We start from the raw sequence: 57,671 nt of genomic DNA on the forward strand, positions 1-57,671 counted from the left end.
ATGATCTACTACAACAATTATCGTTATCAGTGGAACTTAAAAAAGATGACCCCTGTAGAATACAGAGATCATCTTCTTAGGTCAGCCTAGCCTTTTTTAAAATGTCCTTTACAAAGGGTACACTTTATCGAGGATTGGGAGCATCTTTTTTGCTAATAATCATACAGACAAAGCTATTTCATTTGCTGCTCTTTTTTTCTAGCGGGAATGTAAGTAATATTCCCTTCCCCTACAAGCTCTCCTATAAATTCATTGCCCAGAAGCCTCCTTAGAGGAAATTCAGAGCTCTGTTTTTTCACAAGAGAACAGTGTATGTGCTCCGAACGGCATGAAAAAAGCTTGCGGAAAAACCTGGGTTTCTCTACAAGCTGATGGCTCTTCTAGATGTAATTCGTTTGTTTATTCTGATGAAACGCTAGCAGAAGATAGTAAATCCTCCGCAAAGGCAAGTAATTCATGATAACTATAATGCTCTTTAATCCCTGGTTTCTCCATTAGATAGTTAGTGATTTTAACCGGATCCTCCGTGTGCGCTTCCATATAGCCTCTGACAAGCATAGTTAAGTAACGGAGCGAAGGCTGGTTTGTTTCTCTATCTCTCATAGCTTTCGGGCTAGTAAAGGTAAAGATAGGATAGCCATCTTCCTCTCCGGCATAGATAAGGTTTCCATAGGGAGAATCCTGCACCATTACATTCCCTTTTTCCATAATGTCATCTATATTTACCTCTAATTCCTCTATACCATTTTCCTGGCGTACTACATCCTCGAATTGTTCTTCTGTAATTAAATACATGCGTGCCCAGCTATGATTCTCATCATCTTGAGTGGTATCAATATAAGCGGCCGCTCCGTCCCAACGGTCAGAATACCCAGAAAAGTACAGTCCGTATGGCAAAGAAACTGCCCTTGTTTCCCTCGGTAGCGTGTGGTCACGGCAGCCAACCTCGCTTCGATTGGACCCCTCTGGCTGTCCTCCTGTGATATAACACATAAATCGATCCCGAAATAAATTAGAACCGAAGCTTGCATACCATACTAATCTACTGTTGTGCTTCATTGCTTTGTTCCTCCTACTTCATCATGTCTCTATCTTATTCCACCGTACATTCATCTATTGACTATTTTTGCTATCTTTTAGAAATAATAAACTTCCACTCGATTAAAATAACATTGCCAAACCCATTTCGTCATGTTACTATTAAGTCACATTAAACATGTTACCTAATAGTAACACGTTTGTGATGGAGGCCTCGTATGCATAATGAACAACTCGCTGCTGTGTTTAAAGCACTAAGCCATCCGATACGAATGGATATTCTAGATTTCCTGAAGGATGGACCTAAAACAACAGGCGACGTGAACGACAACGTCCAAGATGTAAGTCGCTACGCAGTAATGAAGCATCTTACTGTATTGGAAGAAGCAAATTTAATCCTAATTCGGAGACAGGGACGAGCAAGATTAAACTATATTAACGTCCTCCCGCTCCAGCAAGCCTATGAACGCTGGGTTTCGCAATATCAACACTCAACTGCAAAATCTGCAATTGCATTGAAGAGATTCATTGAAGGAGGAGAAGAAAATATGACTGAACAAGGGTTACAGCATGATTCATTTCAGCTAGAACAGGAATTCGAGATTAACAGTACACCAGCCAAAGTGTACACCGCCTTAACAGAAGATATAGGTAAATGGTGGGCATACCGACTGTGTGGCGAAGGGTCTACTATGACGCTTACTCCAGAAGTTGGCGGTACCTTCATTGAAAAGGGTCAGCATGGCGCAGCCGCTCTATGGGGAACCGTGTACTTCGTTAAAGATAATGAAGAAATTCGTCTTCAAGGACTTCTAGGGATGACTGGAGCTGTAAACAGCGCTTACACTTTCAAGCTCGAACCAAAAGGAAATCATACAGTATTAAAGCTTTCTCATCATGCCGTAGGCTTATTAGACCCAGAATGGGGACGTATGCATGATGAAGGATGGAAGGAACTGCTCGGACAATTCCTAAAAGACTATGTAGAGACTGGTAAGCAACCAGAAATAAACTAACAAGCAAAACGAGCTCCTAACAAGAGCTCGTTTTGCATTAGGCTCACAAATACTGTGAATAGCGGGGCAGTCCCCTGTGGGATCTCGCCATTGTCCGTGCTTCCCAGACGAGTCTGCCCATTTCCACCCCACTGTGCGATAAGTAATGGGAACAGAACCTAACGACAATAAAAGCCCCTGATCCGATTCCATGCAAACATAGACTGCTATCTTTCCTAATGGTAGCAGAAGAGGTTCAGACTCATCATTCGAAAGGTGTTGGCGAAACGGCGAGACTCCTATGGGACCGGAGGACAGATGAGACCCCACAGCGACCGAAGAGAGCGAGGAGGCTCAGCGGACGCCCATGGAAAGCGAGTCGTTTCGCCAACACCGCCTCGATACACATAGAAGAACCGACGGGACTTTCTCGACACTCTGAAGCAAAACGAGCTCCTAACAAGAGCTCTTTTTGCTTGTTCCCCCTCTATAATAACCTTTCCATCGCTTGTGCCACTATTCCATGTACAACTCTGTAGTAATGGCTATACATAATCCTAAACATACTTTTCACTCAAAACGTAATGACCTTCCTAACCTCCACTCCAATTCTCCTATAATTAAGGCGCTAAAGATTAACAAGCTGTACTAGGAGAACCTATCCAAACTGCGTAACCCTTACAGCCTGAAAAATAAAAAGGCTGTCCTATAATCGACAGCCTTTCTGCGCTTATTCCCCTTCATATAAGTCTACATTATCTTTGCCACGACGCTGACATTCTTTACACAGCTTGACCTCTAATTCCTTTTTGGAGGTTATGAGTTTGCCACAATTAGAGCATTTACCAAATTCATTGGCATTTGGCTGCATTCCTAGAATTTCATTTTCTGGTCCTGGCATAGGTGTCACTCCTTTATCCAGTGTTTATATGAGAGTGTAGCCCGTCTACTCTTCTTGTTCTTCTCCTCGTGCTATACTTTCACAAGTTGCACAGACGTTTCGTGTTACTTCCTGACGAGACGATATCATTTTCCCGCAGCGTGCGCATTTGACTGCTGGTTCATGGACACCACCCCATAGCTCTCCCTCTAAATCGGTCATTTCCTTCACTCCTTGATTTGTTTTAGTGAAGCTTACCTATGCTATTCCCTGCATGAATTGGATTAAACTGTCATCAATCTATATAGTTGAAAACGCTACCATTCTACTATATAATGTAAGAAAATTCAGTAAATTATGAGGTGAAATAATGGAGCCTACGCTTGCCTCCGCTCAGGAGGTAGAAAAACCGTACAATGGTAATGATATAGGATTTACCTCTATGCTCCCCAGCCACCGTGTTGATTTACGCCAGTACTCTGAAAAGGAGTATAACAAATTTGTTAACATGAATACCGTCCGCGATTGGTCAACCTTAACATGGAAACAAGTAGGTAAGCCTTATGAAGTGACGAAATATTCCAAAGACCGGAGAGCCTACGAGGATACGTATGGAGAGGATATGAAGCCCTTTACCTCCTGGAAATATTTTAACAAAGCATTTCACGAGTGGTTTGTTAAAGATGTGCCTTCCGAAATGGCAGATCAGAAAAAAGCGTTCCTTAAAAGCCTCGGAACCTTTCGACCTTCTGAAATTAAACAAGCTCTAGGAGATGTAGCCCGTATTCAATTATGGAATTATGCTCACCGAATTCAAGATGGTGTCTGGGACCCCAGGGGCAAGCGGGCATTATTTGAGGGGTTGGATGTAACAAAGCCACGCATCTTATTCCTCGGGGCTGCGGAGGGATACGAGGCGATGCAACTAGCGTCTATGTACCCTGGTGCTCATATTACAATGGTTGATTATGATGAATATTGTAAAACGACCCGATTCGAAGAGTTTCCTGATTCTTACCCTTTTCTTGGAGAGAATCCTGCTACTGGTCACCCAAAGGTCTATTATAAGGACGACCTTGCCATCGATTATGTTGTAGATGACATTCGCAACCTGACCTATGGGAAGGATTTCGACATTGTTCTTTCTGTAGGATTGCTTGAGCATTTTCCTGATGAGTATAAATCGGAAGTAGCAGATTGGCATCGAAGATTTTTAAAGCCAGGGGGATATGCTATCTTTACCACGCCTCGAAACCAAATTCGCTCCCGGGTTTACTACAACATAATGGCGGATGTGATGAATCACACGTACCGTGAATTGATGACTCTAGAACAAATGGGTTTGTATATATATGAGAATGGCTTCGATATTAAACAGCATGGGTATATCAAAGTACACAACGGTGTCGTCGCTCAGCCAAGGTAATGAAAAGCAGGGAGCTGGCCTTCTTCAACTGTTTAGAAAGTTGTATAGTTATCAAAAAGCTCCTCTTCCTACCCAAACAAAGGATCAGGAGCTTTTCAGATGGTACGCTCAACCATTTTGAAATACGCTCATCTTTTTGTGCATGCTTAGAGGGCTCTCCAGAGAGAGCCCTCTTGTTTATAGGGTAATATCCTCTTTTTGTTCAATGATATGACCAATAGTAGATTCTAGATTCTGGATTGGGTCGTGCTTGCGCAGAGGACCGAAATCAAGACCGGTAAGCTCCTCGACCTTTGATACAGGAACTTGATACGTTTTATAATCTCCGTATGCAAATTCTAAGTTACCAACTAAGTTCTTCTGAGTTTGCAAGTAGGCCGTAGCAGAGAGTGTTCCGTCCTCTTTTACCATAACAGCTATTTTCCAAAAGTCGTTAGGTATTTGAATATCCCGATACACCATGTCATCACTTCGGAATACAGGTCCTGTAAACACTGTTGCCTTCATATCATGATTACGGGCATTTTCCACAATATAATTCTCTAGATCTAGCCAGCTTTGCTGATTTAGGTCCTTGTGCTGTGGGGCACAGTTAGTGAAATGGAAGGTATCCTCGTTCGCTACTTCCGCTTTGTCTCCCCAAATAGGGTCAATTCTTCTGACCAAATGCCCTCGGTCTAACGGGTTGTCATAATACAGATCCTGTCCTGCCTGATACTGCTTGTCCATACGTGGGTCTAAATACCAACGGTCAGCGCGGTCCACGCTTTTCAGCTGCTTCCCATTTATATTTACTACCGTATAATAGGCTAGCTTACGAGATTTGCTCATAACGACAGAAAAGTGCGTATAGTGTAACACGGTGCCTCCGTCTTTCATTGGAGCAACATCCTGTTGTAGGTCCTCTCTTAGTGTTGGTAGTGGTACCGAGTGCCCTTCCCCTAAGAAGGACGCATTGTAGCCTTCTCTGTCCTTGTAGCTGTCCACGCTTTTTTCTTCCACTACAACATCTTGATCTGTTTCGGCCTCAGGCTGCTCCCCATCTAGTAAATTGCCAAGTAGTTTTCTTTGTTCACTGCTTAAAGAATTTTGCTGCTGTTTAATATAAGAAATAATTCTACTAATTCTTACACCTTCATTGGCAACGAAGGAGCTGTTATCATTCGGGTCAGGTACTCCGGCATGGTGTAAAGAAACAACCTCCCATTCATCGTTGAAAACAGGCGATCCAGAAGACCCTGGCATTGTATCGGTTGAATAATGGATAAAGTTATCCAATACATCCTGCACTTTATTTTCCCGAATAGACACAGCTTTCGGTCTGCCGGATGCATGTTGGATAATAGAAACTCTTTCACCAATGAGCGCCTTCCCTGTCTCTTCCTGTAAAGGGATATGCCCAAATTCAGTGAGTTCATTTCCGTCAGAAGAAGTTGTTTCTACTGCTACAAGGGCAAAATCAAGCTTTTGATTCGATAGAAAAAATTGTTCAGGCTTAAAGTGAAAATTCTTTATTTCCTTTTCTCTAAGGTTCACATCCTGCTCAAAGTTAAATTGAGCAAGGCTTTGACTAGCAACCTCTTCATCTTTCAATATATGGTGGTTGGTCAATAGCAAATTCGGTGTCACCATAAATCCGGTACCATGACCTACTACTTTCCCAATACCATCTCTTATTTCTATACGACAAACGGACTTAGAGGCGTTGATGCCTGCTTGAAAATAAGAAATAGGAAAAAGATCATTTTCCCCGATGATTCGTTCCATTGCCAGCTGGTTACGAGCGAGCTTTTTCTTACGATTGGCTACTCTATCTGGCTGATCTACTTCAAACGGGCTATGTGTTTGGAGGGATGCTTCATTGTCCTCTCGCTCTGGTGTTCTTTCTGCAAATCGATGTAAAGCCTGCTGCTGCTGTTCTTCAATTAACTCCCGATTCCACTGCTGTAGCTTTTCATACTGAATCATCGCACAAGCCTCCTAAAGGATGTCTTAAAGTTACCCGTCCAACATAAACGGGACACCCTCTACTTCCATACGAACCCCATACATACCTTCCATCCTTTTCCCTATTTTTTTACTAAACAGCAAAGACTTAAGTATTAGTATTATCCTCTCCATTAAACCGTACAACCAATGAGTCTCCGATAGGGTAATAGCCTATTTTCTGGTATATGTTGTTAGAGGTACTATTGGATAGGTCTGTATATAAACTGCAAAACTGATACCCCTCACCGAGCAGCTTCTCAGACAAGGAGGCAACAGCACACGTAGCATACCCTCTCCGCTTCCATTTATCAGGAGTGTACACACTGTTTATTGTCGTCCCATTTCGTGTAGACCTCGCTTGACCTACCATGGAGACGACTTGTCCATCCACAACCCAAAAGTACAATTTTTTATGCTTAATATTTTGCTCTGTTACTTTTTGTGCGTATTCTTCCGTAATATCAATTCCTGCTTCTAGACCAAAGGCATATAACCAGCGTGTTGCTAATGCTAAGTCCTCCGCTTCCGCCAGCTTTAAAAAGCCGTTACCCCTGTTATAAGGACCAACAGCATCAAGCTGGTACACCTTTTGTTGCATAGCAATATGATAAGGCCTTCCAGTAAGCTCCCTCCATCGATCTGCTAATCTGGTAATCGTTTCTGGGGCGCCTATAAGACCGGGAACGTCATGATGATTATCAGCAAAGAACCGAACCATTTCTTCCAAAACACTGTCGGAGGGTGTGTGATTGGTCGCAATTACCCACATATGTGGAGAAGTTCGAATTACGACAGCCTGGATATCTCCTCTTTCATGTATGTATCCTAGCACCGGCTCTTGATCGTAATAATCTTGTTGCTGAACTAGCCTTTGCAATATACCAAGCGGCAAGTTATGTAAAGCCTCTGATTTGATCAGAAAGGGCTCTACCCTTCTTTCAAACTCTATTGGACTATTGAAAGTCATTACCGTCATAGAGCAGCACCCCCTAAAAATTTGAGTATTCACACGATTCGACAACCATCCATACATTTCCTTCCAAACAGAAGTGGTTTTTTCAATTAGCTGGCAATCTAAAAAAGGTGCCACTTATTATAAGGGCACCCTTTCTTTAAGGGAAGCATCTTCTTCTGTTGCCTTGTCCTGTAATTTACTCTTCATAAAAAAACCCTGTTGCCGCTAGCAACAAGGTTATGTATGGTGTGCATTTATTTCCGTCTCCAAGGAAATTCAGTTCCAAAACGATTAGCAAAATCCTTCGATTCACCGCGTCGTTCTCTGCGACGCTCTGCTCGTTTTTCTGCTCCTTCGTGCAGCCAGGATTCCTCTTCGGTTTCCGGGTACACAGTAGGCACTGTCTTCGGCTTATTGTTTTCATCTAATGCCACCATGGTAATAAAGGAGGTAGCGCATATAGCTCTTTTACCCGTCAAGAGCTCCTCCTTGATGGCTTTTACGAATACTTCCATCGAGGTGTTTTTTGTCCATGTCACAAATGCCTCTAAACAAATGGCATCTCCAGCGTTTACTGGGTACAGGAAATCAACAGAATCTGTTGAAGCAGTAACAACAGGAGAACGAGCATGGCGCGTGGCAGCAATGGCAGCTACATCATCAATATAGGCCATCAGCTGCCCTCCAAATAGGGTGCCGTGATTGTTCGTATCGGTTGGTAGCACATGTGAGTTTTTGACAACTAGTGAATCAATACAAGGTTTCTTTTCCATTAGATTACCCTCCTACTACATCAACTCGTAATCCCATTATACCCTACTTCTACCTGTTATATGTTGGTTCTAAATAATCAAGCGCTTACATCGGATAATTTATTCAAGCGGCTTTGTATCATAGCTTGAACCCGTGTAATCTGTCAGATCACAAATGCTCTTCCAAAGCTCAGGATAAAACTCGTACTTAACCCCCTTCTCTAGCATCTGTGCTGGAATTCCTTTAAGGCTGTTGGTCTGTAAGCCTATCATGCGACGAACTAGTTGTAGATGGTAATGTCGGAACGTCTGGAAGTTCTCATCGAAGCGTGTCAGCTGCTGCATGAGATGATACATACTGTAATAGTTCTCTGGTGATTGATGAACGGTGAGAGGAGTTAATTTTCTTTGATTAAGAAGCGTTTGGAACGGCTCCCACAGGGTAGGACCGAGCCTTAATATTTCATTAAACCCTGGTGAATCCTGTCCGCTTCCTTGACCAAGGGCTAGACGAATCGTATGGTAATCGTTTGGGCTGATAACCTTTACCATATCAAATACTGTTGGTAAATGATCCAGATGCATATTTACTCTTCTTATTTGTTCCGTGGCTCTTTCTGGTTCGTCCTTCTCCATATACTCTTCTGCCATGTGTATATATTGAATCATCAGCTTGAAGTGTAATTCTGCTATTTGGTGAATCATCTGAAAGGTTAGTTCATCCTCACAGCTTAACTCCCCTTCTTCTTTTTGCAGTGTTAACAATGGTTCTGTTTTAATATATTTCTCATAATCCTTCTTTTGCTTTGTTTTATAATAATCCATATTCTCGTTCCCCCTTCATTCATAGTAGCGGAGTACCGCTCTGACAGGACTTCCATCCCCCTCTACAATAGGTAAGGGTAGGGCTGTCAGCTCATACAATCCTGGAGTAACACCCTCTAGGTTCAACCCTTCTAGAATATGAATGGAGTGAGTATGTAATGCGTGATGGGCAGCTAATTCTTTACTGTCTAAGGGATCTACTGAAGGGACATCCACGCCGAGTAAACGGACTCCATGACTGGCTAAATAAGAAGCCGCATCCGGGTGAATGGAAGGAATGGTTTCTGGGAACGGTTCTCCCTCCTTCCACGTATCCGTTTTCAGTAAAACTCGTTCCGCTCCATCCAGGGAAAACCCTTCTAATAAACTAGCGGTGACCTCTGTAGCATTGGAAACATCCAGTACAATAGCCTTGCCCATATAAATATCCAAAGGAAGATCTATCATTTTCTCTCCGTTTGAATCAAAATGGTAAGGCGCGTCCACATGCGTTCCAGTATGGACGCTCATTTCAACTTGTCCCACATTAACGGATCCTGTTTCTTCCATACTCCAGCTTAACTGGTAGCGATAAGGAGTATCGCCTGGCCAGACAGGGGTATCTGGCCCCAGCCTTCTAGAAACATCTATCATCTTCAACCATCCTCTCTTATGCAATAACATCACGCTCGTTCTCATATTTCAGATATAATTGTTCATCCATAATCCTCTTTAATAGCTGGACCGTTTCCCACACCTCTACATACGTATTGTACAAAGCTACAGGTGCCAGGCGAATAACATTAGGAGCTCTGAAATCAGGTACGACCCCATAATCCTTTAGCGATTTACAAATACGGGCAGCCTCCGGATGCTCCAGACACACATGCCCTCCACGACGGTGGTCTTCGTCTGGATTTCCTATAGCAAATCCAAAGCTCCAAAGCTCTTCGTTAATTAAATCCATCATATAGCGAGTAGCATGCAGTGATTTCTTCCTTACTCTTTCAATAGTTGCTTCCTGAAATAATTCTAAGGAGCCAATTAATGGTGCAGTGCTTAGCATGTGAGGTGTACCAATTTGGTAGGCACCAGCATCTTTAGCTGGCTGGAACGTGTGACTCATATCAAACTGACTATGTTTATCAGAGCCAAACCATCCAGCTAAGCCGGGGTTCTTTCCAAAGTGCTGTTCGTGCACAAATAATGCCGCCACTCCACCAGGGCCATTATTTACATATTTATAATTACACCAATAAGCAAAATCAACCCCCCATTCATGAAAGCGATGAGGAATAGCTCCAACAGAATGGCACCCATCAAAACCGATTAAAATCCCGCGTTTGTGCGCTTCCTCCGTCAGCCTCTGTATATCAAGCAGCTGACCGCTGCGATATAGAACCGTTGGCAATACAACTAACGCCACCTCTTCGGTCATAGCCTCAATAATGTCACCTTCTAAAATTTGCCGTCCATCTGGGGAGGACACTTGCAGCAGGTGTTCCTCAGGATCCAATCCATGCAGCTTCAATTGACTCTGTAAGGCATATATATCTGAGGGAAAATTTAATTCATCCGCCACTATTTTATTTCTTTTTCCTACTGGTTGATAAAAAGTGGCTACTAATTGATGAAGATTGGTAGTTGTGGAACCGCTTACAATAACCTCTTCCGATTTAGCCCCTACTAAAGGAGCGCTCTTTTCTCCTAGTTCTTCAGACAAGTAATACCATGGATACTTCCCCTGCATCCATCCACCAATACCGAGCTGCTTCCAAGAATCTAAAACGTCTAATAATGATTTCTCCGCCCGTTTCGACAACAGCCCAAGCGAGTTCCCATCCATATAGATTGTCTCAGGCTGTACGTAAAACTCCTTTCGAAATGCAGCGAGTTCATCTTGATCATCTAGTGACTTGGCATATTCTTTCGAAACATCCACATCCAACACCCTCTCTCCCTTTTTCTCTTAGTTTACCATATTAGAGAAAAACCAGGTAAAGATGACAAAGGTACTTCCTCTTTTTGCAGCACAAAAAATAGACTATCGAGCCCAAGAGAAAAACCAACACATGGATACCTCTCCTCAACACCTAATAGAGTGCCAATAATTTCGTTATAGTGGCCTCCGGAAGCAATGGAGGAAGTGATTTCATTATCTCTCAAGAAAGCTTCATAGATAGTGCCTGTTCATATATGGACAACCCTTTGCCAGGAATGGGTTAAATCGAATGTCTTGCTCACTCCCCTTTAAGGTGATTGGAACTCCTATCCAGTCTATGTTATAGTAAGACGTGTATAGGAAGTCCACTAGGGGCGCCTTCTATGAAGGCTGAGATAAGGCATTGCCTTGGTCCCTTTGAACCTGATCTGGTTAGTACCAGCGAAGGGAAGTGGAGTCGGTTGGATAGAATATAAAGCGCTTCGTTTATTCGTATGCTGCTTTTCACAAACATCCATAACCGCTCCAGTTTCGGAGCGGTTTTTTTGTATCTAATTTGGGTAAATCTATCAGCAGCAAGGAGCCCAAGCAACACTTCTATCCAGCTTCACCCCACCGTTCCTAGTGCTTCCTCCCAAATTTCATTTAGGAGGCAGAAATATGACATTCACTGAACAACTTCGCCAGGAGGCAGAACCAATTTTTGAAGCTATAATGGAGCATCCATTTGTAAGAGGAATTGCCAATGGAGATGTACCAAAAGGGGCTGTGACACATTACGTAAAAGCAGACTTTGAATACTTAAATGCTTTCATGCATCTTTATGGCATAGCAGTATCAAAGTGTCATGATCGAGACGATATTGAATTTTTCACGCAAAATATAGACTTTGTGCTAAATAGTGAAGTCCACCCTCACCACAATTTATGTGAGTATATTGGTATTCCTTATGAACAATTGCAAGGATACCCGTTACCTCCGAATGCAGATTACTATATTAAACATATGAAACACCATGCCCATGAGGGAAATTTAGGAGAAATTCTAGCAGCCTTACTTCCATGTCCGTGGACGTATCTTGAAATTGGGAATCGACTCATGGAAGAAGTGAATCCGGATACAAACCACCCATTTTATACATGGATTACCTTCTATGCTGATACATCCATGTCCAATACAACTATTAATCTACGAGAACGATTAGACACATGGGCTGAAGGAGCAAGCGAACGAGAGAAGGAACACATGAAAGAAGCGTTTATCAAGAGCTGTCAACTAGAATGGGCTTTCTGGGAGATGAGCTATAACGAACAAACATGGGATCTTATCCCAAGGGCATCAGTGGCCTCTTCTTAAAACAGTTATACACTTTTTATCCACAATTATATTAAAGGAGGAAATCATTTCATGCTAAATAGCTCTTTGCTTACAGCATTGCGGGAGAAAAAACCGCTTATCCACAATTTGACGAACGAAGTCGTAACTAATTTCACAGCAAATGGACTTTACGCTATCGGGGCAGCTCCTGTCATGTCAAAATCAAGAGATGAAGCGGCGGAGATGGCCTCCATTTCAGATGGAGTACTGATTAATATTGGAACATTAACCTCTGAGGATGTCGATGCTATGCTCCAAGCAGGTAAAAAGGCAAATGAGTTAGGCCTTCCAGTAGTGCTCGACCCTGTCGGAGTTGGTGCCACCACGTACCGACAAGAAATCTGTCAACAGTTTATCAACAACATCTCCTTTACAGCTATACGCGGAAATGCTGGGGAGATAGCCACCCTCATCCACCAGGACTGGGAAACACGAGGAGTAGACTCTTCTGATAAAGGAGATGTAGCAGGTATTGCGCAACAGGCTGCTAAAGAGCTGAATACCCTTATCCTACTAACTGGGGAAACAGATGTAGTTTCCGATGGAACGCAGACTGTTTTATGTCGTAATGGAACAAGCATGCTGACAGCCATTACGGGGTCAGGATGCTTATTGGGCTCGGTTCTTACAGCATTTCTAACATTAGGTGGACAACCTGTGGATAATGCCGTGACCGCTGTAACTACGTATGGGGTTGCAAGTGAACAAGCTGTTCCAAAAGCAAATGGTCCAGGAACATTTCACGCCCATTTCCTAGATGCTCTAGCTGCTGTTACTGAAGAAACAGTAGCCCAATATGGTCGTGTTGAACAAAAGGATGTGTAGAACATGAAACCTGTCACAGAGATACTACCGCTCTATTTCATTATGGGCAGTCAGGATTGTACCCACGATCCAATCTGGACATTAGAAGAAGCCATAAAAGGTGGAATTACCTGCTTCCAGTTTCGAGAAAAAGGAGAGCATGCGTTAGCGGGTGAAGAAATGGAGGCTTTAGCTCGAGAGCTTCAAGCACGTTGCAAGGAATATAATATACCTTTCATTATTAACGATGACGTTGCTCTGGCGCAGAAACTGGACGCTGATGGCGTTCATGTGGGACAGGATGACACTCCTATAAGCGATGTGGTGCATCACTTTCAAGGTAAATATATCGGGTTATCTGTCCATACGCTGGAAGAGGCTATACGAGCCGCACAAGATCAAGTGGACTATATCGGAGTCGGCCCTATTTTTGATACGTCCACGAAAAAAGATGCAAAAAAAGCGTCCGGAGTAACGACTATACAGCAAATAAGGAAAAGCGGTATGACGATTCCTATAGTGGGTATTGGTGGAATTAACGCAGATAATGCAAAATCAGTAATGGATGCCGGAGCAGAGGGAGTCTCCTTAATTTCAGCTATTAGTCAGAGCAACGACCCTTCTTCCTCTGCCAAAACGTTAAGAGCAGCTATTCAGTAAGAAAATGTCTCCGTTCTGAATGGTACAAACAGAAAAATCCCTTCCAGCTGGCTAGTAAATTGTAAATCATAGAAAACAAGCTAAAGGTACGAATGATAAACATTCGTACCTTTTTTTACTCTGTTAGCGATGATTTACGCTACATCGAGGACGTTTTATACCGTTGATACACGACGTTTATTTCTGCACCAAGCATTAAAATGAGACCCGTCAGGAAAAACCAAATCATCAAAATCACAACACCCCCGAGGCTGCCATAGGTAGCTGAATAACTCCCAAAATTGCTTACATAAAAAGAAAAGGCGAAGGAAATCATCAGCCACAGCACTGTTGTTATAGCAGCACCTGGCACAATTCTTTTAAAAGGAAGCTTGGTATTTGGGGCAAATCTGTATAATAGGAGCAATACACCTCCTAACACAACAAGACTGATAAACCATCTTGCTATTTCCAGGAGTACCCTGATCTCCATCGGGATGGATACGAATCTTTCTATAAATTGAAAAATAACATCACCAAAGACAGGAAGAACAAGCGCTACAGCAAATGCAACAATTAGTCCAAGCGTCAATATAATGGAAAGGAGCTTTACTTGTATAAAGGAACGAGATTCCTCCACATTGTAAGCCTGATTTGTAGATTTAATGAAGGCAGTCATCCCGCTGGATGCAGACCAGAGTGTACCAATAATCCCAATCGTCAATAGCCCGCCTTTTGGAGTCGTAACGAGGGAGATAATGTTATCTTGAAAAACAGAGGCTGTTCCGTCCGGCAGTGTGTTGCTAATAAATGTAACAGCACTCTCCGCTTCAATATTCAAATACGGAAGAATAGATAATAATAAAATAAGTAACGGAACAATGGAAAGTAAATAATAGTACGCCTGTGCTGCCGCTAACAGAGGTACATCATCCTTTTGAAATTCACTGACTACTTCCTTGCTTATGTTAATAAAACGCTTCACCACTACTCACCACCATTTGTGTATAACTACCATACCATACCCTTTATCCACATGTGGATAATCGTTTTTCTTCTTTTGAGGTGACGTTTTATTTATAATAGATAAGGGAACTAGCCCGAACAAGGGAGGTGAACATGTAAGATGGAACTCGTTTATATTGGTGCTCTTATTATATCTATAGCTTTCGCAATCCTTACTTTTTATATAGTAAAGACATTAAATGGAGTAACTCGTACGATTACCAGCCTAGATCAATCACTTGCAGAGGTGGAGAGCCGCATGAATGATATAACGATTGAATCGGAGCAAATAATTCAAAAAGCCCACCACCTGGCGGATGACGTAGAGCATAAGGTGCACTCCACCAACGGCTTGTTTGATGCGCTTCATGACGTAGGTGATTCCGTTGATAACATCCAACAATCCTTAGACAAAGCTTCCACCAATTTCTCCGCTCATTCCAATCAAAATCCAGAGAAGCTGAAACGATATGTACGGTGGAGTGAAACTGCTCTTACGTTATATCAATCCTATAGGAAGACGAAGAAGAACTATACATAATTCTATATTTTAAGAAGAGAGGGATTACTTTGAATCTAGTCGGTATTGGCGTCTTAATCATTGGTATATCATTCTTTATTTTGACGATCTACCTTGCTAAAATGCTTACAAATTTAACGAATGTGCTAAACGGTGTGCATAAAACAGTGGATAAACTACCCCAACAATTAGATGATGTAATGAAAGAAACCGGCGACCTATTGCATCAAAGCAGTGAAACTTTAGAGGATGTAAATCAGAAATTCGCTGCCCTCAGTCCCCTTTTCTATATCATTGGTGATATTGGGGAATCCTCAAGAAAGCTAACCTCGTCCCTCGTTGATGCCACAGCATCTATGAAGAAGGATACTGCAGAGGGCAGGGAAACAGCTGACAAAACCAACCTAAACGGTCTTTATGGAGCTGTAGCACTCGGCTATTACTTCACTAAAAAGCGTAAGACATTAAAGGAGATGGCTGCAGACGCCTCTGACAACTTGAAGTCCAGCACCACTGAAGGAACAAAATAAATAGGCATTTAAATCGATAGCAAAAAAGGATGGACCCTTGCCTTGGGTGCCATCCTTTTTTAACAGGAATCTGGCTTAATCAACCACCAATTCATGGCTAAACTGATTAAACAGCAACAAGCGAATACAGTATATAAGAATGGAGTATCAGACCTCATTAGCAGTGCTACTACAGGAGGCCCTGCAGCTACTCCGACAAAACGCATACTGCTGTAAAGGGCAGTAATCGTACCCCTTTCTTCCTTAGGAACCCCTTCTGTTATAAATGCATCTAAACATGGAAGGGCTAGACCGATCCCGATTCCCGCTAGTGTCAGCCAGAGAAGATATTGAACCAGACTATTGTCCAACCGAATGATGAAGAAGGCCGCAACCGCAAGTGCATTTCCAATAATAATCATTGCCTTCATCCGCCTTTGTTCTCTGCCGACCTTCCAGCCTGACAAATAAGAAGCGATGCATAAAAATAACAAGGGAACAGCTAGAAGTAAACCTTTCGCCATTCCATACCGTTCAAAATCATCCTCAAGAATATTGGCAAAATGAAATAAAAATCCAAATAAGACAAACATGAAGATACCACCAGTTAAAAAAATCGTTGTCAGCCAGTGGCTGTTTTTCTGAAACAAATCCTTAAGTAGATGGAGGAATTCTTTCAATGTCTTCTTCTCTTCTTCCCCTTCTTCTGGTGGTACTTTGACAAGCCATAAAACTAAAATAATTGCAATTAAAGACAGTAGAGGGATTGCGATAAATGGCAAGTACCATAACACAACAGCCAACAAAGCTCCTAGTATGGGACTAAGCACCTTCCCAAAAGTATTGGCAGTCTCAATGATACCTAACCCTTTACTCACTTCTTCCTCGTCTTTAAACATATCACCAACTGCTGGGAGTACGACTGGAAAGGCTCCAGATGCACCCATTCCCTGAATAAATCTCCCAATTAAAATGACCAGGAATGGATCTTTCAGCTTCCAAGCTGCTACAGCAGATATTGCCCCTCCAATCGCAACTATAATAAGGCTTGGAATAATTACTTTTTTACGTCCAAGTCTATCGGATAAGTAGCCTGAAATCGGAATAAGGGGAATGGCAATTACAGAATAAATCGTGATAATGAAACTGGATTGAAATGACGATATATTGATTTCTCTTTCCATCAGCGGAAGAACTGGTATTAGCATTGAATTCCCCAGTGTCATCAGTAATGGAATGGATGCAAGTGCAAGTAAGTCCCACCGTTTACCCTTCATGACCTTTCCTCCAACTGTATAAAAGTACACAGCCTCATTTTCCTTAAAAACCTTCCATCTCATACCTTTTTAGCATATGTAAATTTTGTATAATTTGTAATCAGGCAGATAATAAAGAAAAATCCCTGTTACAGATTGGTCTTGTTATCTATATAGCGCCCTTTTGTGGAAGATTTGGATTCGAGATAATGTTGGTCCGTTGCTGAAAGGCGAGTTGAGTGGTCGGAAATAGCTCCGCTTTCCTGCAGCCCCACACGACGTGGGGTCGTTCATCGTTGCTACAGGATGTAGCGCTTTTAGGCGAACTTCCTTACTTGCGGCTGAGCCTCCTCGGACAGCAATGGACGCTTTCTGCGTGGGCTAGGCTCATCCATTTTTCAGACCACACCTTTGCCCCATGATGCTTTTTTACCCATATATCAACCATATATCGGATAAGATGCTTCTATATTAATGTTTAGATGTCATTTACTCTTTATTCCATTTCTTGCCCTTTTCATTCTGAGCATATTTGAGTGGTTCTCGAAGCTAGAGAAAGAAAGCTCCTTTTAGCGTTGATTGGGCTGGAATCACGGAGACTCCCTCGGAAAAACGAATGAGCAGAGACCCCGGAAGGCGGCGTTCTTTGCCGACTGAGGAGGCTCAGCCGTTCGTCCGTAGGAAAGCGGAGTGATTCCAGCCCAATCAACTGTTCTTTCTATACTCCTTCCAAACCATCTCGAAATCAAGTTTTCCATTATCTCCCCATAATGTGGAACACCCTAGCATCCATAGCGGTCTTGACCAGTGTAAAAGAAGAAGAGACTTCTCAAAAGATAGAAGTCTCTTCTCTACAAACCTGCTTTATGCTTCTCCTTCTACAATGGAAGATAGTTCTTCCCACCGTTCCATCAGCTGCTCTAACTTACCTTCTACATCGTTTTGTTCTTCCAGCAATTGCTGGGCTTTTACAGCGTCGCTTCCTGCTTCTGTAATTTCCTTTTGGATTTCTTCATACCGAAGCTCTAATTCTTCAATACGATCCTCGATCGTATTCCATTCCTGCTGTTCGTGATAGGATAGCTTTTTCTTTTTCTGTTTTTCTTTAGGAGATGTCTTTTTCTCTTCCTTTGCTTTTTCTCTCTGAAGAGCTAAGGCGTCTCCTTCCTCCTGTTTCCGGACATCGAGGTATTCACTGTAATTACCTTGAAACCTTCTGATTGCCCCTTTGCCGCCCTCAAAGGCTATAAGATGGTCTACTACACGGTCAAGGAAATATCGATCGTGAGATACAGTGATGACTACTCCTGGAAAATGCTCAAGATATTCCTCTAAAATACTTAAGGTTTGCGTATCTAAATCGTTAGTCGGTTCATCAAGGAATAGTACATTCGGTTCCTGCATCAGCACACGTAGGAGGTACAGTCTTCTTCGTTCTCCACCAGACAGTCTGGAGATGTAAGTCCATTGCATGTACCTTGGGAACATGAATCGCTCCAGCATTTGCTCAGCGGTAATCTCATCCCCTTGTGCTGTATGAATCACTTCTGCCTGCTCTTTAATGTATTCGATTATTTTTAAGCTTTCATCCATCTCTTGATGATCCTGAGTGTAATAGCCAATATGAACCGTCTGGCCAGTTTGGACTTCCCCTTCATCCGCAGCAACTCTGCCTGCCATTATATTTAAGAGAGTCGTCTTTCCACTTCCATTTGGCCCAATAATACCTAGACGTTCTCCTGGCACTACGAGATAATGGAAATCCTCTATGACAGCCTGACCATCGTATGATTTTGTTATTCCTTCTAATGAAAGGACATCATTACCTAAACGTTTGGAGCCTACGGCGATGTCTACTTGTCCATCTTCTGCTAATGGACCATCCTTCATTAACGCTTCTGCCCTGTCTTTTCTAGCCTTCTGCTTCGTACCTCTAGCCTTTGGTCCTCTTCTAAGCCATGCTAACTCCCGGCGCATAAGATTTTGACGCTTTGCCTCATCCTGACGCTCTTGCTCTTCCCGCTCCGCCTTCTTCTCTAAAAAGGTCTCATAGTTACCGTCGTATATGAACAAACGACCTTTATCGAGCTCATATATGCGATTAGTCACTCGATTTAGGAAGTATCGATCGTGGGTAACAACAATAAAGGAGCCTTGATATTGGTTTAAGAAGGACTCCAGCCATTCTATCGTTTCATTATCAAGATGGTTGGTTGGTTCGTCCAGTATCAGCAGATCAGCGTGCTGAATTAGTGCCTTCGCAATAGCAACCCGCTTTTTCTGTCCACCTGAAAGATCGGAAACCTGCTTAGTAAAATCCGATACTCCAAGCTTTGTTAGTACTGTTTTCGCCACAGCATTCGCTTCCCATGCATCCAGTTCGTCCATTTTTTGTTGGGCACGGAATAGCTTTTGCTGCATAGTTTCATCCTCTGGTGCCTTTTCCAGTTCCTGCAAGGCTTTCTCATATTCTCTCATTGCCTTCATAATAGAGGAATCGCCATAGTAAATTTGTTCCAGAACATTCAAAGAATGATCAAGCTGTGGCTCCTGAGGTAAATATTCGATATGAAATTGATTGGAATGGCTAATATTACCCGCTTCAGCTGAATCTTGTCCAGCCAGAACCTTTAACAAGGTAGATTTACCCGTTCCATTAACTCCGATTAAGCCTATTCGTTCTCCTGCTTCAATGGAAAACGATATATGGTTAAATAAATCTTTTTCCCCATATGTTTTGTATAGATTCTCAACTGCTAGAATACTCATGTTACCCTTCCTTTATCTCCTCACCTAGTTCGTAAGGATAGCTTTAAAATCAATTTTGTAATCTAATGGTTATATCAATGTATTAACGGTAGTGTACACGAAGAATACCGCTGCTTTTTTCTCTTTACATAAACTTAACGATTTTTCTTTCCATTCTGGCTTAAATTTCATACGATCTCTGTGGGATAATATATATAAATCAATAGTCCTATTTAGCGAAGGGATGTTACGTTACTATGCTTACATATATTGGAGAAATAGCAGAAGCCGTTCCTTGTATAGATCGTAAAACTATAAGTGCCGATGTTAGTAATATATTTGAACAAGATAACTACCTTGAAGGTGTAGTCGTTGGAAATGACAAAAACATATTTGGTTTAATGATGAAATTTAAATTCCATCAGAAAATCGCTGCTAAATTTGGATATGATTTATTTATGGGTCGTCCTATCGAGCTTATTATGGATCGCTCTCCACTTATTGTCGACTACTTCGATTTTATCACTGATGTTAGCTCGAAAGCTATGAAGCGTACACAGGAGCATTTATATGACTATGTTATTGTCACGAAAGACCGCTCCTTTTTTGGTATCGTCAGTATCAAGGATCTGCTCCAGACCTTTGCTGAGACTCAAACTTATTTAGCGCGCTTCTCCAATCCATTGACAGGCTTACCTGGTAATCTCTTTATTGAGGAAAAGCTGGAAGATGCCCTTGCTCTTCCTGCATACAGCATTTTATATTTTGACATTAACCACTTTAAAGCATATAACGATTCGTATGGCTTCAAAAAAGGGGATCTTGTCATAAGAGAAACGGCAAGTATTATTCAGGATGGACTTTACTCCCTCTGCTCTGACTATTTCCTAGGTCATATTGGTGGAGATGACTTTATTGGTATTGTATATAATCATGAATATAAGCAGGTTTGCGAACATATTATGGAGACCTTTGATGAAAATGTCCGCCATTTATATTCAGACCAAGATTGGAATAATGGCTATGTGTATGTTTACGACCGTAACAAGCAAATGAGTAAATCACCTTTATTATCCATCGCTATTGCTATTGTAACGAATAAAGATACTGATTTCGAATCTACGAATGAGTTAAGCGAGTTCGCTTCCCACTTAAAAACAACCTGTAAACTGGAGGAAGGGAGCCATTTTGCTTCCAATATTACCTTGCTCCCAAATCACAATCCACAATAAGGGGCAGGAAGGCTTGGAGAGACGATTTATTTCCCCACCCTTGCACTTATCGGAAGCTTGATGGAGAAGACGGCTCCGGCATCCTCTTGATTGGCTACCTGTATGGTACCACCACTACGTTCAATAATCGCTCTTGAGATAGCAAGACCAAGCCCGGTTTCTCCTTCTTTCCCTTTTACAAACCGATGGAACAGCTGAGGTAGCAGATCTTCCGGTACCCCGCTGCCATCATCAAGCACACTAATAATGTAGTGCTGGTCCTCCAGATGACCTGTTAATCGCACGCTGGTGGAAGCATGGCGAATACCATTGCTACCTATATTAATCATGGCCTGCAGCATCTTCTCTTCATCAATAGATAGAAGCGCATCCTGTTGCTGATTTATTTGAAGCTCAATCCCTTTTTCCTGAGCTAATGGCAGCAATCGTTCCTTAGTTTGCTGTAGAAGGGTGCTTCCACTAATTTCTTCTGGATGATATATACCTTCCTCACTATCCAGTTTAGCTAATAGTATAATTTCGTTAACAATCTTTTTCAGCCGTTCGCTTTCTTTTACTATGACATCTAAGCTTCTATCTGCCGCATCCCCTTCAAACACACCATCCTTAACTCCTTCAGCGTAGCCCTGTATCGTCATAAGGGGGGTTTTTAACTCATGAGAGGCATTCTGGAAGAAATGCTTTTGAGAATGAATATACCGTTCCAATTCCTTTGCCATATCCAACACGCTTTGCTCTACCTCACCTATTTCACCGCTTGCTCCGATTCGTTCTATGGAATCAAATTGGCGATTTTCTATCTTTTTCACCTCGCCCTTTAATTGGGTAAGTGGGGTTACTAACCGCTTTGTTAATAGATAGCTAAATAATACCGCAATACATATTCCAATGATAAAAACAGCAATCATTCTAGCTGCAAATACGGATTGAACACTCTGCAGCTCTTCCAGCGGCGTTGCCAGCACAAGAAGGTATCTTCTGCCGTCATAGTTATAGCGCAATTTTGAAATGACATAATCATCTCCCCCGCTTTTCCATAAAGCACGCTGCTGTTCCTCCTGTTCAAACTGCTGACTCCATTCCTCTGTAATGTTTTCTGGCAAGGAGGAATATAGAACCTGGTTTCGATCCGGATCAAAAAACAACACCTTGAAGTCGTTATTGTGCATTATGTTGGAAAGGAGAGGACCTCGAGCTGCTCCGTCTTCTTGATACATTAAATTGAGAAGGAATTCTCCATTTTCCTGAAGCTCCTTCTGCTCATCCTGAATAAGGGTATCTAATATTAACGAATAAATGAAAAAAGCCGTAACAGACATAATGATGATAAGCAGCGTTGCAAAAGCTGCATTCAGTTGATAGAGAAGTTTCATGTCTCATCGTGCTCCCTTAACCGATATCCATATCCCCACACTGTTTCAATTGGAACGTCTGGAAGTTTCTTACGGAGCCTTTTAACGAGATCATCAACCGCACGATCACTTCCAAAATAGTCCTCCCCCCACACTTTCTCTAATAGCTCTTCTCTTGAGAAAGCACGATTAGCTTGGGAGACTAGTATTTCTAATAGATTAAATTCCTTTGAGGTCACATCCACCTCAGAATGCTGCCACACAACACGTCTTTCAGAGGTATGCAAGGTAAGGTCACCGCTCGAAACTTCATCCGAACCGCTTTGCTCTCCTTCCTCTTCGTGTATAGTGTGCTGTTGGAATTTCTCCCATCGCTTCAGCACTCTATTCACGCGAGCAACTAATTCTCTAGGGCTAAATGGCTTCGTTAGATAATCATCACTTCCAAGCTCTAACCCCATCACCTTATCTACCTCTTCATCTCGAGCGGAGATAATAATGATGGGCATATCTGATTCTTGTCTAATACGGCTACAAAACTCGTAGCCATTCATGCCAGGAAGCATAATATCTAATACCCACACGTCTGGCGGATTAGCTCTCCACATATCCCATGCTTCCTCTGCATTTTGAAGGCGGACGGTTTGGTAGCCTTCCTTCTGTAGATAGGCCTCTACAATTTCTTGTATATGAGGATCGTCCTCTACAATTGCAATCCTTGCATTCATCTTCTCCATCCCCCTTCCCACTCTGTTACCTACTATTTTGCCATATCTTATTTATTTCATATAAAAATATAAAATGCAATTCCACACTTTTTACACATTTGTGCCAAACGATTGCCATACCTTTCCTCTACAATAAAAATTAGTTGAAAACACATCATCATTTACTTTTAAGGGGAGGAGAGCGAAATTATGAGTGATAATTATATAGATCAAGAGCAGCAAGAGCTGCAATCACAACCGAATAAGAATGGAAACAAAAGCTATTACAGCTGGCTAATCAAGTTTACCTTCAGTGCTTTAGTTGTCACCACCATCTTATTCCTTGGCGCCTTTGGGTTATTCAAAGCGAATGTATTTCCATTTAACTCGGCAAACGGGACGGAGTCCAGTGCGAGCCAGCCAAATAACGACATTAACATCACCCAAACATCAACCGAGAATTCTGCGGAAGATTCAAATGTCGTCCAGGCTGTCGAGCAGGTGTCAGATGCAGTGGTTGGTGTTGTGAAATACCAGCAAACGGGTCCACTATCTGAATCTGGTCAAAGCGGAACCGGCTCAGGGGTTATCTACAAGAAACAAGATGGATCTGCTTATGTCGTCACCAACCATCACGTAATCGAAGGAGCACAAACGATTGATGTTGTGTTAAGCGGCGGCAAGAAAGTGGAAGGTGAAGTGCTAGGCAGTGATCAGTTGACTGATTTGGCAGTGTTAAAAATAGATGGATCCAACGTATCAAATGTAGCTACTTTTGGCTCCTCTGAGGATTTAAAAGTAGGAGAAACAGCTCTTGCCATCGGCAACCCATTAGGCTTGGAATTTGCAGGATCTGTTACAAAAGGCATTATTAGCGGGCTAGAAAGAACGATGCCAGTTGATTTGAATGGGGACGGACAATCAGATTGGGAAACGGACGTACTCCAAACTGATGCAGCCATTAACCCTGGTAATAGCGGCGGCGCCCTAGTGAACTTGAGTGGGGAAGTAATTGGGATTAACTCCATGAAAATTGCCCAGCAAGAGGTAGAGGGCCTAGGCTTTGCGATACCATCTGCAACCGCTCAGCCTGTCATCGAGGATTTGGAACAAAGCGGTGAAGTTACTCGTCCGTATATGGGTATTCAAACACAAGATCTATCCACTATCTCTACAAGGGATCTTCAGGAATCCTTAAAGCTTCCTTCAGATGTTCAGAAAGGCGTCATCGTTGCAGCTACCCAAAGCAACTCTCCAGCAGAAGCTGCAGGACTTCAAAAGTATGACGTCATTGTTAAAGCGGACGGAAATGATATCGGATCGCTTGTTGAGCTAAGAAAGTATTTATATGAAGAAAAATCTGTCGGTGACACGTTAGAGCTAACCTTTTATCGTGATGGCCAACAGCAAAGCACGACCTTAACCCTAGAGAAATAAAGGAGATGTACTATGAAACGCTTATCATTACTATTTACAGCTATTATGGCTGCCCTCGTGTTATCTGCGTGCAGTTCGAGCGCGGATAGCTCCGAGGTCGTCGCCTCTACCTCAGAAGGAGACGTGACCAAAGAGGAATTATATAACAAGCTCGTCGATCAATACGGGGATGCAGCTTTGAAAGAGCTTCTTTACGACGAAGTGTTGTCTGAACAATACTCCATATCAGATGAAGAAGTACAGAAGGAAATAAACAAATTAAAAGAATCCTATGGAGATCAATTTGAATCCGTCCTCCAGCAAAATGGATTCTCTAGTGAAGAAGACCTCAAGAATATCATTCGATCCTCCATGCTGAAGGAAAAAGCAGCCACTGCCGATGTAGAAGTGACGGATGAAGAGGTAAAAGAGTACTACGAGAACATGAAACAAGAAGTAAAAGCGAGTCATATTCTTGTAGAAGACAAAGAAACAGCTGACGAAGTAAAACAAAAGCTAGAGGATGGCGATGATTTTGCCACACTTGCTAAAGAATATTCAACAGACTCCTCCTCTGCTGAAAATGGAGGAGATGTAGGCTACTTCTCCGTGGGAGAAATGGTTCCTGCCTTCGAACAGAAAGCATACGAAATGGAAGCCGGCCAAGTAAGTGACCCAGTTCAATCGGATTACGGCTATCACATCATTAAAGTGGAAGATAAACGAGAGAAAGAAGATACATCTTCCATTGGCTCATTTGAGGAAATGGAAGACCAGCTTCGCCAACAATTAAAAACCAGCAAAGCTGATCCTAATACATTAGCTGACATTATGAAAGATGCTAATATCGACATAAAAATTGATGATTTAAAGGATAAAATCTCTTTTGAAGAAGCAACCAGCACTCCCCAACCATAACTAAACGCTTTATAGCATAGTGACACCAAAAAGGAGGAACACATTGCTCCTTTTTGATCACATAGATGAGGGATCTTTCACTGTTCCCTCCCCCCCCTTTGTTAGACGACTGGTTTCTACCAGATAGATTTTCAGAGAAAAGACGGGTGTATGCTTGCCACCATCAAGCCACACACACTGGATGTTACCTAAAAAGGCAGGCTCTTTTGGATGAGAGCCTGCCTTTTTGTGTCAAAACGTATTGTAAATTGGCTGGTAGCAGAGAAATGACAGGCCGTCGCATCACGTGCCGGATTTCCGTAATGCTCTAGCTCGTTTCCGCCATGCTCCATTCAACGCTTACATGCTTACCAGAAATCTATACCTGAACGCTGACGTATCTGCTCCTTCTCAAATACAGTGGTATTTGGTTGCTTGCGGCGCTTCATGTAATCCTGAAGTACATCTTTGGCCACTCCAGAGAGACGAGCTATGGCATAGATGTTGATCATTGCCATGACAGCCATCGTTAAATCGGCAAGCGCCCAAACTAATTCCATTTGAGCAATAGCACCAAAAAGGACCATGAGTAATACAGCGGCACGATATAGCATGAGATACCCTTTGTTATGCTGAATGAACTGTATGTTTGTTTCCCCATAGTAATAGTTACCGATAACGGAACTGAATGCGAACATGAACATGGCGATTGCTAGGAACGTGCCTGCCCAGCTTCCAACGTGGGTGGAGAATGCATTTTGTGTGAGCTGTATTCCTTTTAGACTTTGATCCATATACTGAGACGGGTCACCGGAAAGCATAATAATAAAGGCAGTCGCACTACAAATTACGATGGTATCTATAAATACACCCAGGGTCTGAATTAAGCCCTGCTTGGCTGGATGCGTAACTTCTGCTGTTGCAGCTGCGTTTGGAGCACTACCCATTCCAGCTTCGTTAGAGAATAGTCCTCTTCTTATCCCAAACATAATTGCAGCTCCAAAGCCGCCTCCTGCTATTTCTCGAATCCCGAAGGCATTTTGAAAAATAGTCGCTACCATTTCTGGAATGGCGCCTAAGTTAAATAACAGGATTCCAAAAGCTAAAAGTAAATATAGAATAGCCATAATCGGGACTACGATTTGCGTTACATTCGCGATACGTTTTACACCGCCAAAGATGATAATAGCTGTTAGTATCATAAGAACCAATGCCATAATCCATTTGGATACGTCGAAGGATTGCTCGAACGCTAATCGAATGGTATTACTTTGTACAGAATTGAAAACTAATCCATACGTAAACGTGATGGTAATCGCAAATGCAATACCCAGCTTCCTATTTTTTAAGCCCTTTTCCATATAATACGCTGGTCCACCGCGGTAGCCGTCCTTGTCGTCTGGAACTTTATACACCTGTGCTAATGTACTCTCCACAAAGCTCGTGGCTGATCCTAACAGAGCAATGAGCCACATCCAAAAAATTGCACCAGGTCCTCCCATTGCAATGGCAGTCGCAACTCCACCAAGGTTTCCTGTACCAACACGGGACGCTGTGCTGATGGTAAATGCCTGAAACGGAGTCGTACCTCTTCCGGTTTTCTTAAACGATTCCTTTTCAAACAATACTCTAAATGTTTCTTTAAATAATCTAAATTGCACAAAGTTCATTCGAATTGAGAAGAATAAACCTGCACCTAATAAGACACTGATTACGATATAGGTCCAAAAAAAATCATTAATATGACCAACGATATTGAGAATCGTGTCACCTATCCCCATATAACTCACCTACACTTTTTGAAATTCTTGCAATACATTTCATTATACCTTCAACTTTCCTTACAAAAAATAAAATTTCGACAAATTTTGCTACTCATATTTTTCCAACATGGAATAGTAAAGATTGGCATCATAATTGGACATCGATTTTCAAACACTACAGAATGAGACGGAACAAGGTCTCAATGACTCGTGTTACGGGAGGAACTTATGTTGAATAACCTTCGCTGGCTTACAACCATGTTTCAATTCGGGAGAAAATCAGCTCTTTTCGGCAGACGAAGCCGGTTTAGCTTTATGAGAAATAATCGCAGAAGACGCAATAATGGCGGCCTGCTATTCACTTTACTTGGCATTGCCGGATTTGCTTATGGCGTAGTTCGTGGAGGCCAAGGAATGCTTCCAGGTCGAATCACTGATAGAATGAAGCAAGATCACGATGCTGATTCTATGTTTGACGGCACTGCTAACACGCCTTTACAAAATGCTCAATATGCCTTTTCCGAAGAGTTCCACCCTGAACAGGAATAAGCAGGAACAAAGCCCACTTTGGTGGGCTTTTCCTATGTTTTTTGGAAATACGTCCGTATTTGTTCTCCAGCAGCTAGACCAGACAGAAAGGCACTCTCCACTCTTGTTCTCTCTGCTTGGTCAGAGGGGTGAAGAAAGGCTTCCCCAGCAACTAGCAGAGGTAAGGCTTCATGGAGATTAACATACGGTTCTTTCCAAACAGAGCTTGTTTCTGCATAGCGCCATTTTTTCAGTTGAAAGGAAAGTACCTCACTCCAAGGAATTGTTTCGCTTGTCGCCTGTTGTATCTTTTCTTTCACAAGCTCTTCCGGCTCGTCAAAATGAGTAAGGCTAAAGCTTCCTTTCATATAAACACTCAAAATAGGTAAATCAGATATGCCTTTTTTCTGATGATCGACAATCCGTTCCACATCCCCTCCGAGCCCTTCTGCCAAATAACCGTTTATTGGGAAAGTGGTAGGATTCTGAAGCTGCACAAGACCAACCAATGCCGGATCGTAGGTAACATCCTTTAAGGCTTGCAATACCTGCTCGTTTACGATGGCGTTCCCGCTTTCCACAAGCTTAAGAGCCTGCGGAAGAGGAGCGGTTATGACAAGAGCTCCTGTTTTCCAAGTGTCCCCTTTTTCCGTAGACAGCTGAAATCCTCCAGCTCGTTCTTCTATTTTGGTTACCTTAGTGGATAAGGAAACGGGCAGTTGATCTGCGATTCGTTTCACCAGATGGTTCATCCCATCGACACTTGTATATCTTGGATACCGTTCCCCAAACCATTTTCTTACCCATCCTTTATCAAGCCAGTCCTGAACACATCTATCCAGCCTTTTGCTGCGAACCGTGAAGAACTGAGCACCGTGGTCTGCTTGTCCATTTTGAATGCGCCGTGTAGCCATACGCCCGCCAACACTTCTCCCTTTATCCACTATTCTTATATGGTTTATCCCATGTTGCTGTAGCGTTTTTGCTGCCATGACGCCTGCTATACCAGCTCCTATGATAGTAACTTCTGTCTCTTCCATCTTTTAACCTCCTCTTCTGCACTCCTCTACTCATACCCTAATGTAATTGCTTTATATGGAAAAGGAACACATTCCCTCTTTAAAAATGTTAGTACAACAAATACTACAGTAAGGAGGTGTAAAGCAAATGGGTAATTCCTATCAAGAGAAAGACAGCCTTTCCTACAATGAAGTTAAACAATATCTGGCTAGTACAGGCGGCTATAATACCAAACAGTATAGTTCCACAAATATATCCAAAGTGAAGCAGGAAATCCATGATAAAGCCAGAAAAGCCCCAAGGGAGTAAATGGATAAACGTAGAATTAGCCGCTTTGTTCAAATTTGCTTGGAATAGACGTTAAGTCAATATCCCACACAAGTGGTAGTAAGAAATATATTGCAGCCGACAACACAATGATAGCTGCTAAATTAAGCCACACACCGGCTTTCGCCATATCTGGTATGCGTAAATAACCGGAACCAAAAACAACAGCGTTTGGAGGCGTTGCCACAGGAAGCATGAATGCACATGATGCTGCTATGGCTGCTCCTACCATTACGCTGTATGGATGAATGCCGAGCGCCGTTGAAAGAGAAGCCATAATAGGAAACATCATAGAAGCTGTAGCTGTATTGGAGGTAATCTCCGTTAGAAATATAACCAATGCAATAACAGCTAACAGGATGAAGAAGAAGGAAACATTTTCTAGCACCGTCAGTCGCTGTCCAATCCATTCCGCTAATCCTGACTCTTCAAATCCTGATGCAATAGCAAGACCACCTCCGAATAAAAGCAGAATTCCCCACGGGAGGGTCTTCGCTGTTTCCCAATTCATTAAGTATTGCCCTTTATAAGATGGCGACGGGATTAAGAACAGGACCAGAGATGCACCAATTGCAATCATAGCATCGTCCAATTCCAGGTTCGGCAGTAAATTACTAATGAGAAGAGAACGAGTCATCCATAATAAAGCGGTTACAACAAAAATCACTAACACTAGCTTCTCTTCCTTTGACATACCACCTAGTGATTTTTTCTCCTCCTCTATCACTTCTTTTCCTCCTGGTATGTTAGACAACTTCATTGGGTAAGCAATTTTCACGAGATACACCCAAGCCATTAAGAGAAATATTGCCGCTAGCGGTACCCCAAATAGCATCCATTTCGCAAACGATATCTCAATTCCGTAAAGCTTTGTGACAGCACCTGCAAATAACGTATTAGGAGGTGTCCCGATTAATGTACCCAATCCACCAATCGATGCTGAATAAGCGATACCAAGCATTAGAGCTTTCCCAAAAGGGAAGTCTTCCTTCCCAGCCTCCATATGACCCTGCTGCTTCAAAGTATCCTGGACCTGGTAAATAATCGCTAACCCAATCGGAACCATCATCATAGAGGTGGCCGTATTGGATATCCACATCGACAGAAACCCTGTTGCGACCATAAACCCTAGCACAATACGTTCCGTGCTTGTACCGATAATTGAAATAATAGCTAAAGCAATCCGTTTATGAAGATTCCACCGTTCTAAAGCTAGAGCAATAATAAATCCTCCCATAAACAAGAAAATATTATCATCACCATAGGAGGAGGTTGTCTTATCAATCGTTAATCCTCCAGTAGCTGGGAACAGCACAATAGGCAGCAATGAAGTGGCAGGGATAGGAATTGCTTCGGTAATCCACCACGTCGCAATCCATAACGTACTGCTAAATACTGCCCTTCCTTCCATCGATAACGATTCCGGCTGAAAAAACAGCAGAGATAGGATAAATAGTAATGGTCCTAATAGTAGTCCAATTCGTTGCCGCTTGTTAGAAGAAGGTGGTTCCTCATCGTCTTGATTTGTTTCCTCTTTAGGAGATGAGGAGGAAGCTGAGACATCCTTACCTGCCAAAAAGCTTATCGTTTTTGTAATGTCCTTGTGCCATCGCCACAACATCCCCCAAGCGCTCGTAACCAATAAATGCAATCCCTTCACTCCTTTGTTATGTATAGTTTAGCGCCTTTTACCCTCTTCCCATTTCCATAAAACAAGAAACAATTAATTTACAATTAATTGTAAAATAAGCAAATGGACACAAATACTAATATGTATCTTTGTTAATTACACAAAAAAGCTCCCTTTCCAACGGAAGGATTAGGAGCTTTTTGGAATTGAAGCTTTCATACGTGTAAATAGTAGCTGTAGAAGCTTTTCCAAACGCCTGCTTGTAGAACGGTCAGACATCAGTATAGCGACTGTTTCTCCAAATGAAAACAGCACTTATTTCAATCAATTAAAAAAAGAGCCATCAATATAGGCTCTTAACAATAAAACTTTCAGTATGAGTTATTATTTCATTATTTTATAAATGGTTAGAATCCCAATGACTAAGAAGGGAATTTGAATATATAATTTTAAATTATCATCTTTAAACATATATTCAAACAAAAATACAACTAACACTACAAATAGCGATGTGAAAATAGCTTTTTTCATTGAACAACACCCTTAGAATCATTATTTCGTTTGAGGTATTTACTACTGTCAAACTCATTTGATGTTAGTGTTTTTTGTGATTTTTGCTCTTTATGAGCTCGGCTGTGCCTCTTCTACAGTGAGATCAGGATCATGCTTTGACTTAAAGAACATATCCCTGTCTCTGTATAGGAATGCCGCAGACAGTATAAAGGAAAGAAAATCTGATATAGGAAATGCGAGCCAGACGCCTGTAACTCCGAGTCCAAAGACTGTCGGTAATAGTAACACGAGCGGAATGAGAAATAACACTTGTCTTGAAATGGAGAGCAGAAACGCTGGCTTTGCCATGCCTAGTGCTTGATAAAGTCCTCCGCTCACAATCTGAGCTCCTATTAAGACAGCCATAGCAAACATTATTCGCATGGCATGTGCTCCGGATTCAATCGTTGTTTGATCGCCTGTGAAAATCATCATAAACCATTCTGGTACGGACAGCATGACCACAAATACAATTGCAGACATAATGGTAACAACCTTCAACCCTAACCAGATCGTTTCCTTCAAGCGCGCAAAATTCTTCGCCCCATAGTTAAACCCAACTATAGGCTGCATTCCTTGAAGCAAGCCTATCATAGGCATTATAGCGAACATGGAAACTTTCTGCACAATACCGAAGACCCCTACTTCAAATTCTCCTCCATATCGAATGAGCATAGCATTAATAGCTACCATCATCGCACTACCTCCTACCTGACGTACAAAGGCAGGGAAGCCAATAGAGATGATCTCTTTAACGAGATGAAAACGAAGCCTGATATAATTCAAACCAACTGCAAGCGTACTTTTTCCGCCTACAAAATAACGTAAAATGAATATCCCCACAGATGCTTGTGAAATAACAGTGGCTAATGATGCACCACGAACCCCCATATCTAATCCGAAAATAAAGATAGGATCGAGAATAATGTTTAAAACCGCCGGGATAATCATTGTAATCATGGCAAACCTGGAATTACCTTCAGATCGAATAATATTATTCGACGTAAAGGCAAACGCAAAGAAAATGGAGCCAACCATGATAGGGAAGAGGTAATCCTTTGCATACGGCATGATGTTAGGTGTAGCTCCAAACGCTATTAATAACGGGTCAAGAAATGTAAAAGCACCAATTGTCGTAATAATACTAATGACGATGATGAGAAGAAAGATATTTCCTAACACTCGATTGGCATCATCTTGACGATCTTCTCCTAACCGTCTGGATATAACGGAGGCACCACCGATACCTACCGCTCCGGCAACTGCCATAATAATCATCATAACCGGGAAGCCAATGCTTACTCCGGCAATGCCTAAAATCCCAACTCCTCTGGCAATAAATAGCGTATCAACAACGTTATAAAAAGCCATAACGAACATTCCAATCATGGCTGGTACAGATAATTTAAATAATAATTGCGGAATGGGCTGCTTCCCCAAGCGTTCACTTTGTTCCTTCATATTAACAACCTCCTTGTTGCCGTCGTGATGTTATGAACAGGAATCCATATTCTGCTTCATTCTTTTCAGCCAGGAAATCAGCACCTGCACCTCTTCTTCTTCAAAGCCCTCTGCCAGCTGATTTTCCAGGCCCTCGATAACGTTCCAAAGGTCGGCCTCCAGCGCTTTGCCTTTATCGGTTAAACGAACTAGCTTAGCTCTTCGATCTTCTTCTGATGGTCTTCTTGCAATAAGGTCCTTCTTCAGAAGTGATTCAATTAGTCCATTCATAGAGGAACCTTTAATATATAATCGGTCCTGCAGCTCTGATTGCACCTGCTCCCCATAATCAGCCAGGAAATACAGCACCTTGGCCTGTGAGCTCGTCATATCATATTGAGCTAGTTTATGATTGTATTTATTTTGTAGAAAATGAGATACAACATTAATGTGGTATCCTAATACATGATTAATATTTTTATTTGTCATTACTTAGCCCCCTAAGTATTTAATTAGTATATATCCTTCTTCATCTATTGTAAAGAAAATTGTTCGCTCATTAAAACCTATGCATGCATGTATCATTTTAATTAGAATGCTAACTAAATTACCAGATGAAAAACCCCCTTACACTATGTATATGAAACATAGTAAGGGGGCTTTAAATTTCAGTTTATTTCATTATTCACCGGAGCTATCCTCAGAAGAATCGTCTTCTGATTCAGAATCTTCCATATTACCTTCTTCTTCAGTGGAGCCGGAATCCTCTGTAGAACCAGATTCTTCTTCTGTGTTCGTTTCGTTAGATTCAGAATCTCCGCCTTCGTCACCTGCTCCGCCGCAAGCACCTAGCACTAGCATCATACTAAGAAGCATTGTTAGAAATAGACTTTTCTTCATAATGGAATCCCTCCTAATTAGAATTCTTACTCAATATATCACGGATTTCCATTGTTGTACTGCCTTTTCCTTTTTTTGACTCCTTGGACCTAAACGCACTTTTCAAACGGTACATATCCCCTATTAAATCGGGCATATCCACTCAGACTAGTTTACATATTATTGCATGAGGGTAACTATGTGTTGCCGGTTTGGTGATTTATTCTCCAGACATGTTCTTCACTTTATTAGTACAGCTCTCCATAGCTGACATAATGGTTCCTCTAAATCGTTCCTGCTCAAGCTTCGTAACAGCTGCAATCGTTGCACCTCCAGGTGAAGTTACTTGGTCCTTTAACTCTCCAGGATGCTTACCAGTTTCTAAAACCATTTTTGCTGCTCCTAAGACAGCCTGAGAGGCTAAACGATAGGCTTGATCTCTTGATAGACCTTGAGCCACTCCTCCATCAGCCATCGCCTCTATCATCATATAAACATAGGCTGGTGAAGAGCCGCTGATGGATGGAATTGCCGACATCTGCTTTTCTGAAATAACTTCCACTTCGCCAAAGCTTTGAAAAAGTGCCACCACGGAAGAGAGTCCTTCCTCTGTTACTTTACTGTTGGCACACAATGCCGTCATTCCTTCAGCAACTAAAGAAGGGGTATTCGGCATTGCTTGTATTACCTTCATTTCTCGCTCGAAAGCTCTCTCTACTTCCTCAAAGGAAACGCCTGGTGCTAATGTGACAATAAGCGTTGTATCAGAAACGGATGAACGAATTTCATGTATGATGGCTTCATAATCATTTGGTTTCACAGCTAAAATGAGGATAGAAGCTTCTTCCGCAATTACTCTGTTGTCCCGATCAGTACGAATTTCAAATCGGTTTCGAACTTCTTCTAATGTAACATCAGATTGGGCGCTGGCAATAATTTGTTCTGGCGCTACTAAATCGGATCGCACCATACCACCAATCATTGCCTGTGCCATCTTACCGCAGCCAATAAATCCTATTGTTTGCTTCATATGGTAAACACTCCTTTAATGTGCTCCTATATATCATCTGTCCACGAAAAAAGACAGATTAGTTTCTCCTTTTATTCTCTTCAACTAAGGTTAGGAATAGTAACAGTCTAACATGTATGGTTCTATCTATTAGCATTTTTTGATGGATGGCTTTAATATTTTTTGGAAGTAGTGATTCTAAACAAAAAAACCTCATGTAATAACAGGTCTCCCTATTACTACACAAGGCTATTATTTTACGATAAATCCTTTTTCATCCATTGCTGCAATAGCATCCTCCAGTTGTTTCTCAGAGGAACCGACAATGGTATGCATATGGATACCATCTGTAAGCTCTAATAAATAGGATGCTTGGTACGTTTGAATTTTGTCTAGAAATTGGCTCACTTCTTTGCGGTTGGAAAGATGCAGGGAAGCTGTCAAATCACCATAAACGGGATGCTCTACTGTCACATCTTTTACCATGACTCCATGGTCCACCAGGAGATTCAATTCCTCTTCTGTTTCATGAGGCTGATGATAGCAGGCTATTTCTCGCTCCATTTGATTGGTGGAGGCAGCTTCCTGTAGGTACATGTAGCCCTGGCTTGTTGCAATGATAGGTTGTTGCTTAGCCTTTAGTAAAGAAATATCCCCCACAATGACCTGTCGGCTTACGTTCGCTTTCTTAGCCAAATCACTTCCTGTAATCGGAGTAGAACTCGTTTGCAGCGTGTGCAGCAGCATCTCCCGACGTTTTGCTCCAAGCAGTTTCTTTTGCTCCGTCATCTGTCTCGCTCCCTAGTTTAATTGGTTCGTATGCTTTTTATTTTACCATAATGTTATACCGCTCTTCGATAGTCTCCACAAGACAGGAGCATAATGCATCTATATCCTCTTCTGTATGATCCTTGCCAAACGATATACGTATGAACGTTCTTGCTTCTTCCGCCCCTATTCCCATTGCGGTCAAGGTGGCTGTCGGGGTCTGACTGTTTACATGACAAGCACTTCCCGTTGAAAAGGCAAACCCTCGTCTATTCCCTTCCAGCATCATCCACTGCCCTTCCACTTGCTTAACACATAGCCCAATCACAGATGGAATGGTTTTAATGGAAGATGGAATGATCCAATCGATACAATCCTCTACAGGATGCAGCTGTTGTTTAAAGCGAGAATGAAGCCTCGTATAAATGCTTACCCTTTCCCCAAGCTTCTCCATAACACCCTGCGCAGCCACTGTAAATGCTACAATGCCAGGCGTGTTAACCGTTCCAGGCCTCATTCCATTCTCATGGGTTCCGTTTGGCAACAGAGGGCGCACTGAAATTCTTGGACAAATGTATAGAGCACCAACCCCCTTTGGTCCATACACCTTGTGACTAGAGATAGCATAACTATGCACCTCTTTAACTGTGTCGGCTACATCCACCTTGCCAAAGGCTTGCACCCCGTCTACATGTAATAAAGCCCTGTAGTCTTTGCACAATGCACTTACAGCCTGCACCGGTTGAATAGTCCCAAGCTCTGGATTGACGTGTTGGATGGCGACTACTGCGTTCCCACGCTGCAATGCTGCTTCCAAGAGCTCTAGATCAATAGTTCCCTCTTTCGTATAGGGAATATACGTTACCTCATTCCCCTCCCTCTTTTGCTGCGCTGCAATATTTTGTATGGATGCATGCTCAGCCTGAGACACAATAATATGATTCCGCTCTGCTTTTGTATCCTGAAGAAGAGCATGAATCCCTAAAAAATTGCTCTCCGTTCCCCCTGAAGTGAAACAAATCCCTTCCGCTTCCCCTCCAAGAAGTTGAGCAATAGTACCTCTACATTCTGTTAAAAGGGTTTCTGCCTGTGTGCCAAAATCGTGTAAGCTTTCTGTATTTCCATAATAGGATTGCGCTGCCTTACTGTACGCTTCTATAGCTGAGTCATCCATCGGGCACGTGGCTGCATAATCGAAATACCTCATAACCTCACTCCCCTTTCATGAATTACTACAAAACACTTGTCATAAGTTTAATTCTATGTAAATATAAGTGTCAAGACACCTGTTAAGTTAGGAGAAGGGTAGCTATGATACAGGCAGACGTCATCATCATTGGAAGTGGAGCTGCGGCTTTACAATTAGCAGGCAGTCTTCCAAAGCATTTAAATGTGATTATTCTCACAAAGTCAACGGTTATAAAAGGCAATTCCGCTAAAGCACAAGGAGGGATAGCCGCTGCTATTAGTGCTACCGACCATCCCCTCCTTCATTACAAGGATACATTGGAGGCAGGTAGATACATTAATGACTCGAATGCGGTACGGTCCCTGACTCAGGAAGCCCCAGCTATTATTCAGGAGCTGCTTGCTCAAGGATGCACATTTGACGCTAATCATGAGGGACAAATAGCGCTTGGCATGGAGGGCTCTCATCAGCAGCACCGCATTGTGCATGCTGGTGGTGATCAGACAGGTAAATATATCATGGAAACTCTTCTAAACAATATTGGAGAGAATGTAACCGTCTACGAGAATATGCATGTATATCACTTGTTAATGGATAGACAACATCAACAATGCTATGGCGTAAAAGCGCGATCATCTCATGATATGGCGCATACGTTTGTGGCAGCCCATGTTGTGTTAGCCACAGGCGGGTGCGGAGGTGTTTATGCCATCACATCCAATGCATCGACTGTTACCGGAGATGGAATAGCGTTAGCTTATCAAGCTGGCGCAGCAGTAATAGATATGGAATTTGTCCAGTTTCATCCTACCCTCCTCTTTGTAGATGGGAAAGCCAAGGGACTTGTCTCTGAAGCTGTTCGAGGAGAGGGAGCAACCTTAATAGATGAACAGGGCTTCCGCATCATGACGGAGCTTCATCCTCTTCGCGATTTGGCACCTCGTCACGTAGTTTCTCAAGCCATTTATCACCATATACAAAAAGGACATAACGTTTATTTAGATATTGCCGGGATAGAAGATTTTTCATTGCGTTTCCCTAGTATTAGTCGGTTATGTGAAGAGAATGGCATTGCTATTAGCGATGGGAGAATTCCCGTTGCACCAGGCTGTCATTTTCTTATGGGAGGTGTTCGCACTGATTCTTTTGGAAGAACTAACGTGAAAGGGTTATATGCTATCGGAGAAACAGCCTGTACTGGTGTTCATGGAGCAAACAGGCTTGCTAGTAACTCATTATTGGAAGGATTGGTGTATGGAAAAAGAGCCGCCTATGCCATACAGCACTCAACAAACCAGCAGGATTTCTCGGCTGCACCTATTGAAAGAGACATTCCAAATCTCCCATTTTCTGTCTCCCTTCCTAACCAGCAACTATTAAAAGAAAAGATGATGAGTTATGTAGGCATAAGTCGTACCAGAGCGGAATTAAAACAACACTTAGCATGGCTCGAGAGCTTCTCTATCCGCTCCTTGCTGCAGTCTAGCCTCGAAGAACTCTCAACAGAGGATATAACAACTTTTTTCATGCTTATGAACAGCTGGCTTATTACCAGCTCCGCATTAAGAAGAGAGGAGAGCCGGGGCGGACATTTCCTTACAGATTTTCCGTTTGAGAAGGAGACTTGGGAACGAAAGCATATTATTCACCAGATTGAATGCAGGGAGGGATTTATTCATGAACACAATAAAGTTGCGTCACTCTATTGAACAATTCTTTATGGAGGATATTGGTGATGGCGATCAGACTAGTGACAGCATTTTTGAACGCCATCAGCAAGGAACTATTCACTTTGCAGCTAAAGAAGATGGGATTTTTGCAGGAGGGCAGGTTATTACGACAGGATACAACATCCTCTCGTCCTCTGTAGCATGTGATGTGCACGTATTGGACGGAGAGGCTGTAGAAGAGGGGCAGACCATCGCCACCGCCAATGGCCCCATTGCATGCCTTCTCACTGGAGAACGAGTTATTTTGAACCTTATTCAACGAATGAGTGGAATCGCCACGTTAACGCATTCTGCCGTTCAATCGCTTCATAGCCCCCACACCCGTATCTGTGATACTAGAAAGACCATCCCTGGCCTTCGCATGTTTGATAAATACGCGGTACGTGCCGGGGGCGGCTACAATCACAGGAACGGACTATATGATGCAGTGATGATTAAAGACAATCATATCGCTTTTGCTGGGTCTATTGAAAAAGCTGTACAGATGGTGCGCGACCAAGTTGGCCATATGGTAAACATTGAAGTTGAAACAGAGACGGCTCAACAAGTATTAGAGGCTGTAGAATTACAGGTGGATTGCATCATGTTTGATAATTGCTCTCCTCATCAGGTAGAGCAGTTCGCAGGCCTCGTCCCTCCTTCAATTACTACAGAAGCATCAGGGGGAATTACATTAGATAGATTACAAGATTTCCGTCATACAGGAGTGGACTATATATCCTTAGGCTGTCTCACCCACTCACCAAAGGCACTCGATATTAGTGCCAGGGTACACATTGATGAAAACAGGAGGTTATCGGAATGAATATTTTTGACGTAGTGAAACAAAAAGCCCCTGTGCTCCCCGAAACCTATAAGCAAGCAAATACGAGTCAATTAGCTGAACGTGTGCAAGGGGTAAAAGACCGCATGGGAAACAGGTTATACTTACCAGGGCACCATTATCAAAAAGAGGAAGTCATTCAGTTTGCAGATGATCGAGGGGATTCCTTAAAGCTAGCTCAATTGTCAGCAGCAAATCAAGAGGCTGAAGCGATTGTATTCTGTGGTGTCCATTTCATGGCAGAAACAGCAGACATCTTAACGAAGCCAAACCAAAAGGTGTACCTTCCAGACCTGCGTGCCGGATGCTCAATGGCAGATATGGCAGATATCACCCAAACGGAAAAAGCGTGGGACGCACTATTGAATATGTTTGATGATACTATTATGCCACTCACATACGTCAACTCCACTGCTGCGATCAAATCCTTTGTAGGTAAGCATGAAGGAGCAACAGTTACTTCCTCCAACGCTCATAAGATGGTTGAATGGGCATTTACGCAAAAGGAACGAATTTTATTTTTACCAGACCAGCACCTCGGCAGAAATACTGCTTTTGATTTAGGGATACCTTTAGATCACATGGCCGTATGGGATCCCATCACAGAACAGCTGCTTTATGAGGGATCCCTCCATGATATAAAGGTAATACTATGGAAGGGCCATTGCTCTGTCCATGAGAACTTCACCATACAGAATGTGCACCAAGTACGAAACGAACAGCCGGACATGAATATTATCGTTCACCCGGAATGCCGCCGAGAAGTGGTCGCGCTTTCCGATTATGCTGGCTCCACCAACTATATAATTAAGACTATTGAACAGGCACCTCCTGGAAGTGCATTTGCCATTGGTACAGAGATGAATCTAGTTCAACGTATTATTCGCGAACATCCAGATAAGCACATTATCTCGCTTAACCCTAACATGTGCCCATGTCTTACGATGAACCGAATTGATCTCCCCCACCTGGCATGGTGCCTTGAGTCGATAGAACATAGGGAAACGCACCACATAATATCAGTAGATTCCACTGTAGCCCATAACGCTAAACTGGCATTAGATAGAATGTTAGCAAGAGCATAAGGAAAAAGGACTCCTTCAGTGGGAGTCCTTTTGTGCTATCCTAGTACATTTTTAGATAGTATTACGATATTTAGCACAACCAATGCCGCCGTAATACTTGTCTCCACTGGGGAGCCTGTACGAAACGTAAAGAAAAACTTCACATATTTTCTGCTAATGGGATAGAAGAGAGGAATCCCCATTTTCGTTAGAAAATCTCCAAACAAATGAGAAACGATCCCTGTCATGAACCCCGTTAAATAAAATAAAGGAATATCCAAATATGTATGTAGTAAATAGCTGTAGGCTCCCATTAGAGCAACAAAGGCAATAGAATGAGTAAACTTTCGATGTCCTGCATAGACAAATAATAGTGGTGACAAAATCATAAGAAGAAATTGAGCTGATTTTGAGACTCCAGGAGTTAAAATCTCCACCGCTACAAGACATATAACGAACATAAAGCCCCAGCGTTCAAATGGACCACCTAGTTTTGACTTGGGTGTGTCGATATCCGGTATTAACGACCCGATAACTACCGCTGTAAAAAAGAGCACAGTGGAAAATAGCTGGTGCGGAATATCCCCGTAGGTGTTATACAATGCAAGAGCACCCATCCCCCATGTAAACCCCATCACCTGGTGACTTGTGGCTACCATATGAACCCTCCTCTCGATGTCTTATTCGTGTTGATAATACTAGTTCCGATAGTCCATCATACGAAACAATTCCCTCTAGAGCAATAGGAAGGAAGATTTCTTTTTAAGGAGCTTAGAGCTTTCAAGAATTATTAATGGAAGTTATAGGGGCGTTTCCAGTGTTAGAGCGCCTACTTGTACTATTTTTGACAGCCTACCTTCTTTTACATGTAAGTCGACGATATTTTTTTAACCATAAAAAAAAGGATTATATTTGTAACATGCAGGAAATATAATCTTTACATAGAATTTACAATATAGGGATATATACAAAGGAGGCATTACGTATGGAAACTCGCTTACGGTTTCATAATGACTTAGAAAGCTTGAAAAATCGTGTAAAGGTAATGGCTTCACATACAACAGAAGCATTTGATCAATCCATGGATGCTCTGTATGAACGTGATTTGACAAAAGCAAGATCGCTTATTCAACGGGATGAGGATCTAAATCAAGAAGAAACACAAATCAAAGAAGAGGCCATTCTGTTAATTGCCAAACAGCAGCCTGTCGCTTCTGATTTACGTCGGCTGTTGATCGCTATTCAAGTAGCTTCCGAGTTAGAGAGAATGGCAGACCACGCCAAGAATATTAGTAAAAGCACCCTTCATATAGGAAATCAACACTCCGTGCAGGTTCCCTTCCACATCCGAAAAATGTACACTCTCGCATCAGAGATGATTGAAATAGCCTTTAAAGCATTCGACAATGAAGATGTTACTCTGGCACGAAAGCTTGCCCAAATGGATGATGAAATGGATGAATTGTATAGCAATATCATCGAGAATTTAATGCAGCAATCCGTCCAATCCAAGGGTGATTATCCATACATCATGCAATACGGCTTCGTAGCACGCTATATTGAGCGATTTGCTGACCATATTACTAATATAGGAGAGCAGGTCTACTATTTAGTAAAAGGAGAATCCAAGGATTTAAGCTAAACAAATAGAGCTCCCTTTCCACAAAACGGATTGGGAGCTTTTTTGGTATGCAATGTGCTCTACTCAACCTACCTAAGTAATCTACGGATAGTTAAAAGAATGTTCATTCTAACTACAAAGGCTTACCTTGTTGGCAAGCCTTCTTTCCTAGTCTATTGCTCCACTTTGGAAGATTCCACCTTATTCAATGCCTGGTGTAAATCAGCCCACACATCTTCAAAAGCTTCTAATCCTACAGACAGACGGACCAGTTGGTCGGTTATTCCCATATGAAGCCGCGTTTCCTCTGGTATCACGGAATGCGTCATGGTAGAAGGGTGTTGAATTAACGTTTCTGCATCTCCTAAACTGACCGCTTTCTTTATAAATGTCAGCTGGTTTAGTAAATACTGTGCATCCTGTTTTGTGCCGTTAATCTCAAAGGAAATTAATCCTCCCCCATACTTCATTTGCTTTTTCATAATGTAATAGTCTGGATGAAGATGATCCCCAGGATAATATACCTTGGCCACCGCTGGGTGATCCTTCAGGTACGGGACGATTTTTTCAGCATTACTGCAATGACGGTCCATGCGTACCGCTAATGTTTTTAAACCTCGAAGTAACAGCCAAGCATCAAACGGGGAGATGATACCTCCAATATCCTTCTGCGTCGTCATAGCAATACGCTGGATTACATCTTGATTTCCGACGAGTAGTCCGGCTACTACATCTCCATGACCGCCTATATATTTTGTGGCACTGTGTACAACGAGATCACAGCCAAGCTCTAAAGGACGCTGTAAATACGGAGAACTAAAGGTGTTATCCACTACCACTGGTATTCCGTAGTCTTTAGCTACACGACTAACCATTGCTAAATCAATCAATTCCATCGTAGGATTAATTGGTGTTTCTACATAAATACAGGATGTTTCGGGGCGTATCAGAGACCGAACCTGTTCTTCTGTTTTCATTTCACTAAAGTTGGTTTGGATATTATACTTTTCCTCCAGCATCGACAATAATCCAAAAGTACATCCGTAAATTCCTCTTGAGCACAGGATGTGGTCATTTGCCTTGGTTAGTGCAATCAGCACTGCCGATACTGCTGCCATTCCAGATCCAAAAGCAAGACCAGCCTCCCCTCCCTCGAGCGTAGCAATCCTGTCCTCTAGCGCTTTCACTGTCGGATTTCCGAGCCTTGAGTATATATATCCCTCCGCTTCTCCTGCAAAGCGTTGTTCCCCCTGCTCTGCACTATCAAATGTAAATGTAGACGTTTGAAATAAGGGAGTAGTAAGACTTCCTAGAAAGTCTTTAGAATTATATCCACTGTGTATCACATTTGTTTCAAAAGCCTTCTTCTCATTCATGATGCTCCTCCTTCCCTGAAAATACCCTTTCTCTTTTATCATATGGGAAGAGCACTAAAAATGAAAGCGTTTTCTTTTATGATGGGCTTTGTCCTATACAAAAACGCCCCTGCTGCCTACAGGAGCGTCCAATCCTTCTAGCTTTTTTCACCGAATGCCATGCTTATTCCGATTATACTAAGTAACACACCTTTAATGAGGTTAATTCGACCGCCAATTGTCGGGAATCGTTCTAACCATTCTCGCACTTTCTCGGCAAATACACTGATAATCGAAAATATAACGAACGCCTGCAGCAGAAACACACATCCAAGCACAATCATTTGCACCGGAACAGCGAAGGCTGTCGATGAATCTATAAACTGAGGAAACAATGCCAAGAAGAAAAGAGCTACCTTCGGGTTTAATATATTCATTAAAATACCACGTTTATATAGCTTCTGATAGCTCAACTCTTGTTGCTTATGGACGGAAAAGGACGTATTTCCTTCTCGAAAAGCTTCATATGCTAAATAGAGCAAATATAATGCACCAGCATATTTTACAATTGTAAAAGCTAGCGTCGATTGATAAATGATAGCCGAAATCCCGAGCGCTGCGGCAGCAGTATGTACAAAAATTCCTGTGCACAGCCCTAAGGTGGTGGCAATCCCTGCTTTTTTGTTTTGTGAGATACTTTGAGCAAGCACAAATAAATTATCAGGTCCAGGCATTAATGTTAAAAGGACGGCCGCTCCTAAGAAAGACAGCAGCATCATCATACTCATTCCTCCACCCCCATCGTTTGTTTTTATTCATTGTACACTGTTTCTTTCCCTATGTCTGCATTATCTTAATGAAGGAAAAAAAGTTAGATTTATTATATAGTGGGTACTCATGGAGGGCTTATGTTCGAGCTTTTGTAAATTAGAAAAGGATCCGCTACGTTTATCACAAGAAAGGCATGGCCAGCAAAAAGTAAAACCCTTTTGGCTGTGTACCAAAAGGGTTTTTCCGTTACCGTCTTGCAAAATCTACAAAGCGGAATTTATCTGGTCGGTGCCTTGATTCTGTATATTGAAACAGAGTGGCGTCTTCTAAATACACGAAGTTTTTAATCACAACGATGTTACTGAAGCCGTCTAAGTCCAACAACGATTCATCTTCCTGCGTAGGCTCTTCCACTGTTATTTCTTTTTTCGCAAAGCTTATCGTTAACCCCAGGTCATGTTCAATATAGGAATATATAGAATCCTCACATATTTCTCTGGATAGTTTGGGGATTTTCGAATAGAGAAGCACATCTTTATCCAAAATAATGCTCTCTCTCTGGAATGCTCTCGATCGAATAACATTCCACACAAGCTGCTCCTCACCGATTTCCATAGCTTCCTGCATCATCGCACTAGGATTCGTTAACGTTAGCTCGTGCACGGTCGTTGCTGGTTTTTCCTCCATAGACTCGGACAATTCCTTGAAGCTAACTAGTCCGGATACGGGAAAATCAAATTTCTGCATATCCAGAACGATGGATCCCTTACCTCGTACTTTTTGGATATAGCCGTGCTGCGATAGCCGATTTAATGCTTTCCGCACCGTTTCTCTAGAGGTGCTAAAGCTTTGGGCTAATTCATTTTCTGAAGGCAGTGTGTCTCCACTGGCATAGATTCCATTCTTAATGTCTTGCACTAGGTGTTGATAAATAGAATGAAATTTGTTTTGTTGCATCATATCATCACTCGTTTACTTCTTAAAATGATAAACTATGGACTCATATGGGCGAAGTGTACAGTTGCGTATATCTTCTGGTTGATCCTCATAGTTAGATAGGAGCAGCTCTTTCGTTCCTTGCAGATCAATATCATCTGGAAGGATAAATTCTGCTTCCTCTCCATAGAAGTTGTTAACTACCAACAGGGTTTCTTCTGATCCGTGACGCATATAGGCAAAGATACTGTCATGTTCATCCAATATAAGTTCATATTTTCCATGTACAATGATATCATAATCTTTCCTCAATTGAATCAGTTTCTGATAATGATAGAAGATAGAATCCTTATCCTCTAGAGCTCGTTCCGCATTAATAGTTGGGTAGTTATAGGAAACAGGAATCCATGGGATATTAGCTGTGAAGCCCGCCTCGTGAGAATCGTCCCATTGCATTGGTGTTCTGGAATTATCCCGGGATTTCTGCGCAAGTATCTCCAGAACCTCTTCCTTAGATTTCCCTTTCTCCTGAAGAATCTTATACATATTTAAAGCTTCCACGTCACGGTAATGCTCTATCGTATCAAATTTAGGATTTGTCATCCCAAACTCTTCCCCTTGGTAAATGTACGGTGTACCTCTCATCATGTGAATTGTAGTAGCTAGCATTTTGGCAGATTCCTTATGATATGCTTCATCGTTACCGAACCTCGATACCACTCGAGGCTGGTCATGGTTACACCAGAATAGAGCGTTCCATCCGCCTCCCTGCTGCATGCCAACCTGCCACTCCGTAAGGATTTTCTTTAATTCCTGAAAGTCAAAGTCTGCAACGGTCCACTTATCTCCCCCTGGGTAATCTACTTTCAAGTGGTGGAAGCTAAACGTCATGTCTAGTTCCTCTCGCTCTGGGTTGGTGTATTGCACGCAGTTATCAATCGTTGTGGAAGACATCTCCCCAACTGTCATCATTTCATATTGCGAGAACACTTCCCGGTTCATTTCGTGCATGAACTCGTGAACACGAGGGCCATCAGTGTAAAATTTTCGTCCATCACCTTCATAGTCGTTCGGAAAGGCCTGATTTTTGGAGATTAAATTGATAACATCTAATCGGAAGCCGTCTACCCCTTTTTGCAGCCAGAAATGCATCATATCATACACGCTGTTCCGTACCGCTTCATTTTCCCAGTTTAAATCAGCCTGAGTTACATCAAATAAGTGTAAATAATATTGACCGGTTGCCTCATCGTATTTCCATGCATTCCCGCCAAATTTTGACTCCCAATTGGTCGGTGCTTCTCCATCTACAGGATCCTTCCAAATGTAGTAATCACGATATGGGTTATCCTGGGATTCTTTGGATTGCTGGAACCATTCATGCTCTGTCGAAGTATGATTCACCACGATGTCCATAATTACCTTTAAGCCTCGCTCATGCGCTTGTTCTAATAGACGGTCAAAGTCCTCCATTGTCCCATATTCTTCATGAATATTAAAATAATCACTAATATCATATCCGTTGTCTTTCTGGGGAGATGTATAGATAGGAGTTAGCCAGATGACTTCCACCCCTAATTCGTTCAGGTAATCTAGTTTATCGATAATCCCTTGAATGTCTCCTGTACCATTCCCAGTTGTATCGTTAAAGCTTTTTGGATAAATTTGATATACTACAGAATCTTTCCACCATGGTTGCGTCATGATAGCACCGTCCTTTGTCGTTTGTAGAAATACCAAATAGCAACCGAAAAGAAGGGCTGCTATTTGGTTGAAGTACAATAAGCTGTACGTTCGTTATTTAATTTATTTACACTTTGCGGCCTTTGGCTATTAAGAATGTTACTACGAATGGCAAGACGATTACAATCATCATTCCAACAAAGAACCAGAACCAGTCCTCGGGAAGGATAGAGAATATACCAGGCACACCGCCTACACCAATAGAAGAAGCACGAACACTTTGTACGGTAATCACAAGACCCGCAATTGCAGAAGATACAAGCGCTGCAATAAATGGGAATTTATAGCGTAAGTTGACACCAAACAGAGCTGGCTCTGTAATACCAAGCCAAGCAGATAGCCCAGAAGAACCAGCAAGGCCACGTAGCTTCTCGTCTCTAGCCGCAATCATCATACCTAGCGCAGCAGATCCCTGAGAAATGTTTGAAAGGGCTAGAATTGGCCAAAGGAAGGTAGATCCAGTATTCCCAACTAGCTGAATATCCACTGCCAGGAAGGTGTGGTGCATACCTGTTATAACCATAACGGGATAAAGGGCGCCATATACAAGGCCTCCTAGTGCTGCAAAGTTATCGAATAGAGCAACAAGACCATCTGTAATAAGATTTCCAAGTCCAAACATAAGCGGACCGATGGCAATAAACGTTAAGAAGCCTGTTACAAGTAGGGATACAGGTCCCACGATAAGAAGCTGAATGGACTCTGGCACTTTATTACGTAAGAAAATTTCTATTTTCGCTAAAATATAGGAAGCAAATAATACCGGTAATACTTGTCCTTGATAACCAATCTTCTCTACTTCTAATCCAAATAGGTTCCAGGTTGGAACAGTTCCTTCTTCCACCGCTTTACCGTAAGACCACGCGTTTAGTAATTCAGGGTTTACCAGAATAAGACCCATCACTATACCAAGCAACGGATTCCCGCCGAATTTCTTAACGGCTGACCACCCGATTAAACCAGGCAGAAACGTAAAGGCTGTATTGGCAATGACATTAATGATATTGGCAAGGTCTGCCCATTGCGGGTGAACGTCAATAACGGATTGTTCATCGTAAAAGATACCAGATCCAGTCAGGATATTGTTAATCCCCAGCAGCAAACCCGCTGTAACAATAGCAGGAAGAATCGGAATAAAGATATCAGCGAGTGTTTTAATCGCCTGTTGAAGCGGATTCATTTTCTGCGCAGAAGCTGCTTTCACTTCATCCTTAGAGGCTTCTCCTACACCTAAATCGTTTAATTCCTTGAACATTTTATCCACAGTACCTTGTCCAATTACGATTTGAAATTGTCCATTTGTAGAAAAGGACCCTTTTACAGAATCGATTTCCTCCAGCTTTTTCTGATCCACTTTTCCTTCATCGTATAAAGATAAGCGAAGTCGTGTCACACAGTGTGTTGCAGCTTGAATGTTATCCGTACCACCTATGGCATCCAAAATAAGTTTTGCGTCTTTTTTTAAGCTCATCGTGCACCCTCTTCCCTATAGTAAAAGTATGTTAACCACTCAATAAAGCGTTTTCTTTTATCTTGTATATACATGATAACGCATTCAATTATTTTTGTATATACATGTTCACTATTTCAGAAAATTTGTTTTATTTCGACTGTCGAAATGTTTTGCTTTCTTCTTCGCAGCCTATTGCCTTATACTATTAAAGTACAAAAGAAAACCGACGCAAAGGGGGAGGACTATATGGCAGAAAGAGATTATAAGCTGGGTATTTTTTATACACTGAGCGCTTACACACTTTGGGGTGTGCTGCCTTTATATTGGAAAGTAATACAGGACGTACCTGCAGGAGAGATTTTGGCACATCGTATTGTTTGGTCCTTCCTATTGATGCTCGCTATTGTGCTAGTAACGAGGAACGGGAAAGAACTTCTTCAGGAGACGAAAGCCCTGCTTAAGAACAAAAAGAAAACCATTGGCATCACACTCGCTTCCCTCACCATCAGCGTGAACTGGCTGACCTATATTTGGGCGGTTAACGCTGACCACGTAGTAGAGGTAAGTCTCGGATATTACATAAATCCGTTAATTAGCATCGTTCTAGGTATGCTCGTTTTAAAGGAAAAGCTAAGCCCCTGGCAGGTAGTGTCCTTTGTGTTAGCTGGGATAGGCGTGGCCAACTTGATTTTTCAATTTCATCAGGTACCTTGGGTTGCATTATTATTGGCGTTTAGCTTTGGAACCTACGGATTATTAAAGAAGCAAATCCAATTAAGCTCTATGTTCGGTTTAACCATTGAAACGCTAATTGTTACACCGATAGCGCTGCTTTATTTAGTCCAAAGCGGGCCTGCCTCCTTCACTATTTCCACTGTCGTAACAGCCTTGTTGATTGGTGCTGGTGTTATGACAGCTATTCCATTATTATTCTTCGCAAGTGGGGCAAGAAGAATTCCTCTATCAATGGTAGGGTTTTTACAATATATAGCTCCGACATTAATGCTGTTACTTGGTGTATTTCTTTATAAGGAGCCCTTTACGGAAACCCACTTAGTGTCCTTTCTATTTATTTGGTCAGCCTTAATAATTTATAGTCTATCAAGAACAAAAGCGTTTATTTATATAGAGCAAAAACTGTTTCCAAGACAAAAGTCAGCCGAGCAAAACATATAATCGAAAAGAATCAATGTCACCTCGCCCAGTTTTGAATATACATGTAAGAGGATGGATTCATTACAGGAAAGGGTGTACAGGAATGGCCTATAGATGGGGAGTGGACTCAGCACAAGAAGTGACAAAGGAATTGTACCAGTGCGTGCTAACTAACTTTGGGAAGCCTGCTTATTGGGGAAGGTATTTAACTACTGTTCCAGATGCTTCAGAGGGACTTACGGCTGGCGAAATCAAGCTTTTACAGGATAGCGGAACCAAGGTAATGCCTATTTATAATAACTTTAAGGAAGCAACAGGGTACCGTAAAGGGAGAGTAATTGCTCAAAATGCAGCTTTTCATGCGAAGCGGCTGAACTTCCCAAAGGAGAAGGTGCTGTTTGCTAATGTGGAGAGATTTTTTAAAGTAGATGAAGCGTGGATTCGTGGATATGTAGATGCGATGTACAATACAGATTACAAACCAGGGTTTTATCACGATCCAGTCCAAGGACCATTTGCAGATGCCTACTGTAAGGCAGTTTCTAAAGATAGTAAGGTTGCTAACCAATCCGTTCTGTGGAGTGCAGAACCAGAGCCCGGGGTAACACGTGCGAAAAAAGCACCTAAATTTCAGCCAGTCAAACCAAGCTGTAAAGCAAACGTATGGGGCTGGCAATACGGACGTAGTGCCAAGACGTGTCCCATAGACACAAACCTTATCAATGACCGCCTTTTTGAGCTACTATGGTAAAGCATACTAAAGATGAAACACAGGCTCCTCGAACCTGTGTTTTTTTGTTTAGACTCTGTTTATTCAAGCTGCCGGAGACTGATTATTTTTACTTTGGTTCGGTAATAGCTTTGCTTGAACGAGACGATGGCGAACCGTTACACCTAGCCAGCTTGCTAGAAAAGCTTTCATGAGCCCTACCACAATAAATGGAGTTACACCACTTGCTAGTGCCTGAGTCCATGTCATGTCTAACACATATTTTAATTGGACGGCACCCATTGTGAGAGTAATGATCATTCCAATCGTGTTAGCAACCAGCGCCCATGGCAATGTGAATTTCGTCTTTTCTAACACCCAGCCAGTAACAAAAGCGGTTACGATAAAACCAAATATGTATCCACCAGTTGGCCCTACCAGTATTTGAATGCCCCCTTTCGCTTCCGCAAAAACAGGAAGTCCAATCGCTCCCATACATGCATACAGCACCATAGCCACCGCTCCAAGTCTCGATCCTATAATCGTAGCGGTTAACCCGACAGCTAGCGTCTGTCCACTAATAGGAACGATAGGGAGCGGCACCTCTATCTGAGCTAACACAGCCGTTAAAGCAGCAAACATGGCACATACTATCATATTCCTAACCTTATCACTTCTCAATTTATTCCCCCCCTAAACGTTAACTTAATATAGTTATAAGTTAACATATTAAACAGGAAAAAGTAATCTCTTTTAGTAAAGTCAGCGAAAAAACAGTAAAGGCACAGCCTCCTTGAGACGAGGTCTATATGCTGCCTCTCTCCTTCAAAAAAAAAGGATTGCTCCAGCTCAGGAATAAAGTTCCCCTATTATTGACAGAGTAATAGCAAAGACGTTATCAAAAGGAGAGCTTATAACATGGACACTTCCTCAAATTGTCATACTAGCTTTTGGATATTAGACACTTCTCTCCCCTCCTTCGAACCATTAAAGGAGGATATTCAGGTTGATATTGGCATTGTCGGTGGTGGAATAACCGGAATTACTACCGCTTACTTATTAGCGAAAGAAGGGTTTTCCATAGCCTTACTGGAAGCAGATGCTCTAGCGAAAGGTACTACCGGACACACAACAGCGAAAATTACATCTCAGCATGACCTCATTTATGACGAGCTGCTGCATCACGTTGGAAAAGAAAAGGCACAGCAATATTATAAGGCCAACGAGGAAGCTCTAAACTTTATGAAAGAAATAGTAAAATCAAAAGGGATAGATTGTGATTTTTCAGAAGAGGATACGTACATTTACGCAAACTCCGATAACGGATTAACCAAATTGGAAAAAGAGAAACGAGCTTATGAGAGATTACATATTGATGGCGGTACTGCCAGTTTACCAATAGATATTCCCTTTAAAGATGCCCTTAGGATGAATAGTCAAGCTCAGTTTCACCCACTTAAATACGCGGCATATCTAGTGGAGGAATTAGTAGAAATGGGCGTGAAAATATTTGAGAACACGCCTGCAATCGATGTGATAGAGAAGAAGCAGCCTGAAATTGTCACAAAGGAAAAGCACACAATTACGTGTGATTATGTCCTTTCCACCTCTCACTTCCCTTTTTATGATGGGATGGGCCTTTATTTCAGCAGAATGTACGCTGAACGGTCTTATATTGTAGGAGTTACGACGGAGAAACCTGTACAACGAGGAATGTATTTAAGCGCCGATGAACCTAAGCGCTCTCTGCGTACTGCTGATATGAACGGCACTCCCTTACTGCTTATCGGTGGAGAAAGCCATAAAACAGGGCAAAGTCATCATACCGCCAAGCATTTTGAAGCACTACGAGAATTTGGGGATACTCATTTCACTTTACAAAAGTCTCTCTTCCAATGGGGAGCACAGGACCTTATTACAATGGATAAGATTCCTTATATCGGAAGATTAACTGCTAATCATCCTAACATATTTGTAGCTACAGGGTATCGTAAATGGGGGATGACCAATGGAACAGCAGCAGCTCTCCTCATCACAAACCTGATAACCGAACAACAATCTCCATATATAGATGTTTTTTCGCCTTCTCGTTTTTATGCTGACCCAAGCATCAAGCATTTTCTATCACAGAACGCAAATGTAGCGAGCGAATTTGTGAAAGGGAAGATAAAGCTGCCATATAAGCAATTGGAAGACCTGGAAACAAACGAAGGCGCTCTTGTCTATTATGAAAATCAAAAGGCCGGGGGATATAAAGATGCAAACGGAGATACCTACGCGGTAGATACTACATGCACGCACCTAAGATGCGAGGTTACCTGGAACGATGGGGAGCAGTCATGGGATTGTCCTTGTCACGGCTCTCGCTTCTCTCCCACCGGAGAGGTACTGGAAGGACCAGCAGACGAGCCATTGCAACGATTTAAATAACAAACGGCCAGCTGCCATGAGGGAGCTGGCCCTATTCGTTTAACACTCTTTTTAACGAATCCTTCGCAGCATGGACTAACAAAGTATCTCCTTGATCATGCCCATACAACACTTGAACAATAGATACATACACAGCAAAGAAGACAGCCATTTTTTGTGTAGCCTCCCCCACCTGTCCGTATATGCGAAAGAATTCCTCTCTTCCTTCTGGCGGTAGATAAGCATAGACAAAGCCCAGATCAATAGCTGGATGACCAATATGCGTATCACCCCAATCTATAATTCCAGAAAGAACCCCTTTTTCATCTACAAGGACATTTCTAATATGAAGATCACCATGGACGAGCGTATCGTTAGAAAAAGGAACTCCTATAAGACCATGTAAAGAAGTAATACATTCATCCAATGCAGCACAAGGCTCCAACACATTCTGTAGATAAGCTTGGTGAATATGGTGCTTTAATTTAGGCAAACGCTCTCTGATGTTCAGTCTCTTTATTGGATCCACCGGAACGCCAACACGCTCTGCCCACTCTCTAGGCTGGGCATGCAATGTTTTTAAAAAGGAGGCAAGTATAGGAGCAGACATCATCCTAACCTCATCCTCTGCTAAGGCTGGCACCTCCCCCTCCACATACGAATACCCCAGGAACATCCATGGGTAGGATTCTGTAGATGAACCAATATGAATAGGATTAGGAATAGAAACTGGGAGACGAGAATAGAGGGATGGCAACAATTTCTTTTCGATAGATAGTAGCCCTTCGGCAAATTGCTTTCTTGGAAAACGAAAAATATACATTTCATTAACTGCAAAAATTGTATTGTCAAACCCTTCTCCAATTTTCTTCACTGCAACAGGCTTTAAATGAGGAAACTGTTCCGCAATAAGCGTTTGTGCCAATGTATCGGACACCACAAACTCGGGACTCCAATCAGGACTCATATTATCCTCCTCCTTTCTAAATCATTTACAACCATCAGAATAATCATGCCTATTATCCTACGGTAATAAGGTCATTCATTGCAAATAATGCATATTTATAAGGATTCTTGAGGAAATGACAGCTTTTGTAAGAAATTCATAGTGATTTTTCTGATATTTTAGATAAATTAACCTTAAAGGCTCATAAAAGAGATATTTCCTGTTTAAAATATTCTGAAAAATATGTGATAATGAACTATATCATACAAAAGTTGGAAGGGGACAAGGTTTACATGAAAAAAATGTTCATGCTAATCATCACCATTTTATCGATCTCCCTATTAGCTGCATGTGGTAACAGCGGCTCCACCGAAGGGGAAACTTCTGGTGATTCAGGGGATGGCTCTAGCAGCGAGGGAGAAACATACACCGTTGCAACCGATGCTAACTTTAAGCCCTTCGAATTCAAAGACCCAGATACGGGAGAAATGACAGGCTTTGACATTGAGTTGCTGCAGGCTATTGCCGATGAAGAAGGTTTTCAGGTTGAATTTAAAACAATGAAATTTGCTGGATTGCTATCTGGATTACAAGCTGGACGATACCCTATTGGTATTGCTGGTATTTCTATAACAGATGAACGGAAAGAAAAGATGGACTTCTCCGATCCATATTACGATTCCGGACTTATACTCATGGTACCAAAAGATTCTGATATTCAGTCCATTGACGATGTGGACGGAAAATCTGTCGGTACTCGTCAAGGGTCTACTAGTGAGGAATACTTAAACAATAAAACAGATGCTACCGTAGAATCCTTTCCGGATATTATTACAGCGTACATGGATGTGAAAAACGGACGACTGGATGCAGCGCTTTATGACCTGCCTAACGTGCAATACTTTGTACAACAGCAGGGAGAAGGGGAGCTGAAAACAGTAGGTGACGTCCTGCAAGGGGAATCTTATGGTATCGCTCTTCCAAAGGATTCTGATTTAACAGAAACGATTAATAGCGGACTTCAAACTCTTAAGGATAACGGTACGTACGACGAGCTATATGAAAAATACTTCGGGGAAGCTCCCGAGTAATACGTAAGCATGACTACACGGTCCTCTACAAGCGCGACAAGTATATCTTTATTGCTTGTTGCGCTTTTTTATCCACTATTATCTAACAAGGAGCGATTTTCATAATGATCGATGCAATAATGAACACTCACTATGCACGAGCACTCCCAGCATTATTAGAAGGACTGCAATTAACGGTACTCATTACCTTAATTGGTTTATTGCTTGGGTTTGTCATTGGTGGTATTTTTGGATTAGGCAGACTTTCCAAAAACAAGCTCATATATGGTGCTTCCTCCGTTTTCGTTGAAGTTGTAAGGGGTACTCCTATTCTAGCTCAGGTATTATTTATTTATAATGGTCTTACGAAAGATGTTATTGGTATGAATATCGACCCTTTCACAACAGGGGTTATTGCCATTGCAATTAACTCAGGCGCTTACATTGCTGAAATTGTTCGTGGTGCAGTATATTCAATAGATAAAGGACAGCACGAAGCAGGACGAGCACAAGGTCTAACGAGCCGCCAGACGATGCGGTATATTATTTGGCCCCAGGCATTTAGACGAATGATTCCGCCCCTTGGCAACCAATTTATTATCAGTTTAAAGGATACCTCGCTCTTTTCCGTTATCGCCGTTTCGGAATTATTGTATCGAGGCCAACAATACTATAATGCAACCTTCGCATTCTTTGAAACTTTGTTGTTAGTATGTATTCTATATTTATGTGTAACTATCCCACTCTCCATTATACTACGCCGCATAGAAAGGAAGCTGGACGTTTAATATGATAACTGTCAAAGACTTACACAAATCATTTGGTAAACATGAAGTACTAAAGGGCATCGACGCCAACGTTTCAGAACAGGAGGTTGTTTGTGTCATTGGACCTTCAGGGTCTGGGAAAAGTACTTTTCTCCGCTGTTTAAATTTATTGGAGGACGTAACTTCAGGTGACATCACTATTGATGGAGACAAGATAACAGACCCTAAAATCAATATTAATAAAGTACGTGCAAAGGTAGGCATGGTATTCCAGCACTTTAATCTATTCCCGCATATGACAGTAATAGATAATATTACGCTCGGTCCGATTAAAGTGTTAGGAAAAACCAAGGAAGAGGCTGAAGAACAAGCAAAGCCTCTGCTTGAAAAGGTAGGTCTTTTAGAAAAAGCCACAGTCTATCCGGAAAGCTTATCTGGAGGTCAAAAGCAGCGAGTTGCTATTGCCCGCTCCTTAGCCATGAATCCTAAAGTCATGCTGTTTGATGAGCCAACCTCTGCCCTTGACCCTGAATTAGTCGGAGATGTACTGGAGGTAATGAAGGACCTTGCTCGGGAAGGAATGACAATGGTCGTTGTTACCCACGAAATGGGCTTTGCCCGTGAAGTAGGAGATCGTGTTCTCTTCATGGACGAAGGAGTCATTATGGAAGAAGGAAAGCCAACGGATCTCTTTAATAATCCTCAGGATGAACGAACCCAATCATTCTTAAGTAAAATACTATAATAAAAAAGGGATAGAGGCGACCGCCTCTATCCCTTTTTTATATATTAGGAAAATGATCTTTCATCTTCTACATTGTGAAATTTATCCATAATGTACACTTTACTTGGTTTGTTATTTTGTGCGTATTCTTCTGCTTTCGCTACAGCTTCATCACGATCAATGTACTCATCTTCTGGAGCTACACCTTCTATTTTAACAAACCAACCCGTTGTGTTCTTGTTTGGTTCTACAGTATATTCCTTCATTGCCTATCGCTCCTTCTTTTGTGGGTTTGGTAGAGATGTTCCCACTCTATCCCCTCTTCAAACATTAAAAAACTCCTTAACCAAAGCTATGGTGATGTTTATCCTGTTTAACACCCTTATGAGGAGAACTGGAATTCGTGGTATTTTTATTAGGGAGGAAGAAGGTATAACTCGGAAAACGGAGTCACCCATATCAAGATCAATAGCTATTTCCACCCTCCTTCCAAATCACCCGGAACATCGGTCTTTAACAGAGCAAAACAAAAGGGACCCCCTATAGGAGATCCCTTTGTCGCTTTATGCTGTTGCCCATTTCCCAATTGTCTCCAGTGCAGAGGTTTGAGGGAAATATTGCTTGAAGTATTTAAAGTATAGTGCCTCCTGCTTACTTCGAAGGGGTACGTTGGCTTCCTTTGTAAGCCGCTCCCATTCCTTGTCGGAAATATATTCATTCGCATAGCCTTCAAGGATGTCTAACGCTCCGCTTCCTGCTGAAAATTCTTCTTTCTTCCGCCAAAGCACATGATCTGGGAGCATGCCATCGAATGATTTTCTGAGAATCGTTTTTTCCATTTGGTCCTCTGTATGAAGCTTTAGGTGAGCAGGGATGCTTAACGCTTCATCGATAAGCTCCAAGTCCAGGAATGGCACTCGTAACTCTAGCGAATGTGCCATGCTCATTCTGTCCCCACGCTGTAGATTAATATTATGGAGCGTATTCATAATACGGATAATTTCTTCATTCAACGATTCAGTTGTTTCATATTTACTCAAGTAATCATAACCTGCAAATAACTCATCCGCGCCTTCTCCAGACAATATGACTTTAACATGCTGCGACGCTAATTTAGATACAAAATAGTTTGGAATAGCGCTTCGTACGAGGGATGGTTCGTACGATTCCAAAGCATATATAACATGAGGAATAGCTTCTACTAACTCTTCCTGTGTGTAGACGTATTCATAGTGCTCTGTACCAATTGCTTTTGCTACCTCTCGGGCACGAAGGATATCTTCACTACCTTCAGACCCGACGCAAAAGGATTTAACGGGTTGGTCCGACTGATTCAAGGAAGCAGCTATAGCCGCAATTAAACTACTATCTAGACCGCCACTTAATAGCACACCCACCTCTACATCCGCTAGCAATCTCTTTTCTACAGCTTTCGTCAGCCTTTCTTTAATAGCTGAGGTGATGGCCTGCTCCCCTTTCTCGGAAGCAACCGGATTTCGGATGGTACGATAACTTACAAAGCCGGTCTCCGGTGTGTAGTAATGACCAGCAGGAAATTCGCTTACTTCATCTGTTACATGATACAGGGTCTTTAACTCAGAAGAAAACACATACTCCCCGTGCTCATCCTTTCCGTAATACAAAGGCTTAATGCCTAGCGTATCTCGTGCTGCGATAAAGGATTCTGTGGTAGTATCAGCGATGAAAAATGCAAACATACCATCTAGCTTGCGAATTCCATCTACCCCTTCTGCCTCTACAACCTTTAGGGCTGCCTCGCTATCAGATTCAGTTAAGAAGGTAACCTCTTTCTCTAATTGGTTCTTTAACGAAGGATAATTATAAATCTCCCCGTTACAGACAATCCATTTGGATTGATCCTCATTATGAATTGGCTGAATACCATCTTCTAGCCCAATAATAGATAAGCGTTGATGACCTAAATGGAAGGAAGGTAAGGGTACTTCTTTTCCTTCGTCTGGACCTCGGTGTTTCATGCTTGTTAGTACGTCTTTCATTTGTTTTTTGCTAATATGACCTGTCATAG

56 protein-coding genes and 1 riboswitch (1 of these 57 running past the window's edge) are annotated in these 57,671 nt (G+C 42.1%); of the genes, 23 read left to right on the plus strand and 33 right to left on the minus strand.

The window, feature by feature from the left end:
• A partial coding sequence (locus ACFFGV_RS11555; protein ID WP_377348198.1) for an IS3 family transposase occupies positions 1-90 on the plus strand: 90 nt, incomplete at its 5' end.
• Positions 91-399: 309 nt separating this feature from the next.
• On the opposite strand, the gene ACFFGV_RS11560 is transcribed toward ACFFGV_RS11555, so the two are convergent.
• Positions 400-1,059: a hypothetical protein gene (locus ACFFGV_RS11560; RefSeq protein WP_377347967.1), complete on the minus strand. Its 660-nt coding sequence runs from the start codon at positions 1,057-1,059 to the stop codon at positions 400-402.
• Positions 1,060-1,256: 197 nt separating this feature from the next.
• Here ACFFGV_RS11560 and ACFFGV_RS11565 point away from each other — a divergent pair, with 197 nt between their 5' ends.
• Positions 1,257-2,054, plus strand: a complete 798-nt coding sequence (locus ACFFGV_RS11565) for a helix-turn-helix domain-containing protein (RefSeq protein ID WP_377347969.1) — start codon at positions 1,257-1,259, stop codon at positions 2,052-2,054.
• 709 nt (positions 2,055-2,763) lie between these two features.
• On the opposite strand, the gene ACFFGV_RS11570 is transcribed toward ACFFGV_RS11565, so the two are convergent.
• Positions 2,764-2,934 carry a hypothetical protein gene (locus tag ACFFGV_RS11570; protein WP_377347971.1) on the minus strand — a complete coding sequence of 57 codons (171 nt, stop codon included), beginning with the start codon at positions 2,932-2,934 and terminating at the stop codon, positions 2,764-2,766.
• A gap of 45 nt (positions 2,935-2,979) precedes the next feature.
• Positions 2,980-3,135, minus strand: a complete 156-nt coding sequence (locus ACFFGV_RS11575) for a hypothetical protein (protein ID WP_377347973.1) — start codon at positions 3,133-3,135, stop codon at positions 2,980-2,982.
• A gap of 148 nt (positions 3,136-3,283) precedes the next feature.
• Here ACFFGV_RS11575 and ACFFGV_RS11580 point away from each other — a divergent pair, with 148 nt between their 5' ends.
• Positions 3,284-4,339 carry a class I SAM-dependent methyltransferase gene (locus tag ACFFGV_RS11580; RefSeq protein WP_377347975.1) on the plus strand — a complete coding sequence of 352 codons (1,056 nt, stop codon included), beginning with the start codon at positions 3,284-3,286 and terminating at the stop codon, positions 4,337-4,339.
• A 177-nt stretch (positions 4,340-4,516) separates the two neighbouring features.
• On the opposite strand, the gene ACFFGV_RS11585 is transcribed toward ACFFGV_RS11580, so the two are convergent.
• The 6 genes from ACFFGV_RS11585 to kynU all read right to left on the minus strand — a co-directional run bounded on the left by ACFFGV_RS11585 (position 4,517) and on the right by kynU (position 10,787).
• Complete coding sequence (locus ACFFGV_RS11585; protein ID WP_377347977.1) at positions 4,517-6,307, minus strand: DNA/RNA non-specific endonuclease; 1,791 nt, start codon at positions 6,305-6,307, stop codon at positions 4,517-4,519.
• A 127-nt stretch (positions 6,308-6,434) separates the two neighbouring features.
• Positions 6,435-7,304 carry a GNAT family N-acetyltransferase gene (locus ACFFGV_RS11590; protein ID WP_377347979.1) on the minus strand — a complete coding sequence of 290 codons (870 nt, stop codon included), beginning with the start codon at positions 7,302-7,304 and terminating at the stop codon, positions 6,435-6,437.
• Between the two features lie 233 nt (positions 7,305-7,537).
• Positions 7,538-8,056: an acyl-CoA thioesterase gene (locus tag ACFFGV_RS11595; protein WP_377347981.1), complete on the minus strand. Its 519-nt coding sequence runs from the start codon at positions 8,054-8,056 to the stop codon at positions 7,538-7,540.
• Between the two features lie 99 nt (positions 8,057-8,155).
• The gene (locus ACFFGV_RS11600; protein WP_377347983.1) at positions 8,156-8,860 is read right to left on the minus strand and encodes a tryptophan 2,3-dioxygenase family protein; all 705 of its coding nucleotides are present in this window, start codon (positions 8,858-8,860) and stop codon (positions 8,156-8,158) included.
• A gap of 15 nt (positions 8,861-8,875) precedes the next feature.
• On the minus strand, positions 8,876-9,499 hold the full coding sequence (gene kynB, locus ACFFGV_RS11605) for an arylformamidase (RefSeq protein ID WP_377347985.1): 624 nt from the start codon (positions 9,497-9,499) through the stop codon (positions 8,876-8,878).
• A 10-nt stretch (positions 9,500-9,509) separates the two neighbouring features.
• Positions 9,510-10,787, minus strand: a complete 1,278-nt coding sequence (gene kynU / locus ACFFGV_RS11610; RefSeq protein ID WP_377347987.1) for a kynureninase — start codon at positions 10,785-10,787, stop codon at positions 9,510-9,512.
• Between the two features lie 354 nt (positions 10,788-11,141).
• Positions 11,142-11,248, plus strand: a riboswitch (TPP riboswitch).
• A gap of 193 nt (positions 11,249-11,441) precedes the next feature.
• Here kynU and tenA point away from each other — a divergent pair.
• From tenA to thiE, 3 genes are read left to right on the plus strand one after another with little or no spacing between them, the layout of a single operon-like run.
• Positions 11,442-12,137, plus strand: a complete 696-nt coding sequence (gene tenA, locus ACFFGV_RS11615; RefSeq protein WP_377347989.1) for a thiaminase II — start codon at positions 11,442-11,444, stop codon at positions 12,135-12,137.
• Positions 12,138-12,188: 51 nt separating this feature from the next.
• Positions 12,189-12,983: a hydroxyethylthiazole kinase gene (gene thiM, locus ACFFGV_RS11620; protein WP_377347992.1), complete on the plus strand. Its 795-nt coding sequence runs from the start codon at positions 12,189-12,191 to the stop codon at positions 12,981-12,983.
• Positions 12,984-12,986: 3 nt separating this feature from the next.
• A complete protein-coding gene (gene thiE, locus ACFFGV_RS11625) occupies positions 12,987-13,622 on the plus strand; it encodes a thiamine phosphate synthase (protein ID WP_377347994.1) in 636 nt (211 codons plus the stop codon).
• Positions 13,623-13,761: 139 nt separating this feature from the next.
• On the opposite strand, the gene ACFFGV_RS11630 is transcribed toward thiE, so the two are convergent.
• Entirely contained in the window at positions 13,762-14,586 is an 825-nt protein-coding gene (locus ACFFGV_RS11630; protein WP_377347996.1) for a YihY/virulence factor BrkB family protein, read from the minus strand.
• A 141-nt stretch (positions 14,587-14,727) separates the two neighbouring features.
• Here ACFFGV_RS11630 and ACFFGV_RS11635 point away from each other — a divergent pair, with 141 nt between their 5' ends.
• Both ACFFGV_RS11635 and ACFFGV_RS11640 read left to right on the plus strand, forming a co-directional pair.
• Positions 14,728-15,147, plus strand: coding sequence for a DUF948 domain-containing protein (locus ACFFGV_RS11635; protein WP_377347998.1), 420 nt, complete (start codon positions 14,728-14,730; stop codon positions 15,145-15,147).
• 29 nt (positions 15,148-15,176) lie between these two features.
• Complete coding sequence (locus tag ACFFGV_RS11640) at positions 15,177-15,656, plus strand: DUF948 domain-containing protein (protein WP_377348000.1); 480 nt, start codon at positions 15,177-15,179, stop codon at positions 15,654-15,656.
• A gap of 59 nt (positions 15,657-15,715) precedes the next feature.
• Here ACFFGV_RS11640 and ACFFGV_RS11645 read toward each other — a convergent pair whose 3' ends face one another.
• Both ACFFGV_RS11645 and ACFFGV_RS11650 read right to left on the minus strand, forming a co-directional pair.
• The gene (locus tag ACFFGV_RS11645) at positions 15,716-16,912 is read right to left on the minus strand and encodes an MFS transporter (protein WP_377348002.1); all 1,197 of its coding nucleotides are present in this window, start codon (positions 16,910-16,912) and stop codon (positions 15,716-15,718) included.
• An 843-nt stretch (positions 16,913-17,755) separates the two neighbouring features.
• On the minus strand, positions 17,756-19,660 hold the full coding sequence (locus tag ACFFGV_RS11650; protein ID WP_377348004.1) for an ABC-F family ATP-binding cassette domain-containing protein: 1,905 nt from the start codon (positions 19,658-19,660) through the stop codon (positions 17,756-17,758).
• A gap of 236 nt (positions 19,661-19,896) precedes the next feature.
• On the opposite strand from ACFFGV_RS11650, the gene ACFFGV_RS11655 reads away from it, so the two are divergent.
• Positions 19,897-20,871, plus strand: a complete 975-nt coding sequence (locus ACFFGV_RS11655; protein WP_377348006.1) for a GGDEF domain-containing protein — start codon at positions 19,897-19,899, stop codon at positions 20,869-20,871.
• Between the two features lie 26 nt (positions 20,872-20,897).
• Here ACFFGV_RS11655 and ACFFGV_RS11660 read toward each other — a convergent pair whose 3' ends face one another.
• The gene (locus ACFFGV_RS11660; RefSeq protein WP_377348008.1) at positions 20,898-22,244 is read right to left on the minus strand and encodes a sensor histidine kinase; all 1,347 of its coding nucleotides are present in this window, start codon (positions 22,242-22,244) and stop codon (positions 20,898-20,900) included.
• Positions 22,241-22,951, minus strand: a complete 711-nt coding sequence (locus tag ACFFGV_RS11665) for a response regulator transcription factor (RefSeq protein ID WP_377348010.1) — start codon at positions 22,949-22,951, stop codon at positions 22,241-22,243. The genes ACFFGV_RS11660 and ACFFGV_RS11665 overlap by 4 nt, the downstream gene beginning before the upstream one ends.
• Before the next feature lie 189 nt (positions 22,952-23,140).
• On the opposite strand from ACFFGV_RS11665, the gene ACFFGV_RS11670 reads away from it, so the two are divergent.
• Complete coding sequence (locus ACFFGV_RS11670) at positions 23,141-24,367, plus strand: S1C family serine protease (protein WP_377348013.1); 1,227 nt, start codon at positions 23,141-23,143, stop codon at positions 24,365-24,367.
• A gap of 12 nt (positions 24,368-24,379) precedes the next feature.
• Positions 24,380-25,264, plus strand: a complete 885-nt coding sequence (locus ACFFGV_RS11675) for a peptidylprolyl isomerase (protein ID WP_377348015.1) — start codon at positions 24,380-24,382, stop codon at positions 25,262-25,264.
• Between the two features lie 347 nt (positions 25,265-25,611).
• On the opposite strand, the gene ACFFGV_RS11680 is transcribed toward ACFFGV_RS11675, so the two are convergent.
• Positions 25,612-27,024, minus strand: coding sequence for an alanine/glycine:cation symporter family protein (locus ACFFGV_RS11680; protein WP_377348017.1), 1,413 nt, complete (start codon positions 27,022-27,024; stop codon positions 25,612-25,614).
• Positions 27,025-27,234: 210 nt separating this feature from the next.
• Here ACFFGV_RS11680 and ACFFGV_RS11685 point away from each other — a divergent pair, with 210 nt between their 5' ends.
• The gene (locus ACFFGV_RS11685; protein ID WP_377348019.1) at positions 27,235-27,555 is read left to right on the plus strand and encodes a hypothetical protein; all 321 of its coding nucleotides are present in this window, start codon (positions 27,235-27,237) and stop codon (positions 27,553-27,555) included.
• 32 nt (positions 27,556-27,587) lie between these two features.
• On the opposite strand, the gene ACFFGV_RS11690 is transcribed toward ACFFGV_RS11685, so the two are convergent.
• Positions 27,588-28,574, minus strand: a complete 987-nt coding sequence (locus tag ACFFGV_RS11690; RefSeq protein WP_377348021.1) for an NAD(P)/FAD-dependent oxidoreductase — start codon at positions 28,572-28,574, stop codon at positions 27,588-27,590.
• A gap of 127 nt (positions 28,575-28,701) precedes the next feature.
• On the opposite strand from ACFFGV_RS11690, the gene ACFFGV_RS11695 reads away from it, so the two are divergent.
• Entirely contained in the window at positions 28,702-28,863 is a 162-nt protein-coding gene (locus tag ACFFGV_RS11695) for a hypothetical protein (protein WP_377348023.1), read from the plus strand.
• A 16-nt stretch (positions 28,864-28,879) separates the two neighbouring features.
• Here ACFFGV_RS11695 and ACFFGV_RS11700 read toward each other — a convergent pair whose 3' ends face one another.
• From ACFFGV_RS11700 to ACFFGV_RS11730, 7 genes are all read right to left on the minus strand, one after another.
• A complete protein-coding gene (locus tag ACFFGV_RS11700; RefSeq protein ID WP_377348199.1) occupies positions 28,880-30,523 on the minus strand; it encodes an SLC13 family permease in 1,644 nt (547 codons plus the stop codon).
• Positions 30,524-31,132: 609 nt separating this feature from the next.
• Positions 31,133-32,524: an MATE family efflux transporter gene (locus tag ACFFGV_RS11705; protein ID WP_377348025.1), complete on the minus strand. Its 1,392-nt coding sequence runs from the start codon at positions 32,522-32,524 to the stop codon at positions 31,133-31,135.
• A 30-nt stretch (positions 32,525-32,554) separates the two neighbouring features.
• Positions 32,555-32,992 carry a MarR family winged helix-turn-helix transcriptional regulator gene (locus ACFFGV_RS11710; RefSeq protein ID WP_377348027.1) on the minus strand — a complete coding sequence of 146 codons (438 nt, stop codon included), beginning with the start codon at positions 32,990-32,992 and terminating at the stop codon, positions 32,555-32,557.
• Between the two features lie 192 nt (positions 32,993-33,184).
• A complete protein-coding gene (locus ACFFGV_RS11715) occupies positions 33,185-33,403 on the minus strand; it encodes a hypothetical protein (protein WP_377348029.1) in 219 nt (72 codons plus the stop codon).
• Positions 33,404-33,602: 199 nt separating this feature from the next.
• Entirely contained in the window at positions 33,603-34,412 is an 810-nt protein-coding gene (gene proC, locus ACFFGV_RS11720; protein ID WP_377348031.1) for a pyrroline-5-carboxylate reductase, read from the minus strand.
• Between the two features lie 231 nt (positions 34,413-34,643).
• Positions 34,644-35,180, minus strand: coding sequence for a transcription repressor NadR (locus ACFFGV_RS11725; protein ID WP_377348033.1), 537 nt, complete (start codon positions 35,178-35,180; stop codon positions 34,644-34,646).
• Positions 35,181-35,217: 37 nt separating this feature from the next.
• Positions 35,218-36,366 carry an IscS subfamily cysteine desulfurase gene (locus ACFFGV_RS11730; RefSeq protein ID WP_377348035.1) on the minus strand — a complete coding sequence of 383 codons (1,149 nt, stop codon included), beginning with the start codon at positions 36,364-36,366 and terminating at the stop codon, positions 35,218-35,220.
• 104 nt (positions 36,367-36,470) lie between these two features.
• Between ACFFGV_RS11730 and nadB the strand changes: the two genes are divergently transcribed.
• The 3 genes from nadB to nadA are packed head-to-tail and all read left to right on the plus strand — an operon-like array spanning position 36,471 to position 39,986.
• Entirely contained in the window at positions 36,471-38,057 is a 1,587-nt protein-coding gene (gene nadB, locus ACFFGV_RS11735; protein ID WP_377348037.1) for an L-aspartate oxidase, read from the plus strand.
• The gene (nadC, locus tag ACFFGV_RS11740; RefSeq protein WP_377348039.1) at positions 38,026-38,883 is read left to right on the plus strand and encodes a carboxylating nicotinate-nucleotide diphosphorylase; all 858 of its coding nucleotides are present in this window, start codon (positions 38,026-38,028) and stop codon (positions 38,881-38,883) included. Before nadB ends, nadC begins: the two co-directional genes overlap by 32 nt.
• Positions 38,880-39,986: a quinolinate synthase NadA gene (gene nadA / locus ACFFGV_RS11745; RefSeq protein ID WP_377348041.1), complete on the plus strand. Its 1,107-nt coding sequence runs from the start codon at positions 38,880-38,882 to the stop codon at positions 39,984-39,986. Before nadC ends, nadA begins: the two co-directional genes overlap by 4 nt.
• Before the next feature lie 35 nt (positions 39,987-40,021).
• Here nadA and ACFFGV_RS11750 read toward each other — a convergent pair whose 3' ends face one another.
• Positions 40,022-40,624, minus strand: a complete 603-nt coding sequence (locus ACFFGV_RS11750; protein WP_377348043.1) for a metal-dependent hydrolase — start codon at positions 40,622-40,624, stop codon at positions 40,022-40,024.
• Between the two features lie 326 nt (positions 40,625-40,950).
• On the opposite strand from ACFFGV_RS11750, the gene phoU reads away from it, so the two are divergent.
• Positions 40,951-41,607 (plus strand): phosphate signaling complex protein PhoU, encoded by a 657-nt coding sequence (gene phoU, locus ACFFGV_RS11755; protein WP_377348045.1) that lies wholly within the window; start codon positions 40,951-40,953, stop codon positions 41,605-41,607.
• A 152-nt stretch (positions 41,608-41,759) separates the two neighbouring features.
• On the opposite strand, the gene megL is transcribed toward phoU, so the two are convergent.
• The 5 genes from megL to treP all read right to left on the minus strand — a co-directional run bounded on the left by megL (position 41,760) and on the right by treP (position 47,862).
• Positions 41,760-42,962, minus strand: coding sequence for a methionine gamma-lyase (gene megL / locus ACFFGV_RS11760; protein ID WP_377348047.1), 1,203 nt, complete (start codon positions 42,960-42,962; stop codon positions 41,760-41,762).
• Between the two features lie 137 nt (positions 42,963-43,099).
• Positions 43,100-43,729, minus strand: a complete 630-nt coding sequence (locus tag ACFFGV_RS11765; protein ID WP_377348050.1) for a LysE family translocator — start codon at positions 43,727-43,729, stop codon at positions 43,100-43,102.
• Between the two features lie 229 nt (positions 43,730-43,958).
• Complete coding sequence (treR, locus tag ACFFGV_RS11770; RefSeq protein ID WP_377348200.1) at positions 43,959-44,669, minus strand: trehalose operon repressor; 711 nt, start codon at positions 44,667-44,669, stop codon at positions 43,959-43,961.
• 15 nt (positions 44,670-44,684) lie between these two features.
• Positions 44,685-46,352 carry an alpha,alpha-phosphotrehalase gene (treC, locus tag ACFFGV_RS11775; protein ID WP_377348052.1) on the minus strand — a complete coding sequence of 556 codons (1,668 nt, stop codon included), beginning with the start codon at positions 46,350-46,352 and terminating at the stop codon, positions 44,685-44,687.
• A gap of 106 nt (positions 46,353-46,458) precedes the next feature.
• A complete protein-coding gene (gene treP, locus ACFFGV_RS11780; protein ID WP_377348054.1) occupies positions 46,459-47,862 on the minus strand; it encodes a PTS system trehalose-specific EIIBC component in 1,404 nt (467 codons plus the stop codon).
• A gap of 228 nt (positions 47,863-48,090) precedes the next feature.
• Between treP and rarD the strand changes: the two genes are divergently transcribed.
• On the plus strand, positions 48,091-49,020 hold the full coding sequence (gene rarD / locus ACFFGV_RS11785; protein ID WP_377348056.1) for an EamA family transporter RarD: 930 nt from the start codon (positions 48,091-48,093) through the stop codon (positions 49,018-49,020).
• A gap of 82 nt (positions 49,021-49,102) precedes the next feature.
• Complete coding sequence (locus ACFFGV_RS11790) at positions 49,103-49,750, plus strand: glycoside hydrolase domain-containing protein (RefSeq protein WP_377348058.1); 648 nt, start codon at positions 49,103-49,105, stop codon at positions 49,748-49,750.
• A gap of 63 nt (positions 49,751-49,813) precedes the next feature.
• Here ACFFGV_RS11790 and ACFFGV_RS11795 read toward each other — a convergent pair whose 3' ends face one another.
• The gene (locus ACFFGV_RS11795; RefSeq protein ID WP_377348061.1) at positions 49,814-50,389 is read right to left on the minus strand and encodes a biotin transporter BioY; all 576 of its coding nucleotides are present in this window, start codon (positions 50,387-50,389) and stop codon (positions 49,814-49,816) included.
• A gap of 237 nt (positions 50,390-50,626) precedes the next feature.
• Here ACFFGV_RS11795 and ACFFGV_RS11800 point away from each other — a divergent pair, with 237 nt between their 5' ends.
• Positions 50,627-52,138: an FAD-dependent oxidoreductase gene (locus ACFFGV_RS11800; RefSeq protein ID WP_377348063.1), complete on the plus strand. Its 1,512-nt coding sequence runs from the start codon at positions 50,627-50,629 to the stop codon at positions 52,136-52,138.
• Positions 52,139-52,169: 31 nt separating this feature from the next.
• Here ACFFGV_RS11800 and ACFFGV_RS11805 read toward each other — a convergent pair whose 3' ends face one another.
• Entirely contained in the window at positions 52,170-53,084 is a 915-nt protein-coding gene (locus ACFFGV_RS11805; RefSeq protein WP_377348065.1) for a phosphotransferase, read from the minus strand.
• 272 nt (positions 53,085-53,356) lie between these two features.
• Between ACFFGV_RS11805 and ACFFGV_RS11810 the strand changes: the two genes are divergently transcribed.
• The 3 genes from ACFFGV_RS11810 (at position 53,357) to ACFFGV_RS11820 (ending at position 55,645) form a co-directional block, all read left to right on the plus strand.
• Entirely contained in the window at positions 53,357-54,154 is a 798-nt protein-coding gene (locus ACFFGV_RS11810; protein WP_377348067.1) for a transporter substrate-binding domain-containing protein, read from the plus strand.
• A 104-nt stretch (positions 54,155-54,258) separates the two neighbouring features.
• Positions 54,259-54,921: an amino acid ABC transporter permease gene (locus ACFFGV_RS11815; RefSeq protein ID WP_377348069.1), complete on the plus strand. Its 663-nt coding sequence runs from the start codon at positions 54,259-54,261 to the stop codon at positions 54,919-54,921.
• A gap of 1 nt (position 54,922) precedes the next feature.
• On the plus strand, positions 54,923-55,645 hold the full coding sequence (locus ACFFGV_RS11820; RefSeq protein WP_377348071.1) for an amino acid ABC transporter ATP-binding protein: 723 nt from the start codon (positions 54,923-54,925) through the stop codon (positions 55,643-55,645).
• Between the two features lie 44 nt (positions 55,646-55,689).
• Here the strand turns inward: ACFFGV_RS11820 and ACFFGV_RS11825 are convergent, their stop codons facing one another.
• On the minus strand, positions 55,690-55,890 hold the full coding sequence (locus ACFFGV_RS11825) for a DUF2188 domain-containing protein (RefSeq protein WP_377348073.1): 201 nt from the start codon (positions 55,888-55,890) through the stop codon (positions 55,690-55,692).
• A gap of 297 nt (positions 55,891-56,187) precedes the next feature.
• Positions 56,188-57,671: the 3' portion of an asparagine synthase B gene (gene asnB, locus ACFFGV_RS11830; RefSeq protein WP_377348075.1), read on the minus strand. It continues 16 nt past the right edge of the window; only the last 1,484 of its 1,500 coding nucleotides appear in the window; its start codon lies beyond the right edge, outside the window; it ends in the stop codon at positions 56,188-56,190.

The organism is Pontibacillus salicampi, from assembly GCF_042434395.1.
GTDB classification, from domain to species: Bacteria; Bacillota; Bacilli; order Bacillales; family BH030062; genus Pontibacillus; species Pontibacillus salicampi.

What these genes read in the sequence shown, in the direction of transcription:
- ACFFGV_RS11560 (WP_377347967.1), bottom strand. Translation starts at nt 1,059, where the DNA reads ATGAAGCACAACAGTAGATTAGTATGGTATGCAAGCTTCGGTTCTAAT.
- ACFFGV_RS11565 (WP_377347969.1), top strand. Translation starts at nt 1,257, where the DNA reads ATGCATAATGAACAACTCGCTGCTGTGTTTAAAGCACTAAGCCATCCG.
- ACFFGV_RS11570 (WP_377347971.1), bottom strand. Translation starts at nt 2,934, where the DNA reads ATGCCAGGACCAGAAAATGAAATTCTAGGAATGCAGCCAAATGCCAAT.
- ACFFGV_RS11575 (WP_377347973.1), bottom strand. Translation starts at nt 3,135, where the DNA reads ATGACCGATTTAGAGGGAGAGCTATGGGGTGGTGTCCATGAACCAGCA.
- ACFFGV_RS11580 (WP_377347975.1), top strand. Translation starts at nt 3,284, where the DNA reads ATGGAGCCTACGCTTGCCTCCGCTCAGGAGGTAGAAAAACCGTACAAT.
- ACFFGV_RS11585 (WP_377347977.1), bottom strand. Translation starts at nt 6,307, where the DNA reads ATGATTCAGTATGAAAAGCTACAGCAGTGGAATCGGGAGTTAATTGAA.
- ACFFGV_RS11590 (WP_377347979.1), bottom strand. Translation starts at nt 7,304, where the DNA reads ATGACGGTAATGACTTTCAATAGTCCAATAGAGTTTGAAAGAAGGGTA.
- ACFFGV_RS11595 (WP_377347981.1), bottom strand. Translation starts at nt 8,056, where the DNA reads ATGGAAAAGAAACCTTGTATTGATTCACTAGTTGTCAAAAACTCACAT.
- ACFFGV_RS11600 (WP_377347983.1), bottom strand. Translation starts at nt 8,860, where the DNA reads ATGGATTATTATAAAACAAAGCAAAAGAAGGATTATGAGAAATATATT.
- tenA (WP_377347989.1), top strand. Translation starts at nt 11,442, where the DNA reads ATGACATTCACTGAACAACTTCGCCAGGAGGCAGAACCAATTTTTGAA.
- thiM (WP_377347992.1), top strand. Translation starts at nt 12,189, where the DNA reads ATGCTAAATAGCTCTTTGCTTACAGCATTGCGGGAGAAAAAACCGCTT.
- thiE (WP_377347994.1), top strand. Translation starts at nt 12,987, where the DNA reads ATGAAACCTGTCACAGAGATACTACCGCTCTATTTCATTATGGGCAGT.
- ACFFGV_RS11635 (WP_377347998.1), top strand. Translation starts at nt 14,728, where the DNA reads ATGGAACTCGTTTATATTGGTGCTCTTATTATATCTATAGCTTTCGCA.
- ACFFGV_RS11645 (WP_377348002.1), bottom strand. Translation starts at nt 16,912, where the DNA reads ATGAAGGGTAAACGGTGGGACTTACTTGCACTTGCATCCATTCCATTA.
- ACFFGV_RS11650 (WP_377348004.1), bottom strand. Translation starts at nt 19,660, where the DNA reads ATGAGTATTCTAGCAGTTGAGAATCTATACAAAACATATGGGGAAAAA.
- ACFFGV_RS11655 (WP_377348006.1), top strand. Translation starts at nt 19,897, where the DNA reads ATGCTTACATATATTGGAGAAATAGCAGAAGCCGTTCCTTGTATAGAT.
- ACFFGV_RS11660 (WP_377348008.1), bottom strand. Translation starts at nt 22,244, where the DNA reads ATGAAACTTCTCTATCAACTGAATGCAGCTTTTGCAACGCTGCTTATC.
- ACFFGV_RS11665 (WP_377348010.1), bottom strand. Translation starts at nt 22,951, where the DNA reads ATGAATGCAAGGATTGCAATTGTAGAGGACGATCCTCATATACAAGAA.
- ACFFGV_RS11670 (WP_377348013.1), top strand. Translation starts at nt 23,141, where the DNA reads ATGAGTGATAATTATATAGATCAAGAGCAGCAAGAGCTGCAATCACAA.
- ACFFGV_RS11675 (WP_377348015.1), top strand. Translation starts at nt 24,380, where the DNA reads ATGAAACGCTTATCATTACTATTTACAGCTATTATGGCTGCCCTCGTG.
- ACFFGV_RS11680 (WP_377348017.1), bottom strand. Translation starts at nt 27,024, where the DNA reads ATGGGGATAGGTGACACGATTCTCAATATCGTTGGTCATATTAATGAT.
- ACFFGV_RS11685 (WP_377348019.1), top strand. Translation starts at nt 27,235, where the DNA reads ATGTTGAATAACCTTCGCTGGCTTACAACCATGTTTCAATTCGGGAGA.
- ACFFGV_RS11690 (WP_377348021.1), bottom strand. Translation starts at nt 28,574, where the DNA reads ATGGAAGAGACAGAAGTTACTATCATAGGAGCTGGTATAGCAGGCGTC.
- ACFFGV_RS11695 (WP_377348023.1), top strand. Translation starts at nt 28,702, where the DNA reads ATGGGTAATTCCTATCAAGAGAAAGACAGCCTTTCCTACAATGAAGTT.
- ACFFGV_RS11705 (WP_377348025.1), bottom strand. Translation starts at nt 32,524, where the DNA reads ATGAAGGAACAAAGTGAACGCTTGGGGAAGCAGCCCATTCCGCAATTA.
- ACFFGV_RS11710 (WP_377348027.1), bottom strand. Translation starts at nt 32,992, where the DNA reads ATGACAAATAAAAATATTAATCATGTATTAGGATACCACATTAATGTT.
- ACFFGV_RS11715 (WP_377348029.1), bottom strand. Translation starts at nt 33,403, where the DNA reads ATGAAGAAAAGTCTATTTCTAACAATGCTTCTTAGTATGATGCTAGTG.
- proC (WP_377348031.1), bottom strand. Translation starts at nt 34,412, where the DNA reads ATGAAGCAAACAATAGGATTTATTGGCTGCGGTAAGATGGCACAGGCA.
- ACFFGV_RS11725 (WP_377348033.1), bottom strand. Translation starts at nt 35,180, where the DNA reads ATGACGGAGCAAAAGAAACTGCTTGGAGCAAAACGTCGGGAGATGCTG.
- ACFFGV_RS11730 (WP_377348035.1), bottom strand. Translation starts at nt 36,366, where the DNA reads ATGAGGTATTTCGATTATGCAGCCACGTGCCCGATGGATGACTCAGCT.
- nadB (WP_377348037.1), top strand. Translation starts at nt 36,471, where the DNA reads ATGATACAGGCAGACGTCATCATCATTGGAAGTGGAGCTGCGGCTTTA.
- nadC (WP_377348039.1), top strand. Translation starts at nt 38,026, where the DNA reads ATGAACACAATAAAGTTGCGTCACTCTATTGAACAATTCTTTATGGAG.
- nadA (WP_377348041.1), top strand. Translation starts at nt 38,880, where the DNA reads ATGAATATTTTTGACGTAGTGAAACAAAAAGCCCCTGTGCTCCCCGAA.
- ACFFGV_RS11750 (WP_377348043.1), bottom strand. Translation starts at nt 40,624, where the DNA reads ATGGTAGCCACAAGTCACCAGGTGATGGGGTTTACATGGGGGATGGGT.
- phoU (WP_377348045.1), top strand. Translation starts at nt 40,951, where the DNA reads ATGGAAACTCGCTTACGGTTTCATAATGACTTAGAAAGCTTGAAAAAT.
- megL (WP_377348047.1), bottom strand. Translation starts at nt 42,962, where the DNA reads ATGAATGAGAAGAAGGCTTTTGAAACAAATGTGATACACAGTGGATAT.
- ACFFGV_RS11765 (WP_377348050.1), bottom strand. Translation starts at nt 43,729, where the DNA reads ATGAGTATGATGATGCTGCTGTCTTTCTTAGGAGCGGCCGTCCTTTTA.
- treR (WP_377348200.1), bottom strand. Translation starts at nt 44,669, where the DNA reads ATGCAACAAAACAAATTTCATTCTATTTATCAACACCTAGTGCAAGAC.
- treC (WP_377348052.1), bottom strand. Translation starts at nt 46,352, where the DNA reads ATGACGCAACCATGGTGGAAAGATTCTGTAGTATATCAAATTTATCCA.
- treP (WP_377348054.1), bottom strand. Translation starts at nt 47,862, where the DNA reads ATGAGCTTAAAAAAAGACGCAAAACTTATTTTGGATGCCATAGGTGGT.
- rarD (WP_377348056.1), top strand. Translation starts at nt 48,091, where the DNA reads ATGGCAGAAAGAGATTATAAGCTGGGTATTTTTTATACACTGAGCGCT.
- ACFFGV_RS11790 (WP_377348058.1), top strand. Translation starts at nt 49,103, where the DNA reads ATGGCCTATAGATGGGGAGTGGACTCAGCACAAGAAGTGACAAAGGAA.
- ACFFGV_RS11800 (WP_377348063.1), top strand. Translation starts at nt 50,627, where the DNA reads ATGGACACTTCCTCAAATTGTCATACTAGCTTTTGGATATTAGACACT.
- ACFFGV_RS11805 (WP_377348065.1), bottom strand. Translation starts at nt 53,084, where the DNA reads ATGAGTCCTGATTGGAGTCCCGAGTTTGTGGTGTCCGATACATTGGCA.
- ACFFGV_RS11810 (WP_377348067.1), top strand. Translation starts at nt 53,357, where the DNA reads ATGAAAAAAATGTTCATGCTAATCATCACCATTTTATCGATCTCCCTA.
- ACFFGV_RS11815 (WP_377348069.1), top strand. Translation starts at nt 54,259, where the DNA reads ATGATCGATGCAATAATGAACACTCACTATGCACGAGCACTCCCAGCA.
- ACFFGV_RS11820 (WP_377348071.1), top strand. Translation starts at nt 54,923, where the DNA reads ATGATAACTGTCAAAGACTTACACAAATCATTTGGTAAACATGAAGTA.
- ACFFGV_RS11825 (WP_377348073.1), bottom strand. Translation starts at nt 55,890, where the DNA reads ATGAAGGAATATACTGTAGAACCAAACAAGAACACAACGGGTTGGTTT.